This is a genomic window from Kineococcus sp. NBC_00420 (genome assembly GCF_036021035.1).
GTDB lineage: Bacteria > Actinomycetota > Actinomycetes > Actinomycetales > Kineococcaceae > Kineococcus.
In genome coordinates this window covers 4,820,186-4,877,856 of the sequence record NZ_CP107930.1, presented here as the reverse complement: position 1 = coordinate 4,877,856, position 57,671 = coordinate 4,820,186, and the positions used below count along the sequence as shown (strand labels likewise).

The 57,671-nt window shown below is 73.6% G+C and carries 49 protein-coding genes and 1 pseudogene (2 of these 50 running past the window's edge); 19 read left to right on the top strand and 31 right to left on the bottom strand.

Features of this window, described 5'->3' with window-relative positions; all coding sequences use genetic code 11:
• From OG218_RS23820 to mraZ, 15 genes are all read right to left on the bottom strand, one after another.
• Positions 1-228: the 5' portion of a YggS family pyridoxal phosphate-dependent enzyme gene (locus OG218_RS23820; RefSeq protein ID WP_328295699.1), read on the bottom strand. The gene continues 489 nt to the left of window position 1, outside the view; 228 of the gene's 717 nt are visible here — the first part of the coding sequence; the start codon lies at positions 226-228; its stop codon lies beyond the left edge, outside the window.
• Positions 225-953: a peptidoglycan editing factor PgeF gene (gene pgeF, locus OG218_RS23815; RefSeq protein ID WP_328295698.1), complete on the bottom strand. Its 729-nt coding sequence runs from the start codon at positions 951-953 to the stop codon at positions 225-227. The genes OG218_RS23820 and pgeF overlap by 4 nt, the downstream gene beginning before the upstream one ends.
• Positions 954-968: 15 nt before the next feature.
• Positions 969-2,420 (bottom strand): cell division protein FtsZ, encoded by a 1,452-nt coding sequence (gene ftsZ, locus OG218_RS23810; RefSeq protein WP_328295697.1) that lies wholly within the window; start codon positions 2,418-2,420, stop codon positions 969-971.
• 250 nt (positions 2,421-2,670) lie between these two features.
• Positions 2,671-3,624, bottom strand: a complete 954-nt coding sequence (locus OG218_RS23805; protein WP_328295696.1) for a cell division protein FtsQ/DivIB — start codon at positions 3,622-3,624, stop codon at positions 2,671-2,673.
• Positions 3,624-5,015: a UDP-N-acetylmuramate--L-alanine ligase gene (gene murC, locus OG218_RS23800; protein ID WP_328295695.1), complete on the bottom strand. Its 1,392-nt coding sequence runs from the start codon at positions 5,013-5,015 to the stop codon at positions 3,624-3,626. Before murC ends, OG218_RS23805 begins: the two co-directional genes overlap by 1 nt.
• Positions 5,012-6,100, bottom strand: a complete 1,089-nt coding sequence (gene murG, locus OG218_RS23795; protein WP_328295694.1) for an undecaprenyldiphospho-muramoylpentapeptide beta-N-acetylglucosaminyltransferase — start codon at positions 6,098-6,100, stop codon at positions 5,012-5,014. The genes murC and murG overlap by 4 nt, the downstream gene beginning before the upstream one ends.
• Positions 6,101-7,426 carry a putative lipid II flippase FtsW gene (gene ftsW, locus OG218_RS23790; protein ID WP_328295693.1) on the bottom strand — a complete coding sequence of 442 codons (1,326 nt, stop codon included), beginning with the start codon at positions 7,424-7,426 and terminating at the stop codon, positions 6,101-6,103. It lies immediately after the preceding gene.
• Between the two features lies 1 nt (position 7,427).
• Positions 7,428-8,996: a UDP-N-acetylmuramoyl-L-alanine--D-glutamate ligase gene (gene murD, locus OG218_RS23785; protein ID WP_328295692.1), complete on the bottom strand. Its 1,569-nt coding sequence runs from the start codon at positions 8,994-8,996 to the stop codon at positions 7,428-7,430.
• Positions 8,993-10,084, bottom strand: coding sequence for a phospho-N-acetylmuramoyl-pentapeptide-transferase (gene mraY, locus OG218_RS23780; RefSeq protein WP_328295691.1), 1,092 nt, complete (start codon positions 10,082-10,084; stop codon positions 8,993-8,995). The genes murD and mraY overlap by 4 nt, the downstream gene beginning before the upstream one ends.
• Positions 10,081-11,556 carry a UDP-N-acetylmuramoyl-tripeptide--D-alanyl-D-alanine ligase gene (locus OG218_RS23775; RefSeq protein WP_328295690.1) on the bottom strand — a complete coding sequence of 492 codons (1,476 nt, stop codon included), beginning with the start codon at positions 11,554-11,556 and terminating at the stop codon, positions 10,081-10,083. The genes mraY and OG218_RS23775 overlap by 4 nt, the downstream gene beginning before the upstream one ends.
• A complete protein-coding gene (locus OG218_RS23770) occupies positions 11,553-13,121 on the bottom strand; it encodes a UDP-N-acetylmuramoyl-L-alanyl-D-glutamate--2,6-diaminopimelate ligase (protein ID WP_328295689.1) in 1,569 nt (522 codons plus the stop codon). Before OG218_RS23770 ends, OG218_RS23775 begins: the two co-directional genes overlap by 4 nt.
• Positions 13,122-13,203: 82 nt before the next feature.
• Entirely contained in the window at positions 13,204-15,111 is a 1,908-nt protein-coding gene (locus tag OG218_RS23765) for a peptidoglycan D,D-transpeptidase FtsI family protein (protein WP_328295688.1), read from the bottom strand.
• A gap of 56 nt (positions 15,112-15,167) precedes the next feature.
• Positions 15,168-15,614, bottom strand: coding sequence for a hypothetical protein (locus OG218_RS23760; RefSeq protein WP_328295687.1), 447 nt, complete (start codon positions 15,612-15,614; stop codon positions 15,168-15,170).
• Positions 15,614-16,771, bottom strand: a complete 1,158-nt coding sequence (gene rsmH / locus OG218_RS23755; RefSeq protein WP_328296288.1) for a 16S rRNA (cytosine(1402)-N(4))-methyltransferase RsmH — start codon at positions 16,769-16,771, stop codon at positions 15,614-15,616. The genes OG218_RS23760 and rsmH overlap by 1 nt, the downstream gene beginning before the upstream one ends.
• A 196-nt stretch (positions 16,772-16,967) precedes the next feature.
• Entirely contained in the window at positions 16,968-17,399 is a 432-nt protein-coding gene (gene mraZ / locus OG218_RS23750) for a division/cell wall cluster transcriptional repressor MraZ (protein WP_328295686.1), read from the bottom strand.
• A gap of 444 nt (positions 17,400-17,843) precedes the next feature.
• Here mraZ and OG218_RS23745 point away from each other — a divergent pair, with 444 nt between their 5' ends.
• From OG218_RS23745 to OG218_RS23735, 3 genes are read left to right on the top strand one after another with little or no spacing between them, the layout of a single operon-like run.
• Positions 17,844-18,863, top strand: a complete 1,020-nt coding sequence (locus OG218_RS23745) for an AAA family ATPase (protein ID WP_328295685.1) — start codon at positions 17,844-17,846, stop codon at positions 18,861-18,863.
• Between the two features lie 7 nt (positions 18,864-18,870).
• Positions 18,871-20,196, top strand: a complete 1,326-nt coding sequence (locus tag OG218_RS23740; RefSeq protein ID WP_328295684.1) for a DUF58 domain-containing protein — start codon at positions 18,871-18,873, stop codon at positions 20,194-20,196.
• Positions 20,193-22,493 carry a transglutaminase family protein gene (locus OG218_RS23735; protein WP_328295683.1) on the top strand — a complete coding sequence of 767 codons (2,301 nt, stop codon included), beginning with the start codon at positions 20,193-20,195 and terminating at the stop codon, positions 22,491-22,493. The genes OG218_RS23740 and OG218_RS23735 overlap by 4 nt, the downstream gene beginning before the upstream one ends.
• Before the next feature lie 113 nt (positions 22,494-22,606).
• Here the strand turns inward: OG218_RS23735 and OG218_RS23730 are convergent, their stop codons facing one another.
• The 6 genes from OG218_RS23730 to OG218_RS23705 form a co-directional block, all read right to left on the bottom strand.
• Positions 22,607-23,002 (bottom strand): DUF3040 domain-containing protein, encoded by a 396-nt coding sequence (locus tag OG218_RS23730; RefSeq protein WP_328295682.1) that lies wholly within the window; start codon positions 23,000-23,002, stop codon positions 22,607-22,609.
• Between the two features lie 222 nt (positions 23,003-23,224).
• Positions 23,225-24,451, bottom strand: coding sequence for a DNA polymerase IV (gene dinB / locus OG218_RS23725; RefSeq protein ID WP_328295681.1), 1,227 nt, complete (start codon positions 24,449-24,451; stop codon positions 23,225-23,227).
• Between the two features lie 27 nt (positions 24,452-24,478).
• Positions 24,479-25,228, bottom strand: coding sequence for a methyltransferase domain-containing protein (locus tag OG218_RS23720; RefSeq protein ID WP_328295680.1), 750 nt, complete (start codon positions 25,226-25,228; stop codon positions 24,479-24,481).
• Positions 25,229-25,319: 91 nt separating this feature from the next.
• A complete protein-coding gene (locus tag OG218_RS23715; RefSeq protein WP_328295679.1) occupies positions 25,320-29,279 on the bottom strand; it encodes a DNA polymerase III subunit alpha in 3,960 nt (1,319 codons plus the stop codon).
• Positions 29,280-29,376: 97 nt separating this feature from the next.
• Entirely contained in the window at positions 29,377-29,808 is a 432-nt protein-coding gene (locus OG218_RS23710; protein WP_328295678.1) for an SAV_6107 family HEPN domain-containing protein, read from the bottom strand.
• A gap of 57 nt (positions 29,809-29,865) precedes the next feature.
• Complete coding sequence (locus OG218_RS23705; protein WP_328295677.1) at positions 29,866-30,270, bottom strand: DUF6504 family protein; 405 nt, start codon at positions 30,268-30,270, stop codon at positions 29,866-29,868.
• Positions 30,271-30,624: 354 nt separating this feature from the next.
• Here OG218_RS23705 and OG218_RS23700 point away from each other — a divergent pair, with 354 nt between their 5' ends.
• From OG218_RS23700 to OG218_RS23665, 8 genes are all read left to right on the top strand, one after another.
• The gene (locus OG218_RS23700) at positions 30,625-31,245 is read left to right on the top strand and encodes a DUF6318 family protein (RefSeq protein ID WP_328295676.1); all 621 of its coding nucleotides are present in this window, start codon (positions 30,625-30,627) and stop codon (positions 31,243-31,245) included.
• The gene (locus tag OG218_RS23695; RefSeq protein WP_328295675.1) at positions 31,242-32,075 is read left to right on the top strand and encodes a PKD domain-containing protein; all 834 of its coding nucleotides are present in this window, start codon (positions 31,242-31,244) and stop codon (positions 32,073-32,075) included. The genes OG218_RS23700 and OG218_RS23695 overlap by 4 nt, the downstream gene beginning before the upstream one ends.
• A 66-nt stretch (positions 32,076-32,141) precedes the next feature.
• Positions 32,142-32,663 (top strand): aminoacyl-tRNA deacylase, encoded by a 522-nt coding sequence (locus OG218_RS23690; RefSeq protein ID WP_328295674.1) that lies wholly within the window; start codon positions 32,142-32,144, stop codon positions 32,661-32,663.
• Positions 32,660-33,481 (top strand): alpha/beta fold hydrolase, encoded by an 822-nt coding sequence (locus tag OG218_RS23685; RefSeq protein ID WP_328295673.1) that lies wholly within the window; start codon positions 32,660-32,662, stop codon positions 33,479-33,481. Before OG218_RS23690 ends, OG218_RS23685 begins: the two co-directional genes overlap by 4 nt.
• 9 nt (positions 33,482-33,490) lie before the next feature.
• Positions 33,491-34,186 carry a monooxygenase gene (locus OG218_RS23680; protein ID WP_328295672.1) on the top strand — a complete coding sequence of 232 codons (696 nt, stop codon included), beginning with the start codon at positions 33,491-33,493 and terminating at the stop codon, positions 34,184-34,186.
• A 44-nt stretch (positions 34,187-34,230) separates the two neighbouring features.
• Positions 34,231-35,019, top strand: a complete 789-nt coding sequence (locus OG218_RS23675) for a carotenoid biosynthesis protein (RefSeq protein ID WP_328295671.1) — start codon at positions 34,231-34,233, stop codon at positions 35,017-35,019.
• Complete coding sequence (locus tag OG218_RS23670) at positions 35,016-36,119, top strand: glycosyltransferase family A protein (protein ID WP_328295670.1); 1,104 nt, start codon at positions 35,016-35,018, stop codon at positions 36,117-36,119. The genes OG218_RS23675 and OG218_RS23670 overlap by 4 nt, the downstream gene beginning before the upstream one ends.
• Positions 36,116-37,582: a phytoene desaturase family protein gene (locus OG218_RS23665; RefSeq protein ID WP_442906552.1), complete on the top strand. Its 1,467-nt coding sequence runs from the start codon at positions 36,116-36,118 to the stop codon at positions 37,580-37,582. Before OG218_RS23670 ends, OG218_RS23665 begins: the two co-directional genes overlap by 4 nt.
• On the opposite strand, the gene OG218_RS23660 is transcribed toward OG218_RS23665, so the two are convergent.
• Positions 37,579-38,223: a CDP-alcohol phosphatidyltransferase family protein gene (locus OG218_RS23660; RefSeq protein ID WP_328296286.1), complete on the bottom strand. Its 645-nt coding sequence runs from the start codon at positions 38,221-38,223 to the stop codon at positions 37,579-37,581. The genes OG218_RS23665 and OG218_RS23660 overlap by 4 nt on opposite strands.
• Positions 38,224-38,324: 101 nt before the next feature.
• On the opposite strand from OG218_RS23660, the gene OG218_RS23655 reads away from it, so the two are divergent.
• The 3 genes and pseudogenes from OG218_RS23655 to OG218_RS23645 all read left to right on the top strand — a co-directional run bounded on the left by OG218_RS23655 (position 38,325) and on the right by OG218_RS23645 (position 41,940).
• Entirely contained in the window at positions 38,325-39,422 is a 1,098-nt protein-coding gene (locus tag OG218_RS23655; RefSeq protein ID WP_328295669.1) for a polyprenyl synthetase family protein, read from the top strand.
• Positions 39,317-40,978: pseudogene (gene crtI, locus OG218_RS23650) on the top strand (phytoene desaturase family protein); the annotation flags it as partial. The gene OG218_RS23655 and the pseudogene crtI, both read left to right, overlap by 106 nt.
• Before the next feature lie 2 nt (positions 40,979-40,980).
• Positions 40,981-41,940 (top strand): phytoene/squalene synthase family protein, encoded by a 960-nt coding sequence (locus OG218_RS23645; RefSeq protein ID WP_442906551.1) that lies wholly within the window; start codon positions 40,981-40,983, stop codon positions 41,938-41,940.
• A 50-nt stretch (positions 41,941-41,990) separates the two neighbouring features.
• Here the strand turns inward: OG218_RS23645 and OG218_RS23640 are convergent, their stop codons facing one another.
• Complete coding sequence (locus tag OG218_RS23640) at positions 41,991-42,386, bottom strand: Rv2175c family DNA-binding protein (RefSeq protein WP_328295667.1); 396 nt, start codon at positions 42,384-42,386, stop codon at positions 41,991-41,993.
• A gap of 175 nt (positions 42,387-42,561) precedes the next feature.
• On the opposite strand from OG218_RS23640, the gene OG218_RS23635 reads away from it, so the two are divergent.
• Positions 42,562-43,707 carry a LysM peptidoglycan-binding domain-containing protein gene (locus OG218_RS23635; protein ID WP_328295666.1) on the top strand — a complete coding sequence of 382 codons (1,146 nt, stop codon included), beginning with the start codon at positions 42,562-42,564 and terminating at the stop codon, positions 43,705-43,707.
• Between the two features lie 32 nt (positions 43,708-43,739).
• Positions 43,740-45,614, top strand: coding sequence for a Stk1 family PASTA domain-containing Ser/Thr kinase (gene pknB / locus OG218_RS23630; RefSeq protein ID WP_328295665.1), 1,875 nt, complete (start codon positions 43,740-43,742; stop codon positions 45,612-45,614).
• A gap of 53 nt (positions 45,615-45,667) precedes the next feature.
• On the opposite strand, the gene OG218_RS23625 is transcribed toward pknB, so the two are convergent.
• From OG218_RS23625 to OG218_RS23615, 3 genes are all read right to left on the bottom strand, one after another.
• The gene (locus OG218_RS23625; RefSeq protein ID WP_328295664.1) at positions 45,668-47,062 is read right to left on the bottom strand and encodes a class II 3-deoxy-7-phosphoheptulonate synthase; all 1,395 of its coding nucleotides are present in this window, start codon (positions 47,060-47,062) and stop codon (positions 45,668-45,670) included.
• A 55-nt stretch (positions 47,063-47,117) separates the two neighbouring features.
• Positions 47,118-48,149 carry a 6-phosphofructokinase gene (locus tag OG218_RS23620; RefSeq protein WP_328295663.1) on the bottom strand — a complete coding sequence of 344 codons (1,032 nt, stop codon included), beginning with the start codon at positions 48,147-48,149 and terminating at the stop codon, positions 47,118-47,120.
• Positions 48,150-48,224: 75 nt separating this feature from the next.
• The gene (locus OG218_RS23615; RefSeq protein WP_328295662.1) at positions 48,225-49,025 is read right to left on the bottom strand and encodes a lysophospholipid acyltransferase family protein; all 801 of its coding nucleotides are present in this window, start codon (positions 49,023-49,025) and stop codon (positions 48,225-48,227) included.
• 114 nt (positions 49,026-49,139) lie between these two features.
• On the opposite strand from OG218_RS23615, the gene OG218_RS23610 reads away from it, so the two are divergent.
• On the top strand, positions 49,140-49,685 hold the full coding sequence (locus OG218_RS23610; RefSeq protein WP_328295661.1) for a hypothetical protein: 546 nt from the start codon (positions 49,140-49,142) through the stop codon (positions 49,683-49,685).
• Between the two features lie 9 nt (positions 49,686-49,694).
• Here the strand turns inward: OG218_RS23610 and OG218_RS23605 are convergent, their stop codons facing one another.
• The 4 genes from OG218_RS23605 to OG218_RS23590 form a co-directional block, all read right to left on the bottom strand.
• Positions 49,695-50,411 (bottom strand): endonuclease/exonuclease/phosphatase family protein, encoded by a 717-nt coding sequence (locus OG218_RS23605; protein ID WP_328295660.1) that lies wholly within the window; start codon positions 50,409-50,411, stop codon positions 49,695-49,697.
• Positions 50,412-50,455: 44 nt separating this feature from the next.
• Complete coding sequence (locus OG218_RS23600) at positions 50,456-51,538, bottom strand: ROK family glucokinase (protein WP_328295659.1); 1,083 nt, start codon at positions 51,536-51,538, stop codon at positions 50,456-50,458.
• A 32-nt stretch (positions 51,539-51,570) separates the two neighbouring features.
• The gene (locus tag OG218_RS23595) at positions 51,571-52,572 is read right to left on the bottom strand and encodes an ROK family protein (RefSeq protein ID WP_328295658.1); all 1,002 of its coding nucleotides are present in this window, start codon (positions 52,570-52,572) and stop codon (positions 51,571-51,573) included.
• A gap of 112 nt (positions 52,573-52,684) precedes the next feature.
• The gene (locus tag OG218_RS23590) at positions 52,685-53,293 is read right to left on the bottom strand and encodes a hypothetical protein (protein ID WP_328295657.1); all 609 of its coding nucleotides are present in this window, start codon (positions 53,291-53,293) and stop codon (positions 52,685-52,687) included.
• Between the two features lie 196 nt (positions 53,294-53,489).
• On the opposite strand from OG218_RS23590, the gene OG218_RS23585 reads away from it, so the two are divergent.
• A complete protein-coding gene (locus OG218_RS23585; protein WP_328295656.1) occupies positions 53,490-55,289 on the top strand; it encodes an AMP-dependent synthetase/ligase in 1,800 nt (599 codons plus the stop codon).
• Positions 55,290-55,297: 8 nt separating this feature from the next.
• Positions 55,298-56,671: a hypothetical protein gene (locus OG218_RS23580; RefSeq protein WP_328295655.1), complete on the top strand. Its 1,374-nt coding sequence runs from the start codon at positions 55,298-55,300 to the stop codon at positions 56,669-56,671.
• On the opposite strand, the gene OG218_RS23575 is transcribed toward OG218_RS23580, so the two are convergent.
• Positions 56,574-57,671, bottom strand: partial view of a glycosyltransferase family 4 protein gene (locus OG218_RS23575; RefSeq protein WP_328295654.1) — the 3' portion only. It continues 93 nt past the right edge of the window; 1,098 of the gene's 1,191 nt are visible here — the last part of the coding sequence; the start codon falls outside the window, past its right edge; it ends in the stop codon at positions 56,574-56,576. The genes OG218_RS23580 and OG218_RS23575 overlap by 98 nt on opposite strands.

Below are 57,671 nucleotides of genomic sequence, written 5' to 3'. Positions count from 1 at the left end.
GAACTCCGGCGCCAGTTCAGCGGCCTTCGCCGACGCCTCCTGGTCGCGGTTCTCCCCCACGTCGCGCACCCCGAGGTGGGCCAGCGCGCGGACGTCGGCGGCCGGGAAGAACTTCGTGATGACGACGAGGGTGAGTCCGGCGGGACCGCGTCCGGCGGCGCGCGCCGCGGCCGCGATCCGGTCCCGAACCGCATCGAGGTTCGAGGAGAGTTCCTGGTCGCGGTTCACCGGAGCACCACGACGCCCCCGCTGCGGCCGGTCCGGCCGTCGCGCCGGTAGGAGAACAGGTCGTCGTGCTCGTAGGTGCAGCGCCCGACCGACGTCGCCACGACCCCGAGGTCGTGCAGTTGCGCGAGCACGCCGGCGGCCACGTCGACGGCGGGGGTCCCCCACCGGGTGCGCGCGCGGGCGGCCGGGACCCGCTCCGCGACGTCGTCGGCCATCTGCTGCGGGACCTCGTAGCAGCCGCCGCAGATGGAGGGGCCGAGGACCGCGGTGATGGCGGTGGCTCCGCGTGCGCGCAGAGCGGCGACGACGGCGGGGACGACCCCGGCGAGCAGGCCCGGGCGGCCGGCGTGCGCGACGCCCACGAGTCCCGCCGCGGGGTCGGCCAGCAGGACGGGGACGCAGTCGGCGACGACGACGGTCAGGGCGAGACCGCGGACGGAGGTCACGAGGGCGTCGGCACGGGGGGTCCCCGTCGCCGGGGCGCTCGTCACCTCGACGACGTCGGCCCCGTGGACCTGCTCACCCACGACGAGACGGGTGGCGCCCACGACGCGGCGCACCGCGTCCCGGTGCGCGGCGACCACGTCGGGATCGTCACCGACGTGGTCCCCGAGGTTCAGACCGTCGTAGGGCGCACGGCCGGAGCCGCCCGCACGGGTGGTGAACCCACCGTGGACGCCGACCGGGAGGCCGGCGTCCACGAGGGGGACGTGCTGTTCAACCACGGGGACGCCCGGACCTCACTTGAGGAAGTCGGGCACGTCCAGGTCGTCCTCCTCGGGACGCGGACGTCCCGGACGACGCACGGACGCGGTGTCCTGCGGCAGTTCGATGATCCGCGGGACCTGGACCGGGTCCTCGCCGGGCACGACCTGCGGCGCCTGCTGGGCCGCGGGCTGCTGCTGGGGCGCGTGCTGCGCCGGCTGCTGGCCGTACTGCGAGGGGGCGTACTGCGGCTGGGAGTACTGCGAGGGTGCGTACTCCTGCTGGCCGTAGGGACGCGACGGAGCCTGCGCGTAGGCGGGCTGCGCCGGGGCCTGCGGCTGCTGGGCGGGCGGCTGCTGGGCTGGCTGCTGCTGGACGGGCTGCTGCGCCGGGGGCTGCTGCTCGGAGTACTGCGGCTGGGCAGGGGCCACCGGTGCACCCCAGGTGTCCGGACGCGTGGTGCGCGGCGGGACGGCGCTGCCCTGCTGCGGACGACCCGAGACCTGGCCGAGCGCACGCTCGTCGCGGCGACGGACGGGGGTGCCGGAGTCGAAGCCCGCGGCGATGACCGTGACGCGCACCTCGTCACCGAGGGCGTCGTCGATGACCGCACCGAAGATGATGTTGGCCTCGGGGTGCGCGGCCTCCTGGACGAGGCGGGCGGCCTCGTTGATCTCGTAGAGACCGAGGTCGGAACCACCCTGGATGGACAGCAGCACGCCGTGCGCGCCGTCGATGCTCGCCTCGAGCAGCGGGGAGGAGATCGCCGACTCCGCCGCCTGGATGGCGCGGTCGTCGCCCCGGGCCGAACCGATCCCCATGAGGGCCGAACCAGCCCCCTGCATGACCGACTTCACGTCGGCGAAGTCGAGGTTGATGAGACCCGGCGTGGTGATGAGGTCGGTGATGCCCTGGACACCGGAGAGCAGCACCTGGTCGGCCGAGCGGAAGGCGTCGAGGATGCTGACCTGCTTGTCGGAGATCGACAGCAGCCGGTCGTTCGGGATGACGATCAGGGTGTCGACCTCGTCGCGGAGTTCCGCGATGCCGCTCTCGGCCGAGTTCGCGCGGCGGCGACCCTCGAACGTGAACGGGCGGGTGACGACACCGATGGTCAGGGCGCCGAGCGAGCGCGCGATGCGGGCCACGACGGGCGCGCCACCGGTACCGGTGCCACCGCCCTCGCCCGCGGTGACGAAGACCATGTCGGCGCCCTTGAGCACCTCTTCGATCTCCTCCGCGTGGTCCTCGGCGGCCTTGCGGCCGACCTCGGGGTCGGCACCGGCGCCGAGCCCGCGCGTGAGTTCACGGCCGACGTCGAGCTTGACGTCGGCGTCGGACATGAGGAGCGCCTGCGCATCGGTGTTGACGGCGATGAACTCGACGCCCTTGAGGCCGACCTCGATCATCCGGTTGACCGCGTTCACACCGCCGCCGCCGACGCCGACGACCTTGATGACCGCTAGGTAGTTCTGCGGAGCTGCCACGGTGAGTGCCTCTCGCCTCTTTCGCCTGGGTTCTTGCTTCTCGGGGCTGTGGTGCCAACCCTGACCCTCAAGTAGAGGGTCAACGTTATGTCACTTCTGCTGGGTGGTGACCGTAGGGAGCGAAGCGGGTGAACTGCAACAGCTGGCACGGCGTGTCGCGACAACACCCTGGACGGATCTGGGATCAGGGGCACATATGACTCAGTGTGATCAGCGAACTACACCTGGTGGAGGGGTGGCGGAGCCCGCATCAGGGGGTGACGGCCGGCGCGTCGGGCGCCGAGACGTCGAGGACCTTCGCCCCCGCCGCCGTCGGGTCCTGCAGCAGCCGGAGCAGGACCTCGGCCTTGCGCTCGGGCCGGCTGTCGTCACCCCAGACGACCTCCGGGCCGTCGATCAGCCGGAACCGGACCGCGTCCGGCGTCGTCGCCGAGATCGACGCCACCTTGGAACGGACCGCGGTGGACAACGTCGAGTTCACCGCGATGGCAGCCTGGAGGGAGTCGTTGCCGGCGCTCGCCACGTCGACGTCCACCGTCGGGACACCGGTCGGTGCCGCGTCCTCGTGGACGAGGACGGTGCCCCCACCGTCGACGAGGTCGACTCCCCCACCGGTCGAGGGGACGGCCGCGACGGCCTGCCGCTCGTGCACCGTGACGAGCAGCGTGGAGGGCCACGAACGGGTCACGTCGGTGCTCTCCACCAGCGGCAGCGAGGACACGTCGGACGCGAGCGCCCGGGTGTTCACCCGGGCCAGGGCCCGCCCCTGCTGGCCGTCCACGACGGCCTGCACCGCGGCCAGGTCGGTCCGCTCGGTCCCGGTGATCCGGACCTGGTCGACGCGCAACCACGGAGACCCGAAGACCGCCCACAGACCGGCGACGAGGACCACCACGAGACCGACCAGGACACCGATCGCGCGTCGACCGGGACGGCGGCGGCGGGCGCGACGGGCTCCCGCGAGGTCGGCCACCCGTGGTCGTTGCTGACCGGCCGGGCGTCCGGGGGCCGCAGCGGCCCCCTCCACCGGACGCGGACGGGCCACCGCGGGCTTCCGCGGGGCGTGCGCCGGGGCCTGGGCGGCCGCACGCACCGCGCGACGTCGCTGCGGGGCGCCGCTCGTCCGGGGCGCCTCGACGTCGCGCGGTGCCGGGGCGGGCGGGGACGACGGGGGCCGGCGGGGACGGGTCGGACGCGCGGGCATCAGCGGGCCGCCAGCAGGGCGAGGACCTCGGGTCCGAGCGTGGTGACGTCGCCGGCGCCGACGGTCAGGAGCAGGTCGCCGGCGCGGACGGTGCCGGCCAGGACCTCGGCCGCGGCGGAGCGGTCCGGCAGGAACCGCACGTGCCCGGGCGGCAGCGGGACGGCGTCGGCCACCGACGCTCCCGTGACGTCGGGATCGGGGTCCTCCCGCGCGACGTAGACGTCGAGGACGACGACCTCGTCGGCCAGGCCGAGGGCGCGGCCGAACTCCGTCGCGAAGGTGCGCGTGCGGCTCACCAGGTGCGGCTGGAAGACCACGACGACCCGGCCGTCCCCGGCCACCGGGCGCGCGGCGCGCAGCAGCGCCTCGACCTCGGTGGGGTGGTGGGAGTAGTCGTCGACCACGCGCACGCCCGCGGCCTCGCCCTTGAGCTCGAAGCGGCGCCGGGCCCCGCCGAAGCGGGCCAGCCCCTCGAGGACGGGCACCGGGTCGGCGCCGAGCTCGAGCGCGGCGCAGTAGGCGGCGGTCGCGTTGAGCAGGTTGTGGTGGCCGGGCACGACGAGGCGCAGCTCGCGCCGCTCGGCCCCGTCGAGCAGGACCGCCGAGGGCGCGACCCCCGGGCGGACGTCCTCGAGCCGCACGTCGGCGGTGCCGGCCGTCCCGTAGGTCCGGACCCGGACCCCCCGGGCCCGCGCGTGCTCGACGAGCGCGGCGGACCCGGCGTCGTCGGCGCAGGCGACGAGCAGGCCACCGGGCAGCAGCCGGGCCACGAACTCCTCGAAGGCCGTGGCGTAGGCCTCGGCGGTGCCGTAGTGGTCCAGGTGGTCGGGTTCGACGTTCGTCACGACGTCGACGACGGGGGCGTAGGCGCGGAACGACCCGTCGGACTCGTCGGCCTCGGCGACGAAGGGACCCGAACCGTCCCGGGCGCCGCCGTCGCTGCCCCCGGTGAGTTCGCCCCCGATGGCGTAGGACGGGTCCAACCCGGCGGCGGAGAGGGCGACACCGAGCATCGAGGAGGTCGTCGTCTTGCCGTGGGTCCCCGCGACGGCGACCCCGGCGCGGCCGACCATCAGGGCCGCCAGCGCCTCGGAGCGGTGCAGCACCCGCAGACCCCGTTCCCGGGCCGCCACGAGTTCGGGGTTGCCCGTCCGGACCGCGGAGCTGACCACGAGGGTGTCCCCGGTGCCGAGGTCGCCCAGGTTCGCCGGGTCGTGCCCGACGAAGGTCGCGATCCCCAGCTCCCGCAACCGCTCCAGCGTCTCCGAGGCGGCCGAGTCGGTCCCGGAGACCTCGACCCCGCGACCGCGCAGCAACCGGGCGATCCCGGACATGCCGACCCCGCCGATCCCCAGCAGGTGCACCCGGCCCAGGTCCTCGAGCCCGCTCACCGGGCCACCGCCTCGATGAGGTCGGCGAGCTTCTCGTCACCGTCGTGGATCCCGAACCCCGCCGCCGCCGCGGCCGCCGCGGCCAGCGCCTGCGGGTCGGTGACCAGCGGGAGGACGCGCTCGCGCACGAACGTCGCGTCGAGGTCGGCGTCGGCCACGAGGACGCCGCCGCCGGCCGCGACGACGGACTCGGCGTTGCGGCGCTGTTCGCCGTTGCCGATGGGCAGGGGGACGTACACACCCGGCAACCCGACCGCGGTGAGCTCGCTGACGGTGCCGGCGCCGCTGCGGCAGGCGACGAGGTCCGCCGCCGCGTAGGCCGTGTCCATGCCGTCGAGGTAGTCGCGGACGACGTAGCGGTCCTCGTCGGCGCCGACGGCCAGCGGGACCTGCTTGCCCCGCCCGGAGGCGTGCAGCACCTGGACGCCGGCCGCGGTGAGCTCCGCGGCGCAGGCCCCGAAGACCTCGTTGAGCCGCTGCGCGCCCAGCGAACCGCCCGTGACCAGCAACGTCGGCGCGTCGGGGTCGAGGCCGAGCTCGACGCGGGCCGCCCGCTTCAGCGCCGACCGGTCGCTCGACCGGGCCAGGGCGGTGATCTCCGAACGCAGCGGCATCCCGGTGTGCACGGCGTGCGGCAACGGCGTGCCGGGGAACGTCACGGCCACGCTCTTCGCCCAGCGGGCGCCGAGGCGGTTCGCGATGCCCGGCAACGCGTTCTGCTCGTGGACCACGACGGGGATCCCCGCCCGGCGGGCCGCGAGGTAGGCCGGCGTCGCGACGTAGCCGCCGAACCCCACGACGACGTCGGCCTCGACGTCCTCGAGGGCCGTCCGCGCCGCGGCGACGGCGGCGCGCAACCTGCCGGGCAACCGCAGCAGGTCGGCGGAGGGCTTGCGGGGCAACGGCACCCGGGGGACGACGGCGAGCGCGTACCCGCGTTGCGGGACGAGGCGGGCCTCGATCCCCTCGGCGGTGCCGAGCACCAGCAGACGCGAGGACGCGTCCCGGGCGCGCAGGCGGTCGGCGGTGGCGAGCAACGGGGCCACGTGGCCCGTCGTGCCCCCGCCGGCGAGCAGGACGTTCACTCAGGAACCCTTCGTCGTGCGCGTGCGCTGGGTCGGGGTCCGGCGCGGCAGCACGGCCAGCGAACGGGCGACCACCGACTCCCGGGTCCGGATGGCTTCGGGCGCACCGGGTTCGGCCCGCGCGAAGGAGAGCAGGATGCCCATCCCGAGGAGCGTCAGCACCAGGGCCGAACCACCCGCCGAGATGAAGGGCAGCGGAACGCCGATGACCGGCAGCAGGCTGAGCACCACGGCCACGTTCAACGTCGCCTGGCCCAGGATCCAGGCGGCGAAACCGGCGACGGCGAGCTTGGCGTAGAAGTTCCCCGAACGTCGGACCAGGCGGAGGGTGACCAGGGCGAGCACCCCGAAGAGCGCGAGGATCGTGAGCGTCCCGGGCAGGCCGAGTTCCTCACCGATGATCGCGAAGATGAAGTCGTTGTGGGCCTCGGGCAGCCAGGACCACTTCTCGCGGCTGGCCCCCAGACCGAGACCCCACCACCCGCCGGAGGCGAGGGCGTACTTGCCCTGCACGGGCTGCCAGGACAGTCCCTGGGTGTCGGCCGTGCCGACGAGCCAGTCCTTGACGCGACCGACCCGGTTCTCGCTGGTCACGACCAGCAACGTCGCCAGCAGGGCCCCACCCGCACCGGCGAGGGCGAACCACTTCGCCGGGACGCCGGCCACCCAGAGCATGACGGCCACGATGACCATCATGATCAGCGCGGTCCCGAGGTCCTTGGTGAGCAGCACGATCCCGACCGTGAGCCCGACGGGGAGCAGCATGGCGCCAACCAGCTTCCCCGGCTCACCCAGCTGTTCCCGCCGTCGGGAGAGGGCGAGGGCGAGGGCGAGCACCAGCGCGACCTTGGCGGCCTCCGAGGGCTGGGCGGTGAAGGACCCGACGTGGATCCAGTTCCGGTTGCCGCCCACGGACTTGCCCAGACCGGGGACGAAGACCAGCAGCTGGAGGAACGCGGACGCGAACAGGGCGGGCAGCGCGAGCCGCTGCCAGAGCCGGGCCGGGACCCGGCTCGCGATCATCAGGACCACGGCCCCGAGGACGGCGAACGTCGCCTGGTTGCGGAAGTAGTAGTAGGGGGTGCCCTTCTCGGTCAGCGACTCGACGCTGGAACTCGAGAGCACCATGACGAGTCCGATGACGACGAGCATCGCCGTGGTCCCGAGCAGCACGTGGTGGGTCGCCAACGGCGACTCCAGCAACCGGACCCGGTCCCGGACCCACTCCCCCGTCGCGTCCAGCCAGACGGGACGACGCCAGTTCGGCGCGCGCTTCCCGGCCGACGGCGGTTTCGGGCGGGTGCGTTCCTGTCCCGTGACCGCCACGTCAGGAACCCTGGGGGAACCGTCGGGTCACGGCGGCGGCGAACTCGTCGCCGCGGTGGCCGTAGGAGCGGAACTGGTCCCAGGAGGCGCAGGCCGGGGCGAGCAGCACGGTGTCGCCGGGCTGCGCGAGTTCGGCGGCGCGGGCCACCACGGCATCCATCAGGTCGCTCACCTCGCCAGTCTGCGGGAGGTCCACCTCGACCACCGGGACCTCGGGCGCGTGTCGTCGCAGCGCGTCGGCCATCAGCGCACGGTCCGCTCCCAGCAGGACCGCGCCCCGCATCCGGGACCCGTGGGTGGTCACCAGGTCGTCGAAGGACCCGCCCTTGGCGTCCCCGCCGGCGATCCAGACGACGCTCTCGAACGTCCCCAGCGAGGCGTTCGCGGCGTGGGGGTTGGTGGCCTTGGAATCGTCGACCCAGCGGACCTCACCCGTCGCGGCGTTCGGCGCCGCGACGGTCGCGACCCGGTGCGGCGCAGGGCGGAACGCCCGGACACCGTCGCGCACGGCGATCTGCGGGACGCCCGCCGCCCGGACCAGCGCAGCGGCGGCGAGGACGTTCTCGACCGTGTGCGGGGGGACGGGTTCGCTCGAGCCCTCCGGCCGCAGGTCGGCGAGGGAGCAGAGTTCCGCGGCGTTGTCCCGGCGCTGCTCGACGAACGCGCGGTCGCAGAGGACGTCTTCGACCAGCCCGAGCATCGACAGTCCCGGGACCGCGCGGGTGAAACCGATGGCCCGGGCGCCCTCGACGACGTCGGCCTCGCGGACGAGGTCCTCGGTCACCGGGTCGGCGACGTTGTAGACGCAGGCCACCTCGGTATTCTGGTAGATCCGGCCCTTGGCGAGCGTGTAGGCCCCCATCGACCCGTGCCAGTCGAGGTGGTCCGGGGCGACGTTGAGGACGGCGGCCGCCAGCGGGCGGACGGAGTTCTCCACGTCGGTGGACAGCCAGTGCAGCTGGTAGCTGGAGAGCTCCACGGCGAGGAACTCGAAACCGTGCGGGTGGCGCAGGGCCTCGACCAGCGGGGTCCCGACGTTGCCCGCGCTGGTGGCCCGCAGGCCGGCGGCGCGGAGCATCTCCGCGGCCATCTCGACCACGGTCGTCTTGCCGTTCGTGCCCGTCAGCGTCAGCCACGGCGCGGCGCCCGTCTCGGGACGCATCCGCCAGGCGAGTTCGACGTCGCCCCAGACGGGGACCCCGGCCCGGGCGGCGCCCACGAGGAGTTCGGCGTCGGGGTGCCAGCCGGGCGAGGTCACGACGAGGTCGTAGGCGTCCCACGGCTGCGGCGGGGTGACGACGTGCTCGGGTCCCAGCAGCACGGTCGCGCCGAGGACCTCGAGCAGGCGGGCCTTCTCCTGCTGGGTCTCCCCGGTCGCGGAGTCCACCACGGCGACCTCGGCCCCCACCTCGAGGAGCGCGTCGGCCGCGGCGAAACCGGAGATCCCGATGCCGGTGACCAGGGTGCGCAGGCCGGACCAGCGGGAGGTCAGGTGGCGCAGTTCGCGCACGCGGTCGGTGTCGTCGGCGCGCGGGTTGGGGTTGCCCAGCCAGCTCTCGAACACGGTCATCCGCCCGTCACCCACTGCGCGTAGAAGACCCCGAGGCCGAGGGAGACGAACAACCCGGCGATGATCCAGAACCGGATGACGATGGTGACCTCACCCCAGCCCGCCAACTCGAAGTGGTGCTGCAACGGGGCCATCCGGAAGATGCGTTTCCTGGTCAGCTTGAACCCCCCGACCTGCAGGATCACCGACAGCGTGATGATGACGAACAACCCGCCCAGCAGGACCAGCAGGATCTGGGTGCGGGACAGGATCGCCAGCCCGGCCAGGGCACCGCCGAGGGCCAGGGACCCGGTGTCGCCCATGAAGATCTTCGCGGGGCTGGCGTTCCACCACAGGAACCCGAAGCAGGCACCCATCACCGCGGCCGCGACGACGGCGAGGTCGCGCGGGTCGCGCACCTCGTAGCAGCGGGCCTCGACCTCGCGCAGCGTGTAGCAGCTCTGGTTGGACTGGAAGGTGCAGATGAGGACGTAGGCGGCGAGCACCATCGTCGTCGCCCCGGTCGCGAGGCCGTCGAGACCGTCGGTGAGGTTCACGCCGTTGCTCACCGCCGAGGTGATGACCAGCGCCCAGAGGACGAAGAGGATCGTCCCGCCGACGGCCCCGAACACGGCGAGGTCCAGGGAGGTGTCGCGCAGGATCGAGATGTGCGTCGACGCCGGGGTGGCGCCGCCGCGCGAGGCCGCCGGGAACTGCAGGGCCAGGACGGCGAAGACGATCCCGACGATCCCCTGGCCGGCGAGCTTCGCCCGGGCCGTCAGCCCGAGGCTGCGCTGCTTGGAGATCTTGAGGAAGTCGTCGAGGAAACCGACGATCCCCAGCCCGGTCATGAGCAGGAGGACGAGCAACCCCGACGCCGTCGGGGTCCACCCCGTGAACAGGTGCGCCGCCCCGTAGGCCAGCAGCGCGGCCAGGATGATGACGGCACCGCCCATGGTGGGGGTACCGCGTTTGGTGTGGTGACTCGTCGGGCCGTCGTCACGGACGAACTGTCCGTAGCCGCGCTTGACGAGCCAGCGGATGTAGAGCGGCGTCCCGAAGAGGGAGACGACGAGCGAGAACGCTCCCGCGATGAGGACGGTCCTCACGAGTTCGACGCCTCCGTAGCTTGCGTGCTGTCCGTAGTGCTGGTGGGGGTGCTGATGAGGGTGGTCGCGAGCCGGGCGAGGCCGGCTCCGTTCGAGGACTTCACGAGGACGACGTCGCCGGGACGCAGCCGTGGCCGCAGGAACTCCAGCGCGTCGTCGACGTCGGTGGCGAACGCCGCCTCCTCCCCCCAGGAACCCTCCATGACGGCTCCCGTGTAGATCGGGCGGGCACCGGCCCCCACGACCAGCAGCTGGTCGACGTCGAGGCGGACGACGAGGCGCCCGATCACGTCGTGCTCGTCGCGCGAGGCCGGGCCGAGTTCGAGCATCTCGCCCAGGACGGCCCAGGTGCGCCGCGTTCCCGAGGGGGTCGTGGCCATGCCGACCAGCGCCTTCAGCGCGGCCCGCACCGAGTCGGGGTTGGCGTTGTAGGCGTCGTGGACGACGGTGACCCCGTCGGCCCGTTCGACGACCTGCATGCGGCCCGGGCTGAGGTCCTCCGCGGTGGACAGCGAGGCCGCCACCTCGGTCAGGGCCCGGCCCGTCCCGAGGGCCACGGCCGCCGCGGCCAGGGCGTTGGTGACCTGGTGCTCGCCGTGCAACCGCAGCGTGACGGGGGCATCGGCGCCGGCGTGCTGCAGGGTGAACCGCGCCCGTGCTCGGTCGTCGAGCTCGACGTCCACCGCGCGGACGTCGGCGCCCGGGCTGCGACCGAAGGTGAGGACGCGGGCCCGGGTCCGCGACGCCATCGCGGCGACGCGGTCGTCGTCGGCGTTCAGCACCGCGAGATCGTCGGCGGTCAGCGCCTCGACGAGTTCGCCCTTGGCCAGCGCCGTCGCCTCGAGGGAGCCGAACTCCCCCGCGTGCGCGGACCCGACGACCAGTTCGACGCCGACGTCGGGCGGGGCGATGGCGCAGAGGGTGGCGATGTGACCGATGCCGCGGGCGCCCATCTCCACCACCAGCGACGCCGTCGCCTCGTCGGCGCGGAGCACGGTCAGGGGCGCACCGATCTCGTTGTTGAAGCTGCCGACGGGGGCCACGACGGGACCGCCGGGCGCGAGGACGTGCGCGAGCAGGTCCTTGGTCGTGGTCTTGCCCTGGCTGCCGGTGACGCCGACGACGAGGGGGCCGGTCACTCCGGCGTGTGGTGGTCTGGCGCGCAGCCGGTCGAGCACGCCCCGGGCGAGCCTCCCCAGCGCCGCGACCGCGTCGTCGACGACGACCAGTGCGGCGGCCGGGTCGAGGTCGACCGCGCGTTCGCCCAGCACCACGCCCGCCCCGGCGGCCACGGCCGCGGCGGCGAAGTCGTGACCGTCGACCCGCTCCCCGGGCAGCGCGACGAACAGGGACCCGGGGACGGCGGCCCGGGAGTCGATGACGACCGGTCCGGTCACCTCGGTGGACCCGGTGCCGGCGAGGAGGCGGCCTCCGGTGAGTTCCGCCACCTCCGCCGCGGTCAGCGCGATCACGACACACCCCCTGGTAGGGCCGCGGACCTGCTCCGCCGCCACTGCTGCAACGCCGCCCCGGCGACCGCCCGGTCGTCGAAGGGCGTCACGCCTCCCGCGCTCTCCTGACCCGTCTCGTGGCCCTTGCCCGCGAGCAGCACGGTGTCCCCCGGTCCGGTGCAGCGCTCGAGGGCGGCCGCGATGGCGTCGGCGCGGTCGGCGACCTCGACGACCTCGGCGGGCCCGGAACCCGCCCCGGCGAGCACGGCGGCGCGGATCGCCGCGGCGTCCTCGGAGCGGGGGTTGTCGTCGGTGACCACGGCGACGTCGGCGAGGGCGGCGACGGCGGCCCCCATCAACGGCCGCTTGCCGCGGTCGCGGTCCCCGCCGGCACCGAAGACGGCGACGAGGCGGCCCGGGGTGATCTCCCGCAACGCCCGGAGCACCCGCTCGAGCGCGTCGGGGGTGTGGGCGTAGTCGACGACGACGAGCGGGGCGTCCTCGTCGGCCGGGACGGGCTGCATCCGACCGGGGACGCCGTCCGCCGCGGCCAGCCCCGCCACGACCTCGGCGGGGGCCAGCCCGAGCTGCAGCGCGGCCACGACGGCCAGGGCCGCGTTCGCGACGTTGAAGTCCCCCGGCAGCGGGCAGACCAGGTCCAGGACGACGTCGCCCCGGCTGAGTCGGAACGAGCTGGAGGCCCGGCCGACGTCGACCCGGGAGACCAGCCAGTCGGTCCCGGCCGTCCCGACCGTCGTGACGGGGACGCTCGCGCGTGCGGCCAGCTGCAGACCCCACCGGTCCTCGTCCGCGGCGTCGACCCAGACGACCCCGGTCCGGGCGTGGGCGGGGGTGAAGAGCAGGGCCTTGGCGGCGAAGTAGTCGGCCATCGACCCGTGGAAGTCCAGGTGGTCCTGGGACAGGTTGGTGAACAGCGCGACGTCCACGACGAGTCCGTCGACGCGGTGCTGGGCCAGGGCGTGGCTGGAGACCTCCAGCGCGCAGCCCTGCACCCCCGCCGCGACCATCCGGGCGAGCAGCGCGTGCAGGTCCGGCGCCTCGGGGGTGGTGCGCACGCTCTCGACGCGTTCACCGGCGATGCGGGTCTCCACCGTCCCCAGCAGGCCCGTGGTCCAGCCCACCGAGCGCAGCAGCGACTCGACCAGGTAGGCGGTGGTGGTCTTGCCGTTCGTGCCGGTGACGCCGACGGTGCGCAGGCGGTCGCCGGGGCGGCCGAAGATGCGGGCCGCGAGGTCACCGAGGACCGCGCGGGGCTCGTCCACGACGAGGACCGGCAGACCGGCGGTGGTGACGAGACCGGCCCCGTCGGGATCGGTGAGGGCGGCGACGGCCCCCGCGGCGGCGGCCTGCGCGGCGAAGGCGGCACCGTGGACGTTGGCGCCGGGCAAGGCCGCGTAGAGGTCACCCGCGCCGACCCGACGGGAGTCGAGGGTCACCCCGGTCACCGGGGGTCCGGGAGGGGTCGTGCGACCGCCGACGAGCGAGGTACCGAGGACCTGCGCGACGTCCGAGAGGTTCAGCGGGCCGCGGGCGCCGAGGGCGTCCGGGCCGTCGTTCAACGGCACGGTGGGAGGCTACCCGTCCTCGTGGGGGCGCCCGTACCGCTCGGCCTGCGTGTCCCGTTCCCGGTGCGTTCCGGTCGGCGGTTCACTGCGCCCCCGTGCTGTCCGCGACGGCACCCTGACTGATCTCGGCCTCGGCGCCCTGGTCACCGCCCCAGGTCAGCGGGAGGTCCGCGGCGGGTTCCGCGGAAGGCGTCACCCCGCGCTGCAACAGGGCGTAGGACATGACGTCCTTGAACACGGGGCCAGCGGCCGAACCACCGTAGTAGTTCGTCTTGGGGTCCTGCAGGATCACCGCGACGACCAGTTCCGGGTCGTCGGCCGGGGCCAGTCCGATGAACGACGCGGTGTAGCCGGAGTAGCGGCCGAGGTCCTGGTCGTAGCGCGAGGCGGTACCGGTCTTGCCCGCGACGAGGTAACCCGGGATCGCCGCGGCGGCGGCGGTCCCCTCCTCGCTGACCACGGCTTGCATCATGTCTCGCAACGTCTTCGCCGTCGCGGGGCTCACCACCTCGGAGGAATCGCCGGCCGCTCCAGCCACGTAGTTCCCGTTCGGGTCCGACGTCCCGGCGATCAGCGTCGGTTCGATGCGGACCCCGTCGTTGGCGATGGTCGCGAACACCGAGGCCGCCTGGACCGCGTTGACAGACATCCCCTGGCCGAACATGACGGTGAAGCGCTGGGTCCCCGAGTAGTCCTCGGGTTTGGCCACGATGCCGGCGGTCTCCCCGGGGAAGTTCAACGTGGTCTTGCTGCCGAAGCCGAAGGCCCGCTGGTACTCGTAGATCTTCTCGGCCTTCATCTTCTCGCCGGCCATGATCGTGCCGATGTTGCTGGACTGGGCGAGGATCCCGGCGAGGGTGAGCTTCTCGTCCCCGTGGGGGTGGGAGTCGTGGAACACCTTGTCCGAGCGCTTCAGCTCGCCGGGGACGGTGAAGGGGCTGTCCTCGGAGAACACCCTCTCCTCCAGGACCGCGGCCAGGGTGACGACCTTCGCCGTCGAGCCCGGTTCGAACGCCTCGGTCAGCGCCGTGTTCAGCAGCTGGTCGTTGGTGAAGCGGGTCATGTTGGTGGGGTCGATGCTCGGGGCGCTGGCCAGGGCGAGCAGCCGCTGCTGCTTGTCCATGATGACGACGGTTCCGGAGATCGCACCGGTCTCCGCGACCTTGGCCACGATCGCCGACTGCGCCTTCCACTGCAGGTCGGAGTCGATGGTCAGGTGCAGCGAGGTGCCGTCGACGGGTTCGACGGTCTCCCTGTCCCCCAACGGGATCTCCTGACCGCCGAGGCTGCGCTCGTACTTCATCGAGCCGTCCGTGCCGGTGAGCAGGGTGTTCTTCGCCAGCTCGAGACCGCCGAGGGGGTAGTCGCTGACGACCCCCGTCTCCTCGTCCGTGACGGGCGTGCCGAGCACCCCGACCAGCGTGGAGGAGGCCGATCCCGTCGGGTAGATCCGCTGGGTCTGACGCTTGGAGGTGATGCCGCTGACCCCCGCGTCCGCGACCTGCTGCCACAACTCTGGCGTGATGCCGACGGCGACGACGGCGTACTGGTCCTTGGGCCGCTTCTTGGTGAGCTTCGTGGTGAGGGTCTGCTCGTCGATCCCCAGGATCGGCGCCAGCAGCGCGGCCGCGCCGGAGGGTCCCTGGCCGAGGGACTCCTTGTACTTCGACCCGTCGGTCTGGTTGGTGTTGAACGTCTCGATCGTCGACGGGTCGGCGATCACGTCCCGCCGTTCGACCGAGGTCGCGAGGACCACGCCCTTGTCGTCGAGGATGTCCCCGCGCTTGGCGTAGAGCTTCGTCTTCGACGTCCGCTGCTTGAGGGCGTCCTCGGCCAGGGACGACGCGTCGGCCCCCTGCAGCTGGACGAGGCGACCACCGAGGACCGTCAGCCCGAACAGGACGCCGACGCTGTAGACGCGCATCCGCATGTCGGGACGTGGCGCGCCGTCGCCGGAGCCGTGGGAGCGGTTGCGACGGAGTCGGGACACGCGGTGACCTCTCGGGACTTCGGGGCGGGCTTGTGACGTGTCGGGTGGGTCGACCGTCAGTTGCTCGGGGTCTCACCCTGGGCCGGAGGGTTCGACGCCTTCGGCGCCGGTGTCGGGTCGCCGACGGCGGAACTCCCGGTGAGGTGCACCGCGTCGGGCGCCGGGACCATGCCGAGCGTCTGCGCCTTCGCCGCGAGCTGACCGGGAGAGGACGCGGCGGCCAGCGACTCCGCGGCCGCCTGCTGCTGGTCGGCGAGACGCTGGGACGTGACCTGCAGGTCGGTGATCTGGTAGGCGTCACCGGCGATGGCGATGTTCGTCATGAGCAGCCCGAACAGGCCGAGCGTCAGCATGAGCACGCACGCGACGGGGAGCGGGATGCGCAGCCGACGGATGGCGGGCGGGGTGATGACCTGCAGTTCGGGACGGGCGGCAGCCGCGTCCTGACGCGCCTTGAGCTGGCGGACCGGAGCGTTCCGGGCCGCGATCAGGGGCTGGCTCATCACGGCGTCCTTCCGTCGGTCGTGCCGGGCTCGTCCGGCTCGAGGTGGTCTGCGGTCTCGAACTGCTGGTCTTCGCGTGGGGAACCGGAGTTCCCGGGGGTTCGGCCACCGGTACGTTTCCGGCGCCTCGACGCCGGGTCCGTTCCGGTTGAACCATCACGATCTTCGCGGGGCAGGCGACGCACGGCACGGAGGCGCGCCGACGCGGCGCGCGGATTCTCCGCGAGTTCCTGCTCGTCGGCGGTTTCTCCCCCGCGGGTCAGGAGTTCCGCTCGCGGCCCGGAACCCGCTGGCACGAAAGGCAGGTCGGGCGGGGCGGAACTCGTCGAGAGTTCCCGCAGCACGTTCTTGGCGATGCGGTCCTCGAGGGAGTGGAACGTCAGCACCGCGAGCCGACCGTTCGGCGCGAGCCGTTCGAACGCCGCCGGCAGCGACCGCTCCACGACGCCGAGTTCGTCGTTGACCTCGATGCGCAACGCCTGGAAAGTGCGTTTGGCCGGGTTGCCGCCGGTGCGCCGGGTGGCGGCAGGAACGTTGGCGCGCACCAGGTCCACCAGTCGCGCAGAAGTGGTGAAGGGTTCCAGCTCACGTTCGCGGACGATCGCCGAGGCGATGCGCGGGGCGAAGCGCTCCTCGCCGTAGATCCGGAGGATCCGCGTCAACTGGCTGTGCGAGTAGGAGTTCAGGGCGTCGGCCGCCGTGGTGGGCGAGCCGCGGTCCATGCGCATGTCCAGAGCCGCGTCCCGGGAGTAGGAGAAACCCCGTTCGACCTCGTCGAGCTGCAGCGAGGAGACACCGAGGTCGAAGAACACCGCGTCGACGGTTTCGATCCCCAGGTCGTCCAGCGCGTCGTCGAGACCGTCGGAGACGCTGTGCACCAGGGTGACCCGGTCGACGAACTCGTGCAGGCGGGCGGCGGCGAGTTCCAGGGCCTGCGGGTCACGGTCCATCCCGACGAGGCGGAGGTCCGGGTGGCGGCGCAGGAGTTCGTGGGCGTGCCCGCCCATGCCGAGGGTGACGTCGACGCTCACCGCACCGGGGTGGCCCAGGGCCGGGGACAGCACCTGCGTGCAGCGCTCGAGCATCACGGAGGCGTGACGACGGGCGGCGTCGTCCGCCCTGCCCTGCGCGTCGCCCCGCGGGTCGTCCTCGTCCATCGTCGTCACCCCCCGGGTTCCTGCGTGCCACTGCTTCCTGCTGCCCCTGCGGAGCGGCGGCCGTAGGCCGCGGTCCCCATCCGCTCGTGCTCCGACGGCCCTGGCGCCGGGGAAGTGGCGTCAGGACCGGCGGGACAGAGCGGCTGGAGGCCGCGGCCGACGGTCGGTGTCTCGACCTCGATCCGGAGGTCGGGGATCACAGGATCCCCGGGAGGACCTCCTCGCGCTGGCCCGCGAAGGCGGGTTCCACCTCGTCGAGGTAGGTCTCCCAGGTCGGCAGGTCCCAGAGCTCGACGCGGGCGCCGGCACCGATGACGGCGACGTCGCGTTCGAGTCCGGCGTAGGTGCGCAGCAGCGGCGGGACCGTGACCCTCCCCTGCTTGTCCGGCAGCTCGCTCGAGGCACCCGACAGGAAGACGCGCTGGTAGTCGCGCGCCTCCTTGTTGGTGAGCGGCGCCTGCCGCATCTCCTCGTGCATCTGCTGGAACTCCTGCATGGGGAAGATGTAGAGGCAGCGTTCCTGCCCCCTGGTGATGACCAGCCCGTCGAGCAACTGGTCCCGAAAACGAGCCGGGAGGATCAGTCGACCCTTGTCGTCCAGACGCGGTGTGTGGGTTCCGAGGAACACCGCGCACCCCCACCCGGACGGGTCGTCGTCCGGTCCTGGCGGACCGGACTCCTCCACCGTACTCCACTTTCCTCCACGGTCAACGTGCATCGACCCGGAGTGACGGTCCGATCGCATCGTCGATGCAGGTCAGAGGCGGGGAGCGCCGGGGAGGGCCGGTGGAGGGCCGTGGGCTCGCCACGCTGCGCGCACGGCCCGCCAGGCCGTCCGGAAGCCCTTCGGGGAGCGGTCCGCGCGGGTCGTGGAGCGGTGTGGAGGAGCGGGGGGTGGCGGGGTGGAGGGAGGTGGGGGGAACGGGTGTGGGAGTGAACGGGCGGAGCGCCTGTGTCGTGGGGCAGAGTGGAGCCGTCGCGTGCTGGGGTGCTCGGACCTGAGGGGTTCGGGCACCCTTCGGCGGCTTAGGACGTTCGTACCCGCGGACGCCCATCGACGAGACGAGGCCACGTGACCACGACGAGCGCACTCCCGGGCAGCCACTCCGGCGAGCCCCTCGCCCTCGACCCCCGAGAGCTCCCCGCGGCCCTGGAACGCCTGCGCGGCACCGCCGACGCGCTGGCGACGACCGTGGACCGGGTCATCCAGGGCAAGGACGAGACGGTCCGCCTCGCGCTGACCGTCCTGTTCGCCGAGGGGCACCTGCTCGTCGAGGACGTGCCCGGGGTCGGCAAGACGATGCTCGCCAAGACCCTCGCCCGGGCCGTGGACGGCACGGTCCGCCGCATCCAGTTCACCCCCGACCTGCTTCCCAGCGACGTCACCGGGTCGAGCATCTGGAACCAGGAGCGCGCTGCCTTCGAGTTCCGCCCGGGCGCGGTGTTCGCCAACGTCGTCATCGGCGACGAGATCAACCGCGCCTCGCCCAAGACCCAGTCGGCGTTGCTGGAGTGCATGGAGGAGGGCCAGGTGACCGTGGACGGCACCACCTGGAAGCTGGACCGGCCCTTCATCGTCTTCGCCACCCAGAACCCGGTGGAGATGGACGGCACCTACCCGCTGCCCGAGGCGCAGCGCGACCGGTTCATGGCCCGGATCTCGATGGGCTACCCCTCGGCCGACGCGGAACTGACCATGCTCAACGAGCACGGCGGAGCGGCCCCGCTGGACGCCGTGAGCCCCGTCGTGGACGTCGCCGAGGTCCGGCTCCTCGCCCGGGCCGTCCGCAGCGTGCACGCCGCCGAGGCGCTCAAGCAGTACGTCGTGGACCTGGTGCGGCGCACGCGGGTGCACCCGGACCTGCGTCTGGGTGCCTCGCCCCGCGCCGCCCTGCACCTGCTGCGGGCGGCCCGCTCCCGGGCTGCGCTCGAAGGGCGTGACCACGTCCTGCCCGACGACGTCCAGGCCCTCGCGGTCCCCGTCGTCTCCCACCGCCTGCTGCTGACCGCGGACGCTCTGCTCGCCGGCCGGGACGGGTCCGACGTGGTCACCGACGTCCTGCGCACGACGGCCCTCCCCTCGCCGCGGTGAGCGCACGGTGAACCAGGGTCCGGTTCGTCTGCGCCCGACCGCGCGGGGGTGGTCCTTCGCCGGCGTCGCGGTGGTGCTGCTGATCGGCGCCCCCGTGCTGGGGCAGCGCGACATCCTGCGGGTGGGGGTCCTGCTGGCGGTGCTCCTCGTCGTCGCCGGCTGGTCGTCGGTGCGCAGCGCGAGAACCCTCGACCTCGTGGCGAGGTCGAAGTCCGAACTGGTCGAGGCCGGGGTCTCCAGCACCGTGCGGTTGACCGTCCTCGGCCGGTCGCGGTCCGGCGTGCGCCTCGTGGTCGAGGACCAGGCTCCACTGACGCTCGGTGGGACGGCGCGCCTCGCCGTGCCGCGCCTCAGGGAGGGCCAGACCCTCGACCTCGAGTACACGGTGAGGGCTGAGGTCCGGGGGTCCTACCCCCTCGGACCGGCGACGTTGATCGCCCGTGACGTGTTCGGGCTCGTGACGGCCAGCCGGACCGTCGGTGAGAGCGTCACCCTCGACGTCCTGCCCCGCGTCCACCCGCTGGCCGACCTCACCCTCGGCGAGCTGGGTGGAGCCCGCGGTTCGTCCGCGAGCGCCTCGGCGGCCGCCTCCCCCGACGACTTGTCGATCCGGGAGTACCGCGTCGGCGACGACCTGCGTCGGGTGCACTGGCGCTCCACCGCTCGTCGCGGGTCGGTCATGGTGCGTTCCGACGAGCACCCGGGCCGCCCCGACGTGGTGCTGCTGCTGGACAGCCGGGCCGGGGCGCACGCGGGCCGGGGCGCGGGTTCCTCGCTGGAGTGGGCGGTCAGCCTGACCGCCTCGGCCGCCGTGCACCTGCACCGGCGCGGGCACCGCGTCCGGCTGCTGCACGACGGCGCCTTCGACCCCCCGCGCGAGCTCGACGACACCTCCGCCGTCCGTGGGTTGATGCGCTCGCTGGCCCGGTTGCAGCCCGGCTCGCCGGACGGGCTGGCGCGTTCCACCGCCGCCCTCGGTCGCGCCGAGTCCACCCTGCTGGTCGCGGTCCTCGGTGCCGTCGACGAGGACGACGTCGCTCCGCTGCTGGCTGCGCGCCCGCTCGGGGTGCCCGCGCTGGCGATCCTGGAACGGACCGCGGCCTGGGCGAGTCCCGGGCCGTCGGAGGACGGCGCCGGTCTGCAGCGTGCGCACCTGGTCCTGGCCCGGGCCGGCTGGCGCACCGCGCTCGCCGGTCCCGGTGACCCCGTCTCCGACGTCTGGGCCAGGCTGACCCGCACCGGTGCGCGGGGAGTACCGACGGGGGTCTCCTCCGGCACGGCCGCCGGCGTCAGCGACACCACCCCGCTCACCGACCAGGAGGTCACCCCGTGACCCGAAGTGCCCGTACGGCCCTGTGGGCGGGAGTCGCGAGCGCCGCCGCCGTCCTCACCCTGCGTCCGCTCGTCGTCTCCTCCGGGTGGGTCGTCGGGGCCCTGGGGATGGTCTGCGCCGTGACCGCCTCGGGGTTGCTGGTCCGGGGGCTGTTCCGTCGTCGGGGGCTCGCCGTCGGGGTGCAGGTCCTCGTCCTGCTGGCGGTGCTCCTCGTGCTGTTCGGCGGGAGCACCACCCTGCTCGGGGTCGTCCCCACGCCCAGCACCCCGGGCCGGTTCGTGCAGCTGGCCACCGACGGGGTGCAGGTCATCCGTCGCTACAGCGTGCCGGCCGTCGACCTGCGGGGGCTGCGGTTGCTGCTGGTGACGGGTGCGGGGCTCACGGCCCTCGCCGTGGACCTCTTCGCCGTCACCCTGCGACGGCCCGCGCTGGCGGGTTTGCCGCTGCTCGTCGTGATGGCGGTGCCGTTGGCCCTGGCCCCCGGCGGTTCGGGGGCGATCACCTTCGTCATCGCGAGCATCCCGTTCCTGGTGCTGCTGGCGAGCGACCGTCGCGGGGCCTTCCTGCGCCCGGCCGGGTCCGCCCGCCGTTCGGTCGCAGGGGTGACCGCGAGCGCCACGGCGGCCGTCGCGCTCGTGGCCGCGATCGCCGTGCCCGCAGCGGTCCCGGGTCTGGACGAACGGCCGCTGACCATCGACACGGGCCCGGGCGACACCATCGCGGTGATCAACCCGATCCTGAACCTCAAGGCCAGCCTGGGCGCGCGGTCGGACGCCACGATCCTGACGTACCGGACCGACCAGCCCGATCCCGCGCCGTTGCGGATCGTGACCGCCGACGTGTTCGACGGCGAGACCTGGGCGCCGAGCACGGGGGCGGACATCCCCCGCAGCCAGCGGGTGCAGGACGGGTTGTCCCCCGCGCCGGGCCTCTCCGAGGTGGTGCGCGACGCCTCGACGGTGCGCACCACCTCGATCTCGGTGCGCGGGCTGGACCAGACGTACCTCCCGCTGCCGTACCCGAGCCTCAAGGTCGCCATCAACGGCGACTGGCTCTACGAGACCGACAGCCTCAACGTCGTCGGCGACGGTGAGACGACCCGGGGCCGCTCCTACACGGTGAACCACCTCGAGGTGACGCCGACGGAGGACCAGCTGCGGGCCGCCCCCGCGGCACCGGGCGACATCGAGTCGCGCTACACCGAGCTGCCGAAGGACCTGCCCCCGGTCGTGCAGCAGACGGCCCAGCAGGTCACGGGCGGTGCGAGCAACCCCTACGAGCAGGCCGCCGCGTTGCAGCAGTGGCTCCGCTCCACCGGGGGGTTCACCTACTCGACGGACGCCCCCAACGACGGCGGCACGAGTGCGGTCGTGGACTTCCTGACCCAGAAGTCGGGCTTCTGCGTGCAGTTCGCCTCGGCGATGGCCGTGATGGCCCGCTCGCTGGGGATCCCCGCCCGGGTGGCCATCGGGTTCCTACCGGGTCAGGAGAACTCCACCGGCGGCGACGACGGCACCAGCAGCTGGCGGATCAGTGCGCAGGACGCGCACGCCTGGCCGGAGCTGTACTTCGAGGGGGTGGGCTGGACCCGCTTCGAACCCACGCCCGCCACCCGGACCGGTCGGTCGCCGTCCTGGACGGTGCCGCTGACCCCGGTGCCGACCGCGGCTCCGTCCTCCTCGACCTCGGCGCCCGTCGCCGGGCCGTCCGCCTCGTCCCCGACGGCGACCTCCTCGACCTCGACCGCGACCGCGAGCGGCGCGGCTGACGCTGCGCCGCTGACCGGCTGGGGCCGGGTGGCCGCGCTGCCGTGGGGGTGGATCCTCGGGGCCCTGCTGCTGGTGCTGCTGGTCCTCACGCCGTGGGTGTCGGCGGTGGTGACCGGGCGGCGGCGGTGGGCCGGGGTGCACGACACCGGTTCCTCGGCGGAGGCGGCCTGGTCGGAGCTGGAGGAACGGGTCCACGACCTGGGGGTGCACTGGTCCCCGTCGACGACGCCCCGTCAGCGGGCGGCGGAGTTGCTGGCGTTCACCGTTCCCGGCTCGCCCGCGGCGGAGGAGGTCCAGCGGATGCGCGCGGCGGTGGAGGGCAACCGCTTCGGCTCCCGGCCCACCGCGGCGGGTTCGGTGCTGGTGGAGTCGCGCACGGCGGCCCAGACCGGGCGCCTGGTCCGCGCCCAGGTCGACGTCGTGGTCGACACCGTGGCGGCGAGCCGGTCGCGGTGGCAGCGGTGGCGGGCGCGGCTGTTCCCGATGGCCGGGGTGCGTCGGCTGCTGGCGTGGTGGGACCGGGACTGACCGGTCCCCGACTCACCGGGGTACGACGAGGACGGGCGCCGCGAGGATCTCGCGGCGCCCGTCCTGGTGTTCTGCGTGTGGTCCGCACCGGACCGGGTCCGGTGCGGCGTGGATCACCACTGACCGCGTCGGCGGTCCCACCGTTGCTCGAGGCGTTCCATGAAGGACCCGCTCTTCCGCGACTTGGCCGGTCGCGTCGGGCGTGGGCCACTCGCGGGAGGCTGTCCGGCGGCGGTCCCCGACGTTCCCCGAGCCGGCGAGAAGGCCCAGATCGTGCCGGCGAGCATGACGATGAAACCGCCTGCTCCCAGCCAGATCAGACTCATGCTGGCCCCGATGATGAGGAGCACGAGACCCACCACGACGGCAGCGATGCCGATGAAGAGGCGCCGCTTGGCGGCGCGTCCGTGACGAGAACCTTTCATGGCGTTGGCGAACTTGGGATCGTCCGCGGACAGCGCACGTTCCATCTGCTCGAGCAGACGCTGCTCATGTTCCGAGAGCGGCACCTGTACCTCCTGGCGTGCGCACGTTGAGCTTCAAGGATATGTCCCCGCGGCTGCGGACGAAACTCGGCTTACCACATCGTCGCGTACCGACCGTCGTGCCGTGGTGCTGTTGGCGTGTCTCGTACCTCTGCCGGATGAACGACGCAGCTCTGCAGTCGGTTCCACCGCAGGTCAGACGAGTGTGCCGGATGGCCACCGGAAACGCTCCCCCGGGTCGGGCGATCACCGGGGGGTGAGGAGAGTGGCGGGTCTCACACTCCCGGCTCCGAAGCGGGCACCCGCCTGGTCGACCGCCCCGTCGGCGTCGCGCCACCCGTGGGCCCGTTCCCCGAGGACCAGCTGGCGCGGCTGGGTCGCGGCGTCGGCCAGCCCTTCCAGCCGGACCCCGACCAGGCGCAACCGGGCGCGGTCCAGGGCGAGGGCGTCGAAGAGGTCACGGGCGGTCGTGTGGATCTCCCGGGTGACGTCGGTGCGTTCGCGCAGGGTGCGGGACCGGGTGATCGTCGTGAAGTCGGCGAAGCGGACCTTGAGGACGACCGTGCGTCCGGCCATCCCCGCGGCCCGGGCGCGCGAGGCGGTCCGCTCGGCCAGCCGCAGCAGTTCGCGGTGCACCACCCGGGGGTCGTCGACGTCGCGGGAGAACGTCTCCTCGGAACCGATGCTGCGTTCGGGAGCGGCCGCCACGACCCGACGTCCGTCGCGGCCCCAGGCCAGGGCGTGCAGGTGCTTGCCGGTGGCCTCCCCCAACCCCCGCACCAGGGTCGACTCCGGGGTGTGGGCGATGTCGGCGACGGTCCGCAGGCCGAGCCGGGCCAGCGCCTCCTCGGTGCGCTCCCCCACCCCCCACAACGCCGAGACGGGCAGCGCGTGCAGGAAGGCGACCGTCTGGGCGTGCGGGACGACCAGCAGGCCGTCGGGTTTGGCCCCACCGGAGGCGAGCTTGGCCACGAACTTCGTCGAGGCGACCCCGACGGAGCAGGTGATGCCCTGCTCGTCGGCGATCCGGTCACGCAGGGCCGCGCCGATCTGGGCCGGGCGGCCGAGGCGGCGGAGCGCACCGGAGACGTCGAGGAAGGCCTCGTCGAGGCTGAGCGGTTCGACGAGCGGGGTGACCGACCGGAACACCTCCATGACCCCCGCGGAGATCCGGGAGTAGTCCTCGTGGTGCGGGAGCAGGACGGTGGCGCTCGGGCACAACCGCCGGGCGCGGGCCATGGGCATGGCGGCGTGCACTCCGTAGCGGCGGGCCTCGTAGGTCGCGGACAGCACCACCCCGCGGCTGCCGCCGCCGACGATGACCGGGGTGCCGACCAGGTCGGGACGGCGCAGCAGTTCGACGGAGGCGTAGAAGGCGTCCATGTCGACGTGCAGCACCGTGCAGCCGGAGTCGTCGTCCTCCAGTCCCCAGCCACCGGGCGCGCTGGGACGCCGCAGCTGCCGGCGGCTCACCGCCCCCTCCCCGTGGGAGGGAGCAGTTCAGCGGGTCGCGTGCAGGTGCAGGTGGCCGGCGAGACCGAGCAGCTCCGGTGAGGCCGAGGCCCGCGACTCCAGCTCGCGCAGGAGGGCGAGGGCGTCGTCGGACCCGGTGCCGGCCGAGGGCACGACGTCGCTGAAGGTCCGGGTTCCCTCCACCGCGGTGACGTCGAACCCGACCGCCTCGGCCAGGGCCGTCGCCGAGGCGCGGTCGAAGCGTCGGCGCAGCGGGTCGTGCCCGCTCCAGCGGTGGTCGGGGTCGGAGAGAACGTGCAGCGCCTGGTCGAGGTGACCCGCGAGGACGCGGGACAGGACGGTCGCCGGCCACTGCGCGACGAGCAGGCTGAGCCGGCCCCCGGGGCGCAGGACCGTGTGCGCGGCCCGGAGCGCGGCGGCCGGGTCGTCCACGACCTCGAGGACTCCGTGGCAGAGCAGGACGTCGACGCTGCCGGGTTCGAGGACGGCGGCGAGGTCGGACGCGTCGCCCTGCAGGGAACGGACCCGGTCCGACAACCCCGCCTCGACGGTGCGGCGCTCCAGCGCGGCGAGGGCGTCGGGCGAGGGGTCGACGACGACGACCCGGTGACCCAGCGCGGCGACCCGCACGGCGAGCCCGCCGGTGCCGCCACCGAGGTCGACGACGGTGAGTTCAGCGCTGCCCGAGCCTCCGGACCCCGCGGCCGCCTCGAGCAGGCGTGCGACCCCTTCCCAGAGGACCGTCGACGTGCGGGGACGGCCCCGTTCCTTCGCCACTCGTTCCTCCAGGGTCGTGCGGTTCGTCCGGTCGGTGCTGCGCCTCCCCACCCTAGACACCCCGTACCGCCGTGCCCGTCCGCCATCCCGGTCACCACCCCGAACTGCCCTGGCTGGAGTGCCACAGCTTGCGCGGGGGCTCCTCCCGGTCCTCCTCGGGAGCCGCGGCCCGGCCGATGGACCGGGAGTTGCGGGTGTCCTCGCCCGCCGGTCTCAGGTCGGCGTAGGGCGACTGGCGGAACCCGCTGGCGTGCACCAGCACGCGTCGGGTGCCCATCCCCCCGGCGGAACCGTGCTCCTCGGCGTGCGGGGCCGGGGTCATCACCGGGCGGGAGGAACGACTGGCGGCGGCGCCGACGGTCGCTGCGCGGGAGTACTCGGGGTTCGGGGCGCTGGTGATGAGGTCGCGCACGACCTCGATCCCGCCCTCGGTCCAGGCGTCCCACAACGCGGGCAGTTCCCAGGCGCCGGTGGCGCGCAACGAGACCCCGCGCGGGCCGGTGCGGCGCAGCACCCCCCGCACCACGAGCAACCAGGAGTGGAAGACCGTCGCGGCGTAGGGACCCTGCGCGTCCTCGAAGAAGGTCGCGTCGAGGGGGCCGGTGGTGTCGTCGAGGGTGAGGAAGACGACACGCCGCCCGGAGCGGACCGGCGGGGTCTGGGTGGCGACCTTCACCCCGGCGACGAGCAGTTCGGCGGCGTTGCGCCGCGACCGCAGATCACGGGCCGGGGTGACCTGCAGCGCCCGCAGCAGCGGTGCGTAGAAGTCGACGACGTGCGCACTGACGTCGAGGCCGAGGACGTCGAGTTCCGCCCGGACCCGTTCGGCCCCGGTCATCTCGGGCAACCCGCTGAGCGCGACCTCCTCGGGGGCGTCCCCGAGGTCGAGGGCGAGCTGGACGGTGCGGGCGGAGTCGTCGACGGGCCGGGCGGCCCGGGACTGCGCGGCCGCAGCCGCCCGGACGTCGAGGGGGCCGCTGCGCGGGGCGGTCCTGCGGGCGCGCGTGGTGGTGGTCCCGGTGAGCGAGCGGCTCCAGCGGTCGAGTTCGGCGACCTGCAGCAGCAGGTCGCGGCGGGTGGTGCGGCCCCGTCGGGGGGCGGCGTCGCCGGCCCGCCCCACCGGGCGCATGCCGTGCAGGGAGTCCAGCGCGCCGGCGAGGACGAGACGTTCGGCGATCAGCCGGGTGGGCCGGGCCCGCTGCCAGAGGTCGGCCAACGACCGGTAGGGCCGGCCGGCGACGATGCGGGTCACCTCGGCCCCGGAGATCCCCTTGACGTCGGTCAGCGAGAGCCGGATGCCGAACCCCGTCCCGTCCGCGATGCCCTCCCCCAGGCCGTCGGCGTTGCGCACCCCACGGCCACCGAGCCAGGGGTCGAGGAGTTCCTGACCGCTCTGCCCGGTCCGAGGTTCGGGGACGGCCACGCGCTCGATGCGGTAGGTGTCACCCGAGGCGTTGACGTCGAGGCCGAGGACCTCGATGCCGAGGTTGCGGGCGTCGTCGAGGATCAGTCGTTTCGGGTACATGCCCGGGTCGTGGGTGAGGACCCCCGCCAGGAACGCCGCCGGGTGGTGCGCCTTCAACCACGCCGACTGGTAGGTCGGCAGGGCGAACGCGGCGGCGTGGGCCTTGCAGAACCCGAACGAGGCGAACGCCGTGAGCACCTCCCAGATCCGGTCCACCGTCGCCTCGGGGTAGCCGTGCTCCATCGCGAGGCGCTTGAACTGCGGTTCCATCTCCTCCTGACCGGCGCGGGTGCCGAGGTGGCGGCGGTACTCGTCGGAGACGGCGAGGTCGTGGCCGGTGGTGGCCTGGATGAGTTCGATGACCTGCTCGTGGAACACGACCACCCCGTACGTCTGCTCGAGCACGTGGCGCAGCCGGTCGTCGAGGTACTCCGGTTGCGTCCACCCCTGCCGGGCGCGCAGGAACGGGTTGACCATGTCCGACTTCACCGGTCCGGGCCGGAACAGCGAGATGTCGACGATGACGTCGTGAAAGGTGGCGGGGGCGAACTTGCCGACGAGTTCGCGTTGGCCGGGCGACTCGATCTGGAAGCAGCCGAGGGTGCGGGTGGACTGGATCAGCTTGTAGGTGGCCGGGTCGTCCAGCGGCACCTGCTCGCGGTCGTCGAGGTTCAGGGTGACGTCCTCGACGCGTGCGACCTCCTGCACCGCGTAGGCCATCGCCGACTGCATCCGGATCCCGAGGACGTCGAGCTTGAGCAACCCCATGTCCTCGACGTCGTCCTTGTCGAACTGGCTCATCGGGAAACCCTTCCAGCTGGCCTCCACCGGGGTCCGGTCCAACAGCGTGGGGTTGGACAGCACGACCCCACAGGGGTGCAGTGCGATGTGGCGGGGCAGACCGTCGAGGCGTTCGACGAGGTCGAAGAAGACGTCGAGGCGTTCCTCCCCCAACCCGCTGCGCCGCAGCTCGGGCAGCTCGGCGATGGCGTTGCGGGCGTCGCGGGCACGCAGGTGCGGGAACGCCGTGGCGATGGCGTCCACCTCCCCCGGCGGCAGACCCAGCGCCGCACCGACGTCGCGGACGGCGTGGCGCACCCGGTAGCTGTCCATCATCGAGACGCAGGTGACGCGCTCGCCGCCGAAGCGGTCGAGGATCGCCTCGTAGACGTCCTCGCGGCGGGCGGACTCGACGTCGAGGTCGATGTCGGGCAGCTGCCCACGGCGGGGGTTCAGGAACCGTTCCATGAGCAGGCCGTGCTCGAGGGGTTCGACGTCGGAGATCCCCAGCAGGTGGTTGACCAGGCTGCCCGCACCGGACCCGCGGGCCGCGACCCGGACGTGCAGGGACCGGGTGAGGTCGCAGACGTCGGCGACGGTGAGGAAGTAGCTGGCGAAACCGACCTTCCCGATGATGTCGAGCTCCTCGTCGAGGCGGCGACGGACCGTGGCCTCGAGCTTGAGGTCGGCGCCGGGGTAGCGCCGGGAGATGCCCGCCTCGGAGCGTCGACGCAGGACGGCGATCGCCTCGACGTCCGGCGCCAGCCCCAGGGCCTCCCGGTCGGGCAGGTGGTGGGCGCCGATGCCGAGGTCGGTGGCCGGGTCGAGGCAGAGACGCTCGGCCAGGGTCGTCGTGGCGTTCAGGAGTTCCGCGGCCCAGCCGAGGTCGCCGGCGGCACGGGCGACGTCGGCCGCCGTCCGGACCATGTCGGCCGTGGGCAGCAGGTGCCCCTGTCCCGTCGTCCGGTCCAGGTGCCGGGTGCCCAGCGGGACGAGCCGGCGGATCGCGTCGAGCAGGTCGGCGGTGGGTGCCCCGTCGGTTCCGGCGGAGCGGACGGCGGCGGTGAGGACGACGGGAACCCCGACCTCGTGGGCCAGGCCCAGCATCCGGGCGGCGTGCTCGACGCTGCCCGCCGTTCCCGGTGGGGCGTGGTGGCAGACCACCTCGACGTGCAGCGAACCGACGGGCAGCCGGTCCCGCCACCGCTGCAGGACGGACCGGGCGAGGTCGTCGCGACGGGCGAGCACCGCCCGCCCGAGTTCGGACCCCGGGCCCAGCAGCACGACCAGCGCCGGACGACCCGAGGTGTCGACGGCGTTCGCCGCGACGAGTTCGAGGCTGCTGATCGGGGCTCCGCGCACCCCGCCGAGGTGGGTCTCGCTCACCAGCCGGCACAACCCCGCCCAGCCGCGAGCGGCGCCGGCGCCGTCGGCGCCGAGGGCGAGCACGGTGACCCGGGGCAGCCGGGGGTCGACGACCGCCCCACCGCGGGTGGGGTTGCCGGAGGTGGTGCGGCGCACTGCGACCGAGGGGTCGGCCCAGGCCGGCAGACCGTCGACCAGCCCGCTGGGGGCCGTGGCGAGGTCGACGCCGAGAGCGGGGGTGATCCCCGCCTCGCTGCAGGCGCGCACGAACTTCACGGCGCCGTAGAGACCGTCGCGGTCGGTGAGGGCGAGGGTCGCCATGTCGAGTTCGGCGGCCCGGGTGACCAGAGCGGTCGGGGTGGAGGTGCCGTAGCGCAGCGAGTAGCCGGAGGCCACGTGCAGGTGCGTGAACGGGGAGTTCGAGGTTGCGGTGGTGCGCATGGGGACGTCCTTCGAGAACGCGCCCGTGGGGAAGGCCGAGCGGAGTGGTGCGAGGTGCTGGGTCGCGGGCGCGTCCGCCGGTGGTCGCCCGCGGCGTTCAGCCGGCCAGCGGGAGGGCGCTGAGCCCGAGCAACGATTCCACGACGCGATGGAACTGCTCGGCGTCGGCGAGGAGTTCCTCGGCGGCAGCCTCGTCGACGACGCCGGTCCGGCCGGCCTCGACCGCGGAACGCAGCGGGGCGGTCGCGGCGAACCGCTCAGCCCACTCCTGCAGGGCGGAGTCGAAGGCGGGGAGCATCTCCCAGACGCTGCGGGGGCCGCTGCGCCGGGGACTGGTGGGACGTCCGTGGACGGCGACGAGGGCGGCGCCCGCGCGCAGGGCGGCGAGGTGGGCGTGGACGTAGCGCTCGGCGGTGTCGTCGGAGCGCAGGGCGACGAGCAGTTCGTCCTCGCAGCGCTCGAGCAGGTCGAGGGCGGCAGTGGTCAGCGGGCGCGGGAGACCCTGGGGGACGTCGAGAGTGGCGGGCATCGCGTTCTCCTCCGTGATCGGTCGGTCTGGTGCGGTGCAGTGAGGTCGGGCGGCGGTTCAGTCGCTGACGCGCAGCAACTGCCAGCCGTCCGATCCGTCAGGAGAAGGAGTAGCAGCGCCCTCCGACACAGCCGCCGTTCCGGGCGGGACGCGGCGGGCGAGGTCGTAGACACCGACCGCACCGGAGCGCCCGACGCTGGCCTCGACGCGGAAGACCTCGCGTTCGAGGTCGCCGATCTCGAGGACGGGACGGACCGCGGTCGCCGTGCCACCGCCCGTCGGGCCGTCCCCGTGGACGGCGGCGACGGCCGGGTGCTCCCACCAGGCGCTGCGTTCACGCCACCGGGACAGGACCGTGCGCACGACGTAGAGCCGTCCGTGCCAGACGAACTGGACGGGTTCGTCGGGCGCCTCCCCCACCGCACCGGACCGGACGTGGACCTCGTCGAAGAACCGTCGCACCGCTGTCACCTTCCCCACTCGAGCCGGCGCTGCGGTGGATCACCCGCAGCGCGGCGAGCCGGGGGAAGCGGCCCGCGACGACACACCCGGAGCGCGGCCCGCGGAGCTTCCCCTCCCCCCGGACCGCGCCACCGGGCGGTCACCACGTTCGAACACCGGTTCGAACGCAACTCGAAGCTACACCACCCCACTCAGGGGTCGTCAACGGTGAACCGGGTCATCCACAGAGCGGAGAGTCTCTCCCCAGGGACGGAGGGTGAGCGCTCGCGAGAGGTCACCCGAACGGCCGACAGGTTGTCCACAGACGCCGTCCGGCGGTGCCTGCGAGAGCCCCGGCCGTGCGACCGTGCCGCAGTGATCCAGCTCCACCGCGCCGCCGTACCCCTCGTCACGCTCGCCGCCACCGGCCTGCTCGTCGGGTGTTCGAACGAGACCGTCGCCGCACCCGTCGCGAGGTCCACGACCACCGCGACGAGCGGACCCGTCGCGACGCCGACGCCGTCGGAGACGCAAGAGACCTCGCCGCGGAGCGACCCGACCACGACACGATCGCTACCCGTCCCAGAGCTGTCCGAACTGGGCACCACGTTCACCCAGGACGGTGCGAGCGCCTTCGCCGGCTACTACATCCAGGTCCTCAACTACTCGAGGAACACCGGGGACGTAGCGCTATTACATTCGATCTCAGACTCGGGCTGCTCTGGCTGCGACTACGACATTCGAGAAATTACCGGCTACCTCACCCACGGATACGAACACGTCGGCTTGGAGACTCGGTTTCGCGAGACGTGGTTCAGATCCTGGGATCCTGCGATTGGCGAGATCCAGATGGATGTCACCGTCGACAGACCTCCCCACGTCATCGTCGATGCTTCGGGTCACGAGATCGAACAAGTGCCTGGTTTGACAGGGGAAACGTTCTTCCTGTGGCTGAAATGGATCGACGGCCATTGGATCGTTTGGGAGGCAGAGTGACAAGCAAGATGCAGGCCGCCTGCATCGTCGCCTTTGGGTTCATCTCCGTCCTCGGGCCGCTCCCAGCTGCAGAAGCAGCCAGAAACTCCTGGGGTCGCGCTTCCGGAGGCTCCGTTGAGGTTGGCGCTGGTACCGCGAAAGCCAGCAGAGAGCCGACACGAAGACAAGAACCGTCCAAGACTTCCGGGCCTCCGGTCCAGGTCTCCAAGACCCCCGCCTGCGGCCGCAACGGCCCGGAAGGCTCCTTCGGGTCCGACACCTGCCGGGCCTCCATCGCGAACTGCCCGCCCGGGCAGTTCCTCGTCACCACCTGGACCCGGACCGGCGACGACGTCCGCTGGGTCAACCAGGGGAACTCCTGCACGACCGACGCAACCACCGCAGAACCCGTCGTCCTGCCGACCGTCACCGAGGCCGACCTGCGCCGCGTCCCGCTGCCCGCGAGCCCGGTGAACCTCCAACCCGACGGCGGCGAGGCCCTGCTCAACGTCCCGCTGATCCTGCACACCACCGCGGGGACGGTCACCCGGGACACCACCATCCTGGGCTACCCGGTCACCATCCGCGCCACGCCGACGAGCTGGACGTGGACGTTCGGCGACGGTTCCACCCTGGGGCCCACCGAGGATCCCGGAAACCCCTACCCGCACCAGAGCCTCACCCACACGTACACCGCAGCGGGCGACCGGGAGATCACCCTCACCACCACCTACACCGGCGAGTACACGATCGCGGGGCTCCCCTACCGACCCATCGACGGCACCGCCTCGGTGACGTCCGCACCGACCCCGGTCCACGTCCTCACGGGATCCACCGTCCTCACGCGCTGACCTGCACGAACGTCTCCCGGACGCTCGGCGCGACGGGGCGCGCGAACCGGCCTACCGTGGTGGTGCATGAGGTGGACGGTGCTGCAGGAGACTCCTGGGAACGGGGGGCCGACCACCGCCACGCCCCCCGCCGTGGAGGCCACCGCGACCGCTCTCGTCGACCTGGGCGGCGCGGGTGAGGTCCTCGAAGTACCGGCGACCCTGCGCAACCCGGCCGAGCTCGCGGAACACCTCGGGGTCCCGCTCGCCGCCGTGGCGACCACCGCCGTACTGAAGACCCGGGACAGCAGGCACCTGCTGGTCGTGGCCTCCGCGACGCACCCGATCTTCCTGCCCACCCTCGCCGGCGTGCTCAGCGAACCGGAACTCCGGTGGGACGACGACTCGGAAGTGCTGCGCCGCACCGGATCCGTCCTGGGATCGGCGTCGCCCATCGGACTCACCGCGGAACTACCGACCTTCGTGGACGTGGCCCTGGCCCCGTACCCGGCGATCTGGGTCCCGGCCGGACACCCGCACGCCGTGTTCCGCACCCGCTACGACGAGCTCCTCCGCCTCACCAGCGGGCACCCCGTCGAGATCGGATGATCGAACTCCTCGAGGGGTTCGCCGTCCACCACGCCGGGTCCACCGTCTCCGAGGCACCGGTCGTCGTCCTCGTCCACGGACTCGGCGGCGCCGCGAGCACGTGGGCCCCCCTCGTCCCGCACCTCGCCACCGACCACCGCCTCATCGTCGTCGAGCTCCCGGGGCACGGGGTCGGTCCGTCGATCGACAGCGCGCAGATGAGCCCCCGGGCGCTGGGTGCCCGGCTGCACCGGCTCACCGCCACCCTCGCGAACCGGCAGGGACGCACCGTCCACCTGGTCGGGCACTCCCTCGGCGGCTGGATCTGCCTGGAGGCCGCGGCGGAACCCGGGGCCCGCGACACCATCGCCAGCGTCACCGCCTTCACCCCCGCGGGGCTCTGGACGACTCCCCGCCGACGGCCGCCGCTGCTGCCGACCGGTCAGCAGTTCGCCCGCCTCGCCGGCCGGTTCCCGAGTGGACTCGTCACGACCAGGATCGGGCGGACGCTGGCCCTCGGAGCGACCAGCACCGCACCCCGCCGCCTGCCGGCCGAGGTCGTGCGCGCGGCGGTGCGCTCCATCGCCGCCGCACCCGGGTACGCCGGCGCGGACGCCGGCATCGCAGGCGGGGCGTTCACCCGGGGCGGTGCGGTGCTCGTCCCGGTGACGGTCGTGACCGGTCTGCGGGACCGGGTGCTGCCACCGTCGTTCGTGGTGCGGGCCTGCGCGCCACCGCAGACGCACTGGCTGGAGTGGGAGGACTGCGGTCACGTCCCGGTGTGGGACCGGCCCGCGGACTGCGCCACCGTCGTCCGCGACCGACTGCGCACCGCGTAGCCTCAGCGCGTGCCCACCCCTGAGATCGTCACGCTCGACGTCTGGAAGGTTGCGGCGCAGACCGTTCCGCGGGCGCTGTGGCGGATGGCCGTGGACCGCCGGACGGTGACGCGACTGCCGGGAGCGCAGTTCGCGAAGCTCCTGGGCACCGGTGACGGCACGACCTTCACGGTCCGCGACGCGGACCCGCTGCACTGGGCCGTCCTGGTCGCCTGGAACTCCCGGGCCGACGCCGACCGCTACGAGGACTCCCGGCCGGTCCGCGCCTGGCGGGGTTTCGCCGCCGAGCGGTTGCAGGTCCGCCTGGCCCCGCTGAGCAGCCGCGGCAGCTGGTCCGGGCGCGAACCCTTCGGCGGGTCCCGGTCGGCGCCGGACGACGGCGGGCCGGTGGCCTCGATCACGCGCGCCCGGTTGCGACCGACGAAGGCGCCCTCGTTCTGGCGGGCGGTCCCGCCCGTCGCCGCCGACCTGCACACCGTGCCCGGGTTGCGGTGCGCGATCGGGGTGGGTGAGGCGCCACTGGGGTACCAGGGGACGTTCTCGTTGTGGGAGTCGACGAACGCGATGCGGGAGTTCGCCCACCGCCGCAGCGCCCACCGCGAGGTCATGGCCGCCACCCCGCGGGAAGGCTGGTACGCGGAGGAACTGTTCGCGCGGTTCCGGGTGCTGGAGGTCCGCGGGACGTTGGACGGAGCCGTGCCCTGAGGCCGGCCGGGGCTCGTGTCGGAGCCGACTCCTAGAGTGCTGGGGTGCCTCCCAAACTCGCGCCGCTCCTGACCGGGGTCCTCACCGGGGCGGCCGTGCTCACGCAGATCGCCCACCCGCTGCTGCGGGGCGAGACCCTGCGCCGCACGACGATCGGATCGGTCGCGGCCTTCTCCGCGGCGGCCCTCGGTGACGCGGCCCGCCGGGGCGGTGCGCGCGGGACGGTGACGACCCTGGCCGTCGCGGGCGGTCTCGGTCTGCTGGCCGAGGCGGTGGGTACCCGCACGGGGAAACCCTTCGGGCACTACCGCTACGCCGGGACCCTCGGTCCGCAGGTGCTGGACGTGCCGGTGGTCGTCCCGCTGGCGTGGACGATGCTGGCCCAGCCGGCGGTCCGGCTCGGACGGCGCCTGGCCCGGGAGCTGCCCCGGGAGTGGTCCCGCGGACGGCGTGACGTCGTGGTCGTCGCCACGGCCGCGTGGACGCTGGCCAGCTGGGACCTCTTCCTCGACCCGCAGATGACCGCCGCGGGCCACTGGGTCTTCGCCGACCCCCACCCGCACCTGCCGGGGGTGCCGGGCATCCCCCTGGGCAACTACGCGGGCTGGTTGCTGACGGCCCTCGTGATCTGCGCGGCGCTGCACCGGGCCCTGCCGGCGGAGGACGAGGACCCGCAGACCGTCCCCGCGACCCTGCTCAGCTGGACCTGGCTGGGCTCGACGCTGGGCAACGCGGTGTTCTTCCGGCGTCCCGTCGTGGCCGCCTACGGCGGGGTCGCGATGGGGCTCACCGTCCTCCCCTACCTCCGCGTCGTGCTCGGGGGTCGGCGGTGAACTGGTGGCGCACCCTCACCTGGGCCGGGACGGCGAGCGCCGTGGCGCTGACCGCCCACTCGCTGGTGAACGCCCGCGCGTTGCGACTCCCTCCGCTCGATCCACCGCCGGTCCCGGGACGGATCAGCGTGCTGGTGCCGGTGCGCGACGAGGAGGACCGCGTCGAGGCCTGCCTGACCTCGCTGCTGGACCAGCTCAGCGTCCCCGACTACGAGGTGCTCGTCCTGGACGACGCCTCGACCGACCGCACGGCCGACATCGTCGCGGCGATCGCCGCCGCCGACCCACGGGTCCGGTTGCTGCGCAGCGACGGCCCGGAACCGGGCTGGCTGGGGAAGACCCACGCCTGCCACCTGCTGGCCCAGGCCGCCGGGGGTGAGGTGCTGGTCTTCGTGGACGCGGACGTGGTGCTCGCCCCGCACGCCGTGGCGGCGGGGGTCGACCTGCTGCGCAGCACCGGCCTGGACCTGGTCAGTCCCTACCCCCGCCAGCTCGCCGACACCTGGAGCGAGCGGCTCGTGCAGCCGTTGTTGCAGTGGTCCTGGCTGACGACGTTGCCGCTGCGGCGGGCGGAGGTCTCGCCGCGGGCGAGCCTCGCCGCCGCGAACGGGCAGTTCCTCCTCGTCGACACCGCCGCCTACCGCGACGCGGACGGGCACGCGGCGGTGCGGGCCGAGGTCCTCGACGACCTGGCCCTGCTGCGGTCGGTGAAGGCGCACGGTGGGCGCGGTGGGGTCGCCGACGGCACGGCGCTCGCGACGTGCCGGATGTACGGCGGCTGGGACGAGCTGCGCGAGGGGTACGCGAAGTCGTTGTGGTCGGCGTTCGGATCGGCCCCCGCGGCGGGCGCCGTGGGTGCGGCCCTGGCCCTGGCCTACCTCGTGCCGCCGGTCGCGGCCCTGACGGGGTCGAAGGCGGGGGCGCTCGGCTACCTCGCCGGCGTCGTCGGCCGCTACGCGGCGGCGGAGCGCACCGGTGGCCGTTCCGTTCCGGACGCGTTCGCGCACCCGGCCTCCATCGCCGTCTTCCTCGGGCTGCTGGCCGACTCCTGGCGCCGCCACGGCCGGGGCGAACTGACCTGGAAGGGGCGGACGCTCTGAGCACCGTCGTCGTCATCGGGGCGGGCCTCGGGGGGTTGTCGGTCGCGGCGCGACTGGCCGCCCTCGGGCACCGCGTGGAGCTCTTCGAGCAGGCCGAGGAGGTCGGCGGGAAGCTCGGCTGGTTCAGCCGGGACGGGTTCTCCTTCGACACCGGTCCGTCGCTGCTGACGCTGCCCGCGGTGCAGCGCGACCTGTTCCTCAAGACGGGTGACCCGATCGAGTCGGTGCTGGACGTCGTCCCGCTCGACCCGATCGCGCACTACCGCTTCGCCGACGGCACGGAACTCGACCTGCCGGGGGGCGGGATGCCGGTCGTCGCCAAGGCCCTGGACGAGGCCCTCGGGGCGGGGACGGGAGCGCAGTGGACGGCGTTCCACCGCCGCGCCGCGGCGATCTGGGACGTGGCCCGCGAACCGTTCCTCGAGTCCCCCCTGGAGGGTTCGCGAACGCTGGTGCGGTTGGCCCGCAGACGCTCCGACGTCACCACGGTGGCCCCGTGGGCGAGTCTGCGGGGATTGGGACGGCGCTACCTGAGTGACCCGCGCCTGCGGGTCCTGCTGGACCGCTACGCCACCTACTCCGGGTCCCACCCCGCGAAGGCGCCCGCCGCGCTGGCGACGGTGCCCTTCGTCGAGCAGGCCTTCGGCGCCTGGTACGTCCGCGGCGGGTTGCACGGGCTGGCGCGCGCCGTCGCGGACCGGGCGGGTGAGCTGGGGGTGCGGATCCACACCGGGACCCCGGTCGCCGCCGTGCTGAACGAGGGGGTCCGTGCGAGCGGGGTCCGCCTCGCCGACGGCACCGAGGTGCACGCCGACGTCGTCGTCTCGGCGGTGGACGCTGCGCAGCTGTACCGCACGCTGCTGCCCCGACCGCGGCTGGCGCCCCGCCGTTCGCGCCGCTCGACGTCGGGGTTCGTGCTGCTGCTGGCCCTGGACGGGCGGACCCCGGGGCTGCGTCACCACACGGTCCTCTTCCCCGACGACTACGACGCGGAGTTCGCCGACCTCGCCGCCGGCCGGCCGGTGGCGGACCCGACGGTCTACGTCAGCGCCCCCGACGACCCGGCGCTGCGTCCGGACGAGAACTCCGAGGCCTGGTTCGTCCTGGTCAACGCCCCCGTGCACGACCCGGAGCGCGGCACCGACTGGAGCGCACCCGACCTCGTGCGCCGGCACACCCGCACGGTGCTGGAGACCATGGCGTCGCGCGGTCTGGACGTCCGGGACAGGCTGCGTTGGAGCGAGGTCCGCACCCCCGCCGACCTCGAACGCCGCACCGGCAGCGACGGCGGGGCGATCTACGGGACGGCCAGCAACGGGGCGCGCTCGGCCTTCCTGCGCCCGGCGAACCGCTCACCCGTCCCGGGGTTGTTCCTCGTCGGGGGCAGTTCGCACCCGGGTGGGGGGCTGCCCCTGGTGGGTCTCTCGGCGCGGATCGTCACCGACCTCATCGGGCCGGCCTAGAGCCGGCGGCCGACCGCGGTCGCGACCTGCACCAGCCCGATGAAGCCGAGGACGGCCCACACCCCGGCGCCGAGCGTCGCCCAGTCCAGCCAGACGACGACGGCGGTGGCGGCGGCGCAGGACGCGGCGATCGCGAGCCGGACGGGGCGTTCGGCGACGGAGACGATCCGCACGTCGTCGACGCCGAGGCCCTGACCCCGCGCGCGCAGGTACTCCTGCAGCTGGGCGAACCCGCCCGCGGTGAGGACCAACCAGGCCGGGGCGCCGCACCCCCAGAGCACGACGGCGCACGCGGCGTCGCCGACCCGGTCGCAGGCCGCGTCGAGCAGCGCGCCGCGGCGGCTGGTCCGGCCCGTCATGACCGCGACGGCACCGTCGAGGTTGTCGAAGATCCCGGCGATCGCGAGCAGCGCGCCGGCCGCCACCGCCGCCACCCCGCCGCGGCCACCGAGCACGGCGACGGCCGCCGCGACGACCGCGAGGGCACCGCCGGACAGCGTGATCGCCGCCGGGGGGACGCCGGCCCCGGCGAGCGGGCGGGCGAGGGCGTGCGCCGCGCTGAGCCAGCCGCGGACGAGGGCGTTGGCGTGCGTTCCACCGTGCAGTGCACGCCAGGCGCGCAGGTACGCCTCTCGATCCATCGCCACGGACCCAACGGTAGAGCCCGACCCGCCCGTGACCCGCCGGTGACCAGCCCGGACGCGCGTTCGCCTGCCGACAGGGGGGTGCTTAGAGTGCACCTGTGCCGCCCGCCTCCTCCGCCCACCCGACGGTGACCAGCGATCTGCGACGTGCCGTCTCGGAGGTCCTCGACGACTTCCTGCGGGACCAGGCCGCGGTCCTGAGCGAGGTCAGTGACGACTGCACACCGATCCTCGACGCGATCTCGTCGTTGCTCTCCGGTGGGAAGCGGTTGCGTCCGGCGTTCTGCTACTGGGGTTTCCGCGGCGTCGGTGGCGACCTCCCCGACGAGGGCATCGTGACCGCCGCCGCGTCGCTGGAACTCTTCCAGGCGGCGGCGCTCATCCACGACGACGTGATGGACGACTCCGACACCCGCCGGGGCCAGCCCGCCGTGCACCGCCGTTTCGCGTCGCTGCACGCGGCGCAGGGCTGGGACGGCAGCGGCGAGCGGTTCGGGCTGGCCGGGGCGGTCCTCGCGGGCGACCTGTGCCTGGGGTGGAGCGACGAACTCTTCTCCCGGGCCCGCCTGGACCCCGACGCCCTGGACCGCGGCCGGCGGATCTTCAACGTGATGCGCACGCAGCTCATGGGTGGGCAGTACCTCGACATGCTCGAGCAGGCGTCCTCGGACCAGCGCGGTGCCGCCGGCGCCGTGGACCGGGCCCGGCGGGTCGTGACGTTCAAGAGCGCGAAGTACTCCATCGAGCACCCGCTGCTGCTGGGGGGCTCGCTGGCCGGGGCCTCGACCGACCTGCTGGCCGACTACTCGCGCTTCGGGCTGGCGCTGGGTGAGGCGTTCCAGCTGCGCGACGACGTCCTGGGCGTGTTCGGTGATCCCACCGAGACGGGCAAACCCGCTGGGGACGACCTCCGGGAGGGCAAGCGCACCGTGCTGGTCGGTCTGGCCGTGCAGGCCGCCGACCCCGCCCAGGCCGCGCAGATCAAGCGCTACCTGGGCGCCCCCGACCTGGACGCCTCGGGCGTCCAGACCTTGCGACAGGTTCTGGTGGACACCGGTGCCCTGACTGGAGTGGAGAAGATCATTTCCGAACAGGTAGACGTGGCCTGCGCGACGCTGGACGCCGCCGACGTGAGCGAACCGGCCCGCGCCGCGCTGCACGAACTCGTCGTCGCCGCCACGAGCCGTCGCTCGTGAGCGCCCTCGACCGCACCCTCGACTGGTTGCCGGGCCGCACCCGGCACGTGAGCGGCCCCAGCGAGAACGTCGTCGTGGTCGGGGCCGGCCTCGCCGGGCTGTCCACCGCGATGCGCCTGGCCGGTGCCGGACGCAAGGTCACCGTCCTCGAACGGGAGGACGTGCCGGGTGGTCGTGCCGGACTGGTGGTGACGGACACGGCGGACGGGCAGTACCGCTTCGACACCGGTCCGACGGTCCTCACCATGCCGGACCTCATCGCCGACTGCTTCGACGCCCTCGGCGAGGACATGAACGACTGGCTGGACCTGCAGCCCGTCGACCCGCTCTACCGCGGGAACTTCGCCGACGGTTCGAGCCTCTACGTCTCCTCGGACGTGGAGCGGACCGCGGTGGAGATCGAGAAGCTCTGCGGCGCAGCGGAGGCCGACGGCTACCGGCGTTTCGTCCAGCACGTCGCGAACCTCTACCGCTACGAGATCCGCGACTTCATCGACTCCAACATCGACACCCCGCTGGACCTGCTCAAGCCGAACCTCGTGCGCCTGCTGGCGGCCGGGGGCTTCAAGAAGATGGCCCCCGAGGTCGGGAAGTTCCTCAAGGACCCGCGGACCCAGCGGATGTTCTCCTTCCAGGCCCTCTACGCGGGGCTGTCCCCCTACGACGCCCTCGCGCTCTACGCCGTCATCGCCTACATGGACTCCGTCGCGGGGGTCTTCTTCCCCAAGGGCGGCATGCACGCGCTGCCGACGGCGATGGCGGCCGCGGCGGAGAAGCACGGGGTGCAGTTCCACTACGGCACGACCGTCACGAAGGTGGAGCACCACGGCGGACGGGCCACGGCGGTCCTCACCGCGGACGGGCGGCGGTTCCCCGCCGACGTCGTCGTGCTCAACCCCGACCTCCCGGTCGCCCGGGAGCAGCTCCTCGGGGACCCGGTGCGGCGCAAGCTGACCTTCTCCCCCTCCTGCTACCTCCTGCTGGCCGGGTCCTCGAAGGACTACCCGGATCCGGTCCACCACTCGATCCACTTCGGGGACGCGTGGGAGCAGGTGTTCGCCGAACTCCTCGACGGGCGGCTGATGAGCGACCCCTCGGTCCTCGTCTCGCGCCCCACGGTCTCCGACCCGTCGCTGGCCCCGGCCGGCAAGCACGTCTACTACGTGCTCTTCCCGACGCCGTCGCTCTCGGCGGGCTCGAGCCGGATCGACTGGGACACCCACGCCCCGCGCTACCGCGAGCACGTGCTGGAGGTCATGGAGCAGCGCGGCTACGAGGGCTTCGGCGACTCCCTCGAGGTCGAGGACGTCGCCACCCCGGCCGACTGGGAACGCCGGGGCATGGCCGACGGCGCCCCGTTCGCGTCCTCGCACCTGTTCCGCCAGACCGGGCCGTTCCGGCCGGGGAACATGTGGGGCGAGAACGTCGTCTTCACCGGCTCCGGCACCCAGCCCGGGGTCGGGGTGCCGATGGTGCTCGTCTCGGGTCGGCTGGCGGCCGAGCGCGTGACGGGCCGGGACCGCTCGTACCGTTCGCGCGCCTGGCGCAGCGTGTGAAGCTGCCCCGCAGCAGCGCCGCGGCCCTGGACGCGGCCGCGGCGACCGACCCCGCGCTGCACGACCCGGAGCTGCGCGCCGCGTTCGAGACCTGCCGGCGCCTGCACGCCGACCACGGGAAGACGTACTACCTGGCGACGTTGCTGCTGCCCGCGGCGAAGCGTCCCTACGTGTGGGCGCTGTACGGGTTCGCCCGCTACGCCGACGAGTTCGTCGACTCCTTCACCGACCCCGACCCGGACGCTCTCGTCGCGTGGTCCGACGACTTCCTGAAGTCGTTGGACGAGGACGGCCCGCACGACCCGGTCGGGCGGGCGATGGCGGTGACGATGCGCCGTTGGGACATCCCGCGGGAGCAGGTCGAGGCGTTCCTGGACTCGATGCGGATGGACATCACCGAGACCGGCTACCCCACCTACGCGGACCTGGACCGCTACGTCTACGGGTCCGCGGCGGTCATCGGTCTGCAGATGCTGCCGATCCTGGAGCCGCTCACCCCGGACGCCGTCGCGCCGGCCCGCGCCCTGGGCGTGGCGTTCCAGCTGACGAACTTCATCCGCGACGTCGGTGAGGACCTCGACCGCGGTCGGGTCTACCTGCCCGGTGAGGACCTCACGCGGTTCGGGCTGACCCGCGAGGACCTCTTCGCCGCGCGCAGGGCGGGGACGACACCGCAGGCCGTCCGCGACCTGCTCGCCTTCGAGACCGAGCGGACCCGGGAGCTGTACGCCGAGGCGGAGCTCGGGCTGGACATGGTCCACCCGACCAGCCGGGACTGCCTGCGCACGGCGTACCTGCTCTACGGCGGGATCCTCGACGAGGTCGAGCGCGCCGGGTACGACGTCCTCGCACGCCGGGTGCGGGTCAGCGGACGCCGTCGCCTGGCCGTCGCCCTGCCCGGCCTGGTCCGGGCCCGGCGGGCGCGCCGCGAGGAGTCGCGCTGGCGGACCGCTGCCCGCTGAGGTCCCCACCGACGACCTCACTGGGCCAGCGAGGTCGTCGGTCGTGGTCCTCAGAAGCTGAGGGCCTGCGCGCGACGGCGGATCTCGGTCTTGCGGTTCGCCTTCAGCGCGTCGACGGGCGTGCCCGGCAGCGTGTCGTCCGGCGTGTAGAGCCACCCGATGGACTCGGTGTCGGTGAAGCCGGAGTCGGCGAGCACCGACAACGTGCCCTTCAGGTGGTTCAGCGGACCCTCAGGGGTGACGAATCCGGCGGGGACGTGCGCGACGGCACGTTCCCCGCGACGGACGGCCACCAGTTCACGTTCCTGCAGCCAGCGCCGGACCTCGCGCTGGTCGACGCCGGCCACCTCGGCCACGTCGGGGACGGTCAGCCACTCGGGGACGAGGGCGTCCAGTTCGTCGGTACCCGTCTCACGGGCGATCTCTGCTCTCAGCGGTGCAACCACCCCACCAGTCTGCCGTCTCGCGACGCGCCCGCCCACCTCCCCCGACGAAGTCACGCTCTCCACCATCGTTGGGGTGGTGGTGTCGGGAGCGTCCGATAGGTTCACCCCCGCCCCACCAGCCCCACCTGAAGCTCGTGCACCACTAGCCCCTGACGACCTGCGAGGAACCCCCGCCATGGCCGACGACCACGACCCCAGCGACGCACCCGAGAAGAACTCCCGGCGCGGCCGGTGGCTGGCCGCCGCCCTCGTCGGGGCCGCCGCTCCCACCGCGCTCGTCCCCGCCACGGCCACCGCGGCCCACGCCGCGACGCCGGAGGAGACCGTCACCGTCCAGCTCGGCGACACCGTGGGGGCGATCGCGAACCGCTCCGGCACCACCGTCGACGCGATCGTGGAGGCCAACGGCCTCGACCGCGGCGCCACCATCGTCGAGGGCCAGCGCCTGCGGATCCCCCGGCCCGAGGCGACCGGCAGCGACGCCGGTGACGCGCCCGCCGGTGGCAGCTACACCGTCCGCCCCGGTGACACCCTCGGGGCGATCGCCGTGGCGCAGGGCACCACCGTCGGTGCCCTGCGTGAGGCCAACGGGCTCAGCGCCGACGGGTTCATCCGCGCCGGTCAGGTCCTCACACTGTCCGGCGGCACGGGTGCCGGCGCCGGACCCACCACCCGCACGGGCAGCACGACGTACACCGTCCGCGCCGGGGACACCCTGTCCCACATCGCGCAGACGACCGGGGTGAGCGTCGACGACCTCGTCGCGCTCAACGGCCTCGACGACACCGGCTTCATCCTCGAGGGCCAGGCGCTGCAGCTCGGCGGCCGCCCCACGACGGCGACGCAGGCCCCGGCCCCGCAGCCGACCCAGGCGGCCACCGTCAGCGAAGCCGTCGAGACCAACCGCGCGAAGCTGCAGGCCTCCGCCCAGCCGAGCCGCGACGAGATGCGCGAGATCATCCGCTCCACCGCGGTGAAGCTCGGGGTGGACCCGTCGCTGGCGCTGGCCATCGGCTACCAGGAGTCCGGCTTCACCATGAAGGTCGTCTCCGGCGCCAACGCCATCGGCGCGATGCAGGTCATCCCGAGCTCCGGTGAGTGGGCCTCGGACCTGCTGGGACGACCCATCGACCTGTTCGACGCGCGCGACAACGCGCGGGCCGGGGTGGCGATCCTGCGCACGCTCGTCGCCAACAACCCGCCGGACGTCGCGATCGCGTCCTACTACCAGGGTCAGGCGTCGGTGCGCTCGCGCGGGATGTACGACGACACGCGTCGTTACGTGGCCAACGTGCAGACACTGCAGGCGCGCTTCAGCTGACCTGACGCTCGGTCCACCTAGACTCGCTGATCGTGGACGCAACCCTCTCCGACCCCCTCGTCGGGCGACGCCTCGACGGGCGCTACCGCGTCCTGGGACGGATCGGGCGAGGTGGGATGGGTGTCGTCTACCGCGCCGAGGACGAGCGGCTCGACCGCGCCGTCGCCGTGAAGGTCCTCCGGGCCGACCTCGCCCACGACCCGGCCGCCCGCGCCCGGTTCGTCACCGAGGCGAAGTCGGCGGCGCGGATCGGGCACCCCGGGGTCGTCGCGGTGCTCGACCAGGGCGTCGACCACGAGGGTGGCGTCGAGACGGCGTACCTGGTGATGGAGCTCGTCGACGGCCGGACCCTGCGCGACGTGGTCCTCGACGCGGGGGCCCTCACCCCCGGTGAGGCGCTGAAGGTCACCGCCAGCGTGCTCGAGGCGCTGGCCGAAGCCCACCGCAAGGGCGTCCTGCACCGCGACGTGAAGACCGCCAACGTCCTCGTCGCCGACGACGGCCGGGTCAAGGTCGCGGACTTCGGTCTCGCCCGCGCCGCCAGTCCCGGGGGGCAGAGCACCACCGTCGGCATGGGCGACCTGATGGGCACCGCGGAGTACCTGGCCCCCGAGCAGCTGGAGTCGCGGACCACCGACGCCCGCAGCGACGTCTACGGCGTCGGCGTCATGCTCTACGAGATGCTCACGGGCGCTCCTCCGTTCACGGGTGAGAGCCCGTTCACGATCGCCTACAAGCACGTGCACGAGCAGGTCCCGCTGCCCTCGACCCGTGCGCCCGGGCTGTCCCCCTCGCTGGACGCCCTCGTCCTCGACGCCCTGGCCAAGGACCCCGACGAACGTCCCGACGACGCCGGGGAGATGCTCGAGCAGCTGCGCGCGGTGCAGGCCTCGCTGACCCCGGAACAGCTCGCCGCCCGTCCGCCCCGCCCCGCCGGTGCGGCCGCGCCGGGCAGCACGACCCGCATCGGCAAGACCGCCGCGGCTGTCCCGGAGAAGCGACCCGCGCCGACCGAGGGCCACCGTTCCCGCCGCGGCCTGCTGGTCGGACTGGTCCTGCTCGTGCTCGCCGTCGCCGCCGGACTGGCCTGGTACTTCACCGCCGGCCCCGGCGCGTACACCACGACCCCGCCGGTCGCGGGGAAGTCACCGCAGGAGGCCACCAGCACCCTGCAGGCCGCGGGTCTCGCCGTTGACGAGCAGCAGGGGTTCAGCGACACCGTCGCCCAGGGCCTGGTGGTGTCCAGCGACCCCGGGGAAGGCGGTCGCGTCCGCAAGGACGGCACCGTCACGATCGTCGTCTCCCAGGGCGTCCAGCAGTTCGCCGTCCCCGAGGTCGTCGGCAAGACCCGGGACGAGGCGGAACAGCTCCTCACCGGTACCGGCCTCACGATCGGGAACGTCAGCGAGCAGTTCGACGAGAAGGTCCCGGACGGCTCGATCGTGGCCGCCACCCCGGACGTGGGGCAGGTCGTGCCCCACGACTCCAGGGTCGACCTCGTCGTCTCGAAGGGCCGGGAGCCGATCGGCGTGCCCGGAGTCGTGAACCAGACGCAGGACGCCGCCCAGAAGGCCATCACCGCCGCAGGTCTGTCGGTGGGCAAGATCACCCAGCAGGTCAGCGAGAGCGTCGCGGCCGGTGAGGTCATCTCGCAGACACCCCCCGACGGGACGCTGTTCCGCGGTGACGCCGTCGACCTCGTCGTCTCCTCGGGTCCGCCGCTGGTGGCCGTCCCGGCCGTGCAGGGCACGCAGGTCGACGCGGCCCGCGCCAAGCTCCAGGGACTCGGGTTCCAGGTCCAGGTGAACAACGTCCTCGGCGGGGTGTTCGGCACCGTCCGCTCCAGCGACCCCGAGGCCGGCACGTCGATCCCCAAGGGCTCGACGATCACCCTCACCGTCGTCTGAGGACGCACGAAGGGCCCGCCACCCGGAGGTGGCGGACCCTTCGTCGTGCACGGTCAGCGCTTGGAGAGCATCTCCGCCGCGAGGAAGGCGAGCTCCAGCGACTGCTGGTGGTTCAGCCGCGGGTCGCACAGCGACTCGTAGCGGGTCGCCAGCGCCGCGTCGTCGATCTCCATGGCCCCACCGAGGCACTCGGTGACGTCGTCCCCGGTGAGTTCGACGTGCAGGCCGCCGGGCACGGTGCCCAGGGCCTGGTGGACCTCGAAGAACCCGCGGACCTCGTCCACGACGTCGTCGAAGCGACGGGTCTTGTACCCACTGGTCGAGGTGATCGTGTTGCCGTGCATCGGGTCGCAGACCCAGGTGACCTGGGCGCCGGACTTCGTGACCCCCTCGACGAGGGCGGGCAGGGCCTCGCGGATCGTCGAGGCGCCCATGCGCGTGATGAACGTCAACCGGCCCGGTTCGCGGTAGGGGTCGACCTTGTCGATGAGCGCGAGCGCGTCGTCGACGGAGGTCTTCGGCCCCAGCTTGATCCCGATGGGGTTGCGGATCTTCGCGGCGAAGTCCACGTGCGCACCGTCGAGCTGACGGGTGCGCTCCCCGATCCAGACCATGTGCGCGGCGACGTCGTAGGGACCGCCCTGGCGCACGTCCTCGGCGGCGGGACCGCTGAGCGGCGGTTCCTCGTCGAGGGTCCGGGTCAGCGGACGCTCGTAGTCGAGCAGCAGCGCCTCGTGGCTGGACCAGAACTGGACGGTCTGCAGGGCGTCGAAGTCAGCGCCGCAGGCCGCCATGAACTTCATGGCCTTGTCGATGTCGTGCGCGAGGGAGTCGTACTTGGCGTTGGCCGCGGTGGCCGCGAAGCCGCGGTTCCACTCGTGGACCTTGCGCAGGTCCGCGTACCCACCGGTCGTGAACGCCCGGATGAGGTTCAGCGTCGCGGAGGACGTGTGGTAGGCGCGGAGCAGTCGCTGCGGGTCGGGGATCCGCGACTCGGGGGTGAACGCGTAGTCGTTGACGGCGTCGCCGCGGTAGGCGGGAAGCGTGACGCCGTCGCGGGTCTCGTCGTTGCTGGAGCGCGGCTTGGAGAACTGCCCCGCCATGCGACCGACCTTGATGATCGGCAGGCTGGCCCCGTAGGTGAGGACGGCGGACATCTGCAGCATCGTCTTCAGCCGGCGGCGGATGCCGTCGGCCGTGGCGCCGGCGAACGTCTCGGCGCAGTCCCCGCCCTGCAGCAGGAACGCCTCGCCCCGGGCGGCCTCGGCCAGCTGACCGCGCAGCTGGTCGGACTCCCCCGCGAAGACGAGGGGCGGATACGACGCGAGCTCCGCGTGCACCTCGGCCAGCGCGGCGGCGTCCGGCCACTGCGGCTGCTGGGCGGCGGGCAGGTCGGGCCACGTGATGCTGGACAGACCCGCGGAGTTCGTCGTCGTGGGAGTGCTCACGCGGGCAAGTGTCGCACCCCCCGCGGGGTGGGGTTGCCACACTCGTGACCGAGCGTCACCACCGGACGCCGGCCGTCTCGGCCCGTCGCGCGTCGGGCACCGTGCGCAACACCCCGGTGGCCTCGGCCAGCGGCACCTGGTGGACCTCGACCCCGTGCAGGGACGCCATCGTGCCCAGGTTCCCGCTCGCGAGCGCCTCGATCGCCGACAGCCCGAACCGCGTCGCGAGGATCCGGTCGGCCGCCGACGGGGTCCCGCCCCGCAGCAGGTGGCCCAGGACGGTGACCCGCGTCGACAACCCCGGGACGCGGGCGAGGAGCTCGTGCTCCAAGGCGTCGCCGGCCCCGCCGAGCTGGGCGTGTCCGAAGGCGTCCCGCGGGGCGTTCTTCGCGGCTTCCTCGCCGTGGACCTTCGCGCCCTCGCTGACGACGATGAGGGGTGCCTGACCGCGGGCCAGGACGGAACGCGTCACGTCGGCGACGGCGTCGAGGTCGGGATCCTCCTCGGGCAGGATCGTGACGTGCGCGCCGGCCGCCATCCCGGTGTGCAGCGCGATCCAGCCGGCGTGACGGCCCATCACCTCCACGATCATCGCCCGGTGGTGGCTCGCGCCGGTGGTGGCGAGGCGGTCGCAGGCGTCGACGGCGGTCTGCACCGCGGTGTCGAACCCGAACGTCGCGTCGGTGGCCGACAGGTCGTCGTCGATGGTCTTGGGGGCGCCCACGACCGGGATGCCCGCGGCGTGCAGGGCCGTGGCGACGCCGAGGGTGTCCTCGCCGCCGATGGCCAGCAGCGCGTCCACCTCGAGCGCCGTCAGCTGCTTGCGGACCCGGGCGACGCCGTCGTCGACGCCGTCGGCCAGCGGGTTCGTCCGCGAGGAGCCGAGGATCGTGCCGCCGATGGTCAGCAGCGGTCTGACGGTCTCCTCGTCGAGGGGAACGGTGTCCCCGTCGAGGACCCCGCGCCAGCCGTCGAGGAACCCGACGAACTCCATCCCGTGCCGTTGCGTCCCGGCCAGCACCGCCGCCCGGATGACCGCGTTCAGTCCGGGGCAGTCGCCGCCCCCGGTGAGGATCCCGACCCGCATCGTGCGTTCTCCAGTCCTCGGCGCCTTCGCCGACGTGCCTGTCGTCCGTCCGGAGGGAACTCTGCCACCGCGGGTCTAGTGCTGCGCGTCGTCCGGCCCCGGCGCGTCGCCGGTCGGGGCGGCGCGCCCGCCCGGACCGCCGGTGGCGGTGCTCGGCGGTTCGGGGACGCCGGTGCTGCGGGACAGCTCGCTGCGCAGCCGGCTGCGCTCGGCGTAGGCGTCGACGTACTCCTGGCGCGAGAGCTTCTGGATCGCGTACATGATCTCGTCGGTGACGGAGCGGACGACGAGCTGGTCGTCCCCCCGACCGGCGAAGCGGGAGAAGTCCAGCGGCTCCCCGAACACGGCGCCGACGCGCCGGATCCGGGGCAGCCTCCGGCCGGTCGGCAGCAGGTCCTCCGTGCCGATCATCGCGACCGGGATCACCGGGGCACCCGAGGCGAGGGCGATGCGGGCGACACCGGTGCGGCCGCGGTAGAGGCGACCGTCCGGTGACCGCGTCCCCTCGGGGTAGATGCCGAAGAGGTCGCCCTCCTGCAGGACGCGCACCGCCCCCGCGATGGCGGCCGAGGACGCCCGGCCCCCGGAACGGTCGACGGGCAGTTGACCGATCCCGTGCATGAGGCCCTTGGTGAGCCGGCCGCGCACGCCGCGGCCGGTGAACAGGTCCGCCTTGGCGATGAAGGTGACCCGCCGCTGGACCACCGTCGGCAGCAGCACGGTGTCCGCGGCGGAGAGGTGGTTGCTGGCCAGGATCGCCGGACCGTCGGTGGGGACGTTCTCGAGCCCGCGGACCCAGGGCCGGAACACGGCCGTGACCAGCGGTTCCGCGACCAGCAGCTTGATCGGCCAGTACAGGACGGGAAAGCGCGGCACCGGCCCCCCTCGTCCTTCGTCGCCCGATCGGTGATCGCCGACCCTAGCGAACGGACCGGCGCGCGCCACGCCGAAACCTCGACCACCCCGGGTCACCCGTGACACCATTGGGGTGTGCCTCGAACCCCGGACGACGGATCCGGTCCCCTCGACGTCGATGCGGCGTTCGCGCTGATCGTCGCGCACTGGGGTGAGGAAGCCACGTCGAGGACCGACACGTCGGCCGGGGACACCAGCGACACCAGCCCCGCGGCCGACGAGGACGACGCCCAGGCCGGCGAGGCGCCTCGCCCCGAGCCCCGGTTGGTCCGCCCGGTCACTCCGCTCCCTCCGCCCCCCCACGAGGACGTCCCGACGCCCGAGTGGTTCGCAACCCCCCGCCGGCGCGACGACGAGCCGGTCGAACTGCGGTCCTCCTCCGAGGAACGCTTCGTCCCCGCCGAACCACAGCCTCTCCCCCGCGACCTCCTGGGCTGGGCCGCGTGGATCGCCGTCGTCGGCGCACCGCTCTTCCTGCTCGTCGTGGCGCTGGGCTGGAACGACGTCCCGCAGCTCGTGACCGCGATCACCGCGGGGGTGTTCGTGGCCGGGTTCGCGACCCTGGTCATCCGTCTTCCCGGCTCGCGGGACGATGACGACGACGACGGTGCCGTGGTCTGAGACCCGTCCTCAACCGGCCGGGACGAGCAGGTCGGCGACGACCGCCAGGTGGTCGGTGGCTGCGGCCGCGTTCCCCGGCGGGGTGCTGACCCCGGTGACGCTCAGCCGGCGATCGACGAGGACCAGGTCCAGCCGCCTGCGCGGTGCCCGCGCCGGGAAGGTCGGGAAGGGGCGGCCCGCGACCTCGGCCGCGTCCGCGAGCACCGTCGAGAACCGCTGGTGGACCGCTCCGCCGGGTTCTTCGTTGAGGTCCCCCGCCATCACCAGGGGCGCGTCGGACCACGGCCCGCAGGACCCCGGGACGGGGGTCGCGGGCAGCAGCCGGGCTACGTGGTCGGAACGCTCCCCGGCCTCCAGGCCGAGGTGGACGCTGCGCACCAGCACCTCCCGCGACCACCCCCCACCCAGCGGGACGCGGACGACGGCCTCGGCGGTTCCCCGGCGCCGCACCGGCCTGCGCCCCCGCCAGCGGGCGGTCGGCAGTTCCCGCACCGCGCCGGCCCGCACGTCGACGCGGGCGGCGGTGAGTACCGCCGTCCCCGCACCGGCCCGACCCCACGCCGCGAGCCACAGGCCGGTGTCGGCGGCGAGGTCGCCGAGGCGGTGGGCGACCGGACCGAACGTGGGGACCTCCTGCAGGCACACGACGTCGGCCGCCGCGGTGCGCAGCAGGTCGCGCAGCGCGACGGTGTCGTCGAGCAGTTCACGCACGTTGAACGTCGCCACCCGCATCCGGGCGACAGGGCGCCCGACGGAACCCGGGCAGGCCATCAGCCCCAGCCGCGGGACAGGTCCGCCGCACCCACCAGACCCGCCGCCGGGCCGAGCTTGGCGCGGGCGATCGTGAGCTCGGGACGGAAACCCCGCCCCGTGAGGGTGCGGCGGAACGCCTCGCGACAGGGGCCGAGCAGGAGCTCACCCGCGTCGGAGACCCCACCCCCGATGACGACGGTCCCCGGGTCCAGCGCGGCGGCGAGGTTCGCGACACCGATGCCGAGCCAGCGGCCGACGTCCTCGAAGAGTTCCACCGCGGCCGGGTCGCCGGCCCGGGCGGCCTCGGTGACGAGCGGGCCGGTGATCGCCTCGGGATCGCCCCCGGCGAGTTCCAGCAATGTGTGCGCGACGGGCGAGTTCGACCGGGCGAGCTCCCGGGCCTCGCGCACCAGTGCGTTGCCCGAGGCGTACTGCTCCCAGCAGCCGCGGTTGCCGCACTCGCAGCGGTGGCCACCGGGAACGACGATCATGTGCCCGAACTCACCGGCGATGCCGTAGCGGCCGCGGACCACGCGGCCCTGGTTGACGATCCCACCGCCGATGCCCGTGCCCATCGTCACGCAGACGAGCCGCGACTCCTCCTGGCCGGCCCCGAAGCGGTACTCGGCCCAGGCGGCGGCGTTGGCGTCGTTCTCGACGATCGTGCGCCGGCCGATGCGCCGACCCAGCCGGGCGCGGATGCGTCGTTCGACGGCCTCGCGCAACGGTTCGTGGCGCCAGGCCAGGTGCGGCGCGAAGAGCACCGTCGCGCGTTCGGCGTCGACGAAACCCGCGGCCCCGATGCCGACGGAGACGATGTCGTGGTGGGCGGCGAGCTCCTCCACGACCTCGGCGATCGTGTCCTCGACCCCCTGCGGGCTGGTCGTGGGCGTGTCGCGCCGCAACTGCATGACGACGTTGCCCTCGCCGTCGACGACTCCCGCCGCGACCTTCGTCCCGCCGATGTCGACGCCGACGGCCGGCCCGTCCCCGATGAAGACCCGGCGGGTCTGCTGGCGCAGCCGTTGCTGCAGCGCGACCCGTCGCGGGTCGGGTGCGCGCCGACGGCGGGGCGGGCGCGGGGTGCGGGGTGCGGCCATGTCTCTGCTCCCGATCGCAGGGGTGTCGTCCGTCAGACCCGGGCGAGGTCGGCGGCGCCGATGATCCCGGCGTCGTTGCCCTTCGTCGCCGTGCGCAGCGGCGGCGGCTTGCGGTGGGTCCGGCCGGAGAGGTTCTCCGCCAGGCTCACCCGGGCCGGGGCCAGCAGCAGGTCACCGGCGCTGGACACGCCGCCACCGATGACGACAACCTCGGGGTCGAGCATCGCGACGAAGCTCGCGACGGCCTCGCCCAACCAGCGGCCCACGTCGGCGAGCAGGCGCGCGCAGCCGGGGTCACCGGCCTGGGCGAGGCGGGTGATGACGGGACCGGTCACCGCGTCCGGGTCGCCACCGACCTCGCGCAGCAACACCGCACCGTCGGCGTCGCCGGAGCGGAGCAGGTCGCGGGCGTCGCGGACGAGGGCGTTCCCGGCGACGTACTGCTCCCAGCAGCCGGAGTTCCCGCACCCGCAGGCCCGGCCGCCGGGGACGGCGCGGACGTGACCCAGTTCGGCGGCGGCACCGTTGGCCCCGCGCTGCAGCAGACCGCCGGAGACGATCCCGCCCCCGAGGCCGGTGCCGAGCGTGAGCATGACGAGGTCGGCGACCGCGTTGCCCTCCTCGTCGAGACCGCCACCGAAGCGGTACTCCGCCCACGCGGCGGCGTTCGCGTCGTTCTCGACCACGACGCGGCGCGCCACGCGGGACTCCAGGCGGTCGGCGAGGGGTTCGTCGCGCCAGGCGAGGTTCGGGGCGAAGACGACGCTGCGCCGGGCGGCGTCGACGAAACCGGCCGCGGCGACGCCGACGGGACCGAACTCGTGGGTCGTCTCCAGCTCCGCGATCGCGTCCGCGACGGCGTCGGCGATGGCCTCGGGGTGCAGGGCCGGGGTCTCCCGGCGGGTCTGGGCGATGATCTCGCCGCGGTGGTCGACGACCCCGGCGGCGATCTTCGTCCCCCCGATGTCGACACCGACGGCGTTGCCGGTGCTCGTGGCGTCGTGGTGGTGCGTCTCGGCGCGCTGCTCGACCATGCCGGTGCGGTTCTCCCTGCGACGTCGGCCCCGCGACCGGGGCGGCTGCCCGAACGTGCAGCCCCGGCGAGGTTACCCGGTGCGTGCGGGTGACCCGTGCCGGTCCCGCGCCTCAGCCGAGGACGACTCCCAGGGCGGTCATGCCACCGAGCAGCAAGGCCGTCAGGCCGAGGCCGCCCCCGACGGCGACGGCGATCTTCGCCTGCCGGCTCTGCAGGCCGCGCGGTCCCTTGACGTCGGTGCGGGCGAGGGCACCGAGCATCCGCTCGACCTCGGCCTCGTCGACGGCCGGCGCGGCGGGCCGGGGCTGCTCGAAGTCCAGCGCGAGCTGACCGTCCTCGTCCTCGACGACCCGTGCGGGCGGGAGCTCACGGCGCACGGGCGCGGCCGTCACCACCGGCGCGATCACCACCGGCGCGGGGGCGGGCAGCAACGAGGCGTGGCAGAGGGAGCACCAGTCCTGCTCGGGGCGGACCCGGGCGGCGCAGGAGGGGCAGCGCTCGGCGCGCGCCACGACGGGACCCGCCGGTGCGGGCGCCGCGACGGGTTCGTGCGCGAGCCGGCTGACCGGCGGGCCGACCTCGACCGCGCCGAACGCGGCGCTGGTGCGGGTCGTGTCGCGACCGGCGTGCCGGGGGGCCGGCAGCAGGCCCTGGTCGTCGAGCGGCGCGAAGCCGTGGAGGTCCCCGACGGGGAGCGGTCGCACCTGCTCGTCGTTCACACCTGCACGCATCGACACCCCCGGCCCCGACCTTGAACCCCTCCCGCTGCTCCGTGCGGGTGTCGCGGTGACGTCGCGCCGGGGCGGGGACCCCTCGCGGGTAGGGTCGTCGCACCGCCGACGGAGACGGCGGCGCCCGGACGTCCGCGCACCGCGCGAGCACGGCGGCCCGGGAGCGATGCGAGGAGGAACCAGCGTGCGGAGCAGCTGCGAGCCACCGCTCGTCCAGCCCGCCACGACCGGCAACCTGACCGACTGCGTGGTGGACACCGCGCGGCAGGACCCCCGGCACGTCAGCGTGAGCCGCAAGGGTGCGGACGGCACGTGGCAGCACATCACGGCGCAGGAGTTCCTCGCCGACGTCACCGCGATCGCGAAGGGCCTGCTGGCCGCGGGCATCCACCCCGGCGACCGGATCGGGATCATGGGCCGGACCAGCTACGAGTGGACGCTGTTCGACGTCGCCGGCTGGTTCGCGGGGGCCGTGACCGTCCCCGTCTACGAGACGAGCTCCCCGGAGCAGATCGAGTGGATCCTCTCCGACTCCGGCTGCGTGGCCGCCGTCGTGGAGACGACCGAGAACGCGGGCCGGATCGCCTCCGTCCGCGAGCGCCTCCCCGCCCTGCGCGACGTCTGGACGCTGGAGTCGGGGGCCGTCGCCGACCTGCGCACCGCGGGCGAGGACGTCAGCGACGCCGACGTCGAGCACTCCCGCTCGCTGGCCCGTCCGGGCGACCCGCTGACGATGATCTACACGTCCGGGACGACGGGCCGGCCCAAGGGCTGCCTGCTCACCCACGGCAACTTCCTCGACCTGGCCCGCAACGCCGACGAGGCCATCCCCGAGGTGCTGCGCCGCCAGGACGCGGCGACGTTGCTGTTCATCCCGCTGGCCCACGTCTTCGCCCGCTTCATCCAGGCGCTGTGCCTGGTCAGCCGGATCCGGATGGGCCACACGGCCGACGCCAAGGACCTGCTGCCGGACCTCGCCGGGTTCCGGCCCACGTTCATCCTGGCCGTGCCGCGGGTGTTCCAGAAGGTCTTCAACGGGGCCGAGCAGCGCGCCGCCTCCGGCGGGAGGTTCCGGGCGCGGATCTTCGAGCAGGCCGCGCTCACCGCGGACGCGTGGTCGCGGGCCATCGACACCGGCGGCCCGTCGGTGGCGCTGCGGGTGCGCCACCGCGTCTTCGACCGCCTGGTCTACTCCAAGCTGCGCACGCTCATGGGGGGCCGCGTCGAGTACGCCGTCTCCGGCGGTGCGCCCATGGGTGAGCACCTCGCGCACTTCTTCCGCGGCGTCGGCCTCGTCGTGCTCGAGGGCTACGGCCTCACCGAGACGACGGCCCCGCTGACGGTCAACCGCCCCTCGAAGATCAAGGTCGGAACGGTCGGGCTCCCCCTGCCGGGCACCGACATCACGATCGCCGAGGACGGCGAGATCCTGGCCCGCGGGGTCGGGGTCTTCCACGAGTACCGCGGACGGACCGAGGAGACCCGGGAGGCCTTCGCCGACGGCTGGTTCCGCACCGGCGACCTCGGCACCCTCGACGATGACGGCTACCTGCGGATCACCGGGCGCAAGAAGGAGATCATCGTCACCGCGAACGGCAAGAACGTCGTGCCGTCCGCACTGGAGGACCGGCTGCGGGCGCACGCGCTGATCTCGCAGGCCGTCGTCGTGGGCGACGGGCGCCACTTCGTGGCCTGCCTGCTGACGTTGGACGAGGAGGCGCTGCCGGGCTGGGGCGCCAACCACGGCCGACCCGGTCTCGACCTCGCGACCGCCCGCACCGACGCGGAGGTGCTGGCGGAGTTGCAGAAGGCCGTCGACCGGACCAACGAGTCGGTCAGCCGGGCGGAGTCGATCCGCAAGTTCCGGGTGCTGGCCGACGACTTCACCGTGGAGAACGGCTACCTGACCCCCTCCCTCAAGGTGAAGCGGTCGGAGGTCCTGAAGGACCTCGCCGACCAGGTCGAGGCCCTCTACTCCTCGTGATCCACTCGATGAGCCGTCGCGACGCGTCCACGCTCGTGGCGTGGACGGGGCTGATGGCCCTGGCCACCCACAGCGTGGTGCGCTACCGGTGGTGGATCGTCGCCGGCTACGTCGTCATCGCCGCCCTGGTCGTGGGGCTGGCGTGGACGGCACGCGACGACCGCGAGGCTCGGGAGGCACGGGACGGCGCAGCGGGCGGGTGGGTGCCCTCCGCCCTGCTGGCGCTCGTCGGCCTGGTGAACCTGGGCGTCCCCGCCTTCAGCTACCTCGACGACGCGGGGCAGCTGCTGGTCCGCATCGTGCTCGGGGTGTGCTGCTTCGTCGTCGCCGGGCTGCTGCTGCCCGGCAGCGGGGCGAGCCGGCGACTGGCGGTGCTCGCGGGGGTCGTCGGGGCCGTGGGCACGGGCACGCTGGTGATCGTCGGCGACCCGGCGCCCCGCATCGACGTCTGGGTCATCCTGCAGCAGTCCGCGGACGCGATGGCGGCGGGGAAGTCGATGTACGCCCAGACCTGGGTCGGCTCCCCCGGCATCACCGACGCCTTCGCGTACCTGCCGTGGACGGCGGTGCTCACGGCCCCGGGTCGCTGGCTCGCCGGGGACGTGCGCTGGGCGCTGCTGGTCCTCGTGCTGGTCAGCGCCCTCTGCGTCGGTGCGCTGGGCCGCTGGCGCCGGCCGGCGGTCGCGGCGGCCGCGCTGCTGCTGCTCGCTCCCGGCTCCGGGACGTTGATCGAGCAGGCCTGGACGGAACCCACGGTGCTCGTCGGTCTCGCCGGCTGGGCGCTGCTGGTGCGGACCGGGCGTGCCTGGTGGGCCGTGGTCCCGCTCGCGGTGGCGCTGGCCAGCAAGCAGCACGTGGTGGCCCTGCTGCCGCTCCTCGCGGTCTGGCCCCGTTTCGGCTGGCGGCGCACGGCGGTCGCCACCGGCGGGGCGGGGTTGCTCATGGCGCCCTGGATCGTCGCCGGGTTCGGCGACTTCCGGCACGACACGGTCACGACGATGCTCGACCTCGCCCCCCTGCGCTTCGCCGACACGCTCTACACCTTCGTGCTCAACGAGGCCGGCGTGCAGTTGCCGATCGCCGTCGTCGGGGTGGTCGTCCTCGCGGTCCTGGGTGCGGCCGTGGTGACGCTGCGCCGCCGCGCGGTCGGCCTGGCCGGCCTGCTGAGCTGGTGCGCGGCCGTCCTGTTCGTGGCGAACCTGGTGAACAAGCAGGCCTTCTACAACCAGTTCTGGCTCGTCGGGGCCCTGCTGCTGCTCGCCGTGGCCGCGTCCTCGGGCGCGCTCAGTCCCGCCGTTCCGCCGGGTCGGGCGGAACGTCGGTCCCGGCCAGCAGGTCGGCCAGTCGACGTGCCTGCTCCTCCCAGCCCCAGCGACGGCTGACCCACTCGCGTCCCGCGGCACCGAACGCCTCGGCGGTCCTCCTGTCCTGCAACAGGCCAGCGACCGCGGCGGCCACCTCAGCGCTGGAGCGGCCGTCGACGACGTGACCGTTCACCCCGTCGAGGAGGGCGTCCGGGGCTCCCCCGGAGTCCCCCGCCACGACGGGCAACCCGCAGGCGGCGGCCTCGAGGTAGCAGATGCCGAGGGCCTCGGGTTCCAGCCCGCCGAGGCGGGTGCGGGTCGGCATGCAGAAGACGTCACCGGCGGCGTAGTACTCCGGCGTCCGGTCCCACGGGACCGACCCGGTGAAGACGACGTCCCCGGACACCCCCGAGCGCCGGGCGAGCGCCTCCACCGCCCCGCGGTGCGGACCGTCGCCGACGATCAGCAGCGCCGCGCCCGGCACCCGCCGCCGGATCTCGGGGAGCGCCCGGACCAGGACGTCCTGGCCCTTGCGGGCGACGATCCGCGAGACGCAGACGACGACGGGGCGCTGCCCCAGGCCGAACTCGGCGCGCACCCGCTCCCGGGCCGCGGGGTCGGGACGGAACACCTCCGCGTCGACGCCCGGGGTGAGCCGGCGCATCCGGGACCTCGCGGCGACGGTGAGCGGTCGCTCGATGCGCGAGCGGCACCAGTCGCCGAGGTAGGTGACGGTGTCGTTGCCCTCCCCGATCCGGCGCAGGGCCGAGCGGGATCCGGGCAGGCTGGACCACCACACCTCGTGGCCGTGCGTCGTCGCGACCGTGCGCCGCACCCCGGCCGTGCGCAGCGCGGGCGCCATCAGCCCCAGCGGGGCCGCCGCCCCGAACCAGACCCGGTCGGCGTCGTGCTCGCGGGCCGTGCGCTGCACCCGCCGCACGATGCCCGGGGTGGGCACCATCAGCGGGGACGGGTCGCGGACCACGACGATCCCCCGCGCGGCCAGCTCCGCGTCCACGGCGGTGTCACCCCGCTGGCGGGCGGTGTGCACGACGACCCGGGCCGCGTCGCCGTCGCC

Coding starts and splice junctions, on each gene's coding strand:
- OG218_RS23805 (WP_328295696.1), bottom strand. CDS start 3,624: ATGCCCGCGCGTCCGACCCGTCCCCGCCGGCCCCCGTCGTCCCCGCCC.
- murD (WP_328295692.1), bottom strand. CDS start 8,996: ATGACCGTGTTCGAGAGCTGGCTGGGCAACCCCAACCCGCGCGCCGAC.
- OG218_RS23760 (WP_328295687.1), bottom strand. CDS start 15,614: ATGAGCCAGCCCCTGATCGCGGCCCGGAACGCTCCGGTCCGCCAGCTC.
- rsmH (WP_328296288.1), bottom strand. CDS start 16,771: ATGGACGAGGACGACCCGCGGGGCGACGCGCAGGGCAGGGCGGACGAC.
- OG218_RS23715 (WP_328295679.1), bottom strand. CDS start 29,279: ATGCGCACCACCGCAACCTCGAACTCCCCGTTCACGCACCTGCACGTG.
- OG218_RS23710 (WP_328295678.1), bottom strand. CDS start 29,808: ATGCCCGCCACTCTCGACGTCCCCCAGGGTCTCCCGCGCCCGCTGACC.
- OG218_RS23690 (WP_328295674.1), top strand. CDS start 32,142: ATGAGGTGGACGGTGCTGCAGGAGACTCCTGGGAACGGGGGGCCGACC.
- OG218_RS23685 (WP_328295673.1), top strand. CDS start 32,660: ATGATCGAACTCCTCGAGGGGTTCGCCGTCCACCACGCCGGGTCCACC.
- OG218_RS23660 (WP_328296286.1), bottom strand. CDS start 38,223: ATGGATCGAGAGGCGTACCTGCGCGCCTGGCGTGCACTGCACGGTGGA.
- OG218_RS23635 (WP_328295666.1), top strand. CDS start 42,562: ATGGCCGACGACCACGACCCCAGCGACGCACCCGAGAAGAACTCCCGG.
- OG218_RS23620 (WP_328295663.1), bottom strand. CDS start 48,149: ATGCGGGTCGGGATCCTCACCGGGGGCGGCGACTGCCCCGGACTGAAC.
- OG218_RS23600 (WP_328295659.1), bottom strand. CDS start 51,538: ATGGCCGCACCCCGCACCCCGCGCCCGCCCCGCCGTCGGCGCGCACCC.
- OG218_RS23595 (WP_328295658.1), bottom strand. CDS start 52,572: ATGGTCGAGCAGCGCGCCGAGACGCACCACCACGACGCCACGAGCACC.
- OG218_RS23580 (WP_328295655.1), top strand. CDS start 55,298: ATGAGCCGTCGCGACGCGTCCACGCTCGTGGCGTGGACGGGGCTGATG.